The organism is Monashia sp. HAY1-2A (genome assembly GCF_056755315.1).
Map to the genome: position 1 here is coordinate 1 of NZ_JBNDHY010000024.1, position 40,467 is coordinate 40,467.

Annotated in this window: 33 protein-coding genes and 1 pseudogene; 24 read left to right on the forward strand and 10 right to left on the reverse strand. The window is 73.4% G+C overall.

All coding sequences use genetic code 11. From position 1 onward, the window contains the following. Positions 1-67 precede the first annotated feature (67 nt). The 3 genes from ACPYOM_RS05495 to ACPYOM_RS05505 all read left to right on the forward strand — a co-directional run bounded on the left by ACPYOM_RS05495 (position 68) and on the right by ACPYOM_RS05505 (position 3,289). A complete protein-coding gene (locus ACPYOM_RS05495; protein ID WP_481345197.1) occupies positions 68-700 on the forward strand; it encodes a response regulator in 633 nt (210 codons plus the stop codon). A gap of 74 nt (positions 701-774) precedes the next feature. Further along, positions 775-2,211 (forward strand): class II 3-deoxy-7-phosphoheptulonate synthase, encoded by a 1,437-nt coding sequence (locus ACPYOM_RS05500; protein ID WP_481341032.1) that lies wholly within the window; start codon positions 775-777, stop codon positions 2,209-2,211. 7 nt (positions 2,212-2,218) lie between these two features. Continuing rightward, entirely contained in the window at positions 2,219-3,289 is a 1,071-nt protein-coding gene (locus ACPYOM_RS05505) for a threonine aldolase family protein (protein WP_481345198.1), read from the forward strand. A 51-nt stretch (positions 3,290-3,340) separates the two neighbouring features. Here ACPYOM_RS05505 and pknB read toward each other — a convergent pair whose 3' ends face one another. After that, on the reverse strand, positions 3,341-5,266 hold the full coding sequence (pknB, locus tag ACPYOM_RS05510) for a Stk1 family PASTA domain-containing Ser/Thr kinase (protein ID WP_481345199.1): 1,926 nt from the start codon (positions 5,264-5,266) through the stop codon (positions 3,341-3,343). Positions 5,267-5,383: 117 nt separating this feature from the next. Beyond that, positions 5,384-6,370: a lytic transglycosylase gene (locus ACPYOM_RS05515; RefSeq protein ID WP_481341029.1), complete on the reverse strand. Its 987-nt coding sequence runs from the start codon at positions 6,368-6,370 to the stop codon at positions 5,384-5,386. Positions 6,371-6,756: 386 nt separating this feature from the next. Between ACPYOM_RS05515 and ACPYOM_RS05520 the strand changes: the two genes are divergently transcribed. Then, complete coding sequence (locus tag ACPYOM_RS05520) at positions 6,757-7,083, forward strand: Rv2175c family DNA-binding protein (protein WP_481341036.1); 327 nt, start codon at positions 6,757-6,759, stop codon at positions 7,081-7,083. 21 nt (positions 7,084-7,104) lie between these two features. Here the strand turns inward: ACPYOM_RS05520 and ACPYOM_RS05525 are convergent, their stop codons facing one another. Beyond that, positions 7,105-8,211 (reverse strand): polyprenyl synthetase family protein, encoded by a 1,107-nt coding sequence (locus tag ACPYOM_RS05525; RefSeq protein ID WP_481341028.1) that lies wholly within the window; start codon positions 8,209-8,211, stop codon positions 7,105-7,107. Positions 8,212-8,303: 92 nt separating this feature from the next. On the opposite strand from ACPYOM_RS05525, the gene metF reads away from it, so the two are divergent. Continuing rightward, the gene (gene metF, locus ACPYOM_RS05530; RefSeq protein ID WP_481341027.1) at positions 8,304-9,212 is read left to right on the forward strand and encodes a methylenetetrahydrofolate reductase [NAD(P)H]; all 909 of its coding nucleotides are present in this window, start codon (positions 8,304-8,306) and stop codon (positions 9,210-9,212) included. 240 nt (positions 9,213-9,452) lie between these two features. Here metF and ACPYOM_RS05535 read toward each other — a convergent pair. Then, positions 9,453-10,292: pseudogene (locus ACPYOM_RS05535) on the reverse strand (DUF4126 domain-containing protein); the annotation flags it as partial. Between the two features lie 215 nt (positions 10,293-10,507). Between ACPYOM_RS05535 and ACPYOM_RS05540 the strand changes: the two are divergent. The 6 genes from ACPYOM_RS05540 (at position 10,508) to ACPYOM_RS05565 (ending at position 18,140) form a co-directional block, all read left to right on the forward strand. Next, positions 10,508-10,903 (forward strand): DUF6504 family protein, encoded by a 396-nt coding sequence (locus ACPYOM_RS05540; protein WP_481345201.1) that lies wholly within the window; start codon positions 10,508-10,510, stop codon positions 10,901-10,903. 62 nt (positions 10,904-10,965) lie between these two features. Beyond that, positions 10,966-11,424 carry an SAV_6107 family HEPN domain-containing protein gene (locus ACPYOM_RS05545; RefSeq protein WP_481341024.1) on the forward strand — a complete coding sequence of 153 codons (459 nt, stop codon included), beginning with the start codon at positions 10,966-10,968 and terminating at the stop codon, positions 11,422-11,424. Then, complete coding sequence (locus ACPYOM_RS05550) at positions 11,421-15,455, forward strand: DNA polymerase III subunit alpha (RefSeq protein WP_481345202.1); 4,035 nt, start codon at positions 11,421-11,423, stop codon at positions 15,453-15,455. The genes ACPYOM_RS05545 and ACPYOM_RS05550 overlap by 4 nt, the downstream gene beginning before the upstream one ends. 147 nt (positions 15,456-15,602) lie before the next feature. Beyond that, positions 15,603-16,367 (forward strand): class I SAM-dependent methyltransferase, encoded by a 765-nt coding sequence (locus tag ACPYOM_RS05555; protein WP_481341023.1) that lies wholly within the window; start codon positions 15,603-15,605, stop codon positions 16,365-16,367. A 39-nt stretch (positions 16,368-16,406) separates the two neighbouring features. Further along, on the forward strand, positions 16,407-17,666 hold the full coding sequence (gene dinB, locus ACPYOM_RS05560) for a DNA polymerase IV (RefSeq protein WP_481345203.1): 1,260 nt from the start codon (positions 16,407-16,409) through the stop codon (positions 17,664-17,666). A 72-nt stretch (positions 17,667-17,738) separates the two neighbouring features. Next, positions 17,739-18,140, forward strand: a complete 402-nt coding sequence (locus ACPYOM_RS05565) for a DUF3040 domain-containing protein (RefSeq protein WP_481341021.1) — start codon at positions 17,739-17,741, stop codon at positions 18,138-18,140. Positions 18,141-18,331: 191 nt separating this feature from the next. On the opposite strand, the gene ACPYOM_RS05570 is transcribed toward ACPYOM_RS05565, so the two are convergent. Then, complete coding sequence (locus ACPYOM_RS05570) at positions 18,332-18,820, reverse strand: DUF456 domain-containing protein (protein ID WP_481345205.1); 489 nt, start codon at positions 18,818-18,820, stop codon at positions 18,332-18,334. A 70-nt stretch (positions 18,821-18,890) separates the two neighbouring features. Then, positions 18,891-19,115, reverse strand: coding sequence for a DUF7455 domain-containing protein (locus ACPYOM_RS05575; RefSeq protein WP_481341019.1), 225 nt, complete (start codon positions 19,113-19,115; stop codon positions 18,891-18,893). A gap of 361 nt (positions 19,116-19,476) precedes the next feature. Here ACPYOM_RS05575 and ACPYOM_RS05580 point away from each other — a divergent pair, with 361 nt between their 5' ends. From ACPYOM_RS05580 to ACPYOM_RS05610, 7 genes are all read left to right on the forward strand, one after another. Further along, positions 19,477-21,612, forward strand: a complete 2,136-nt coding sequence (locus ACPYOM_RS05580) for a DNA gyrase/topoisomerase IV subunit B (RefSeq protein ID WP_481345206.1) — start codon at positions 19,477-19,479, stop codon at positions 21,610-21,612. Between the two features lie 342 nt (positions 21,613-21,954). Then, positions 21,955-22,980 (forward strand): AAA family ATPase, encoded by a 1,026-nt coding sequence (locus ACPYOM_RS05585; protein ID WP_481345219.1) that lies wholly within the window; start codon positions 21,955-21,957, stop codon positions 22,978-22,980. Positions 22,981-22,997: 17 nt separating this feature from the next. Further along, positions 22,998-23,885 carry a DUF58 domain-containing protein gene (locus ACPYOM_RS05590; protein WP_481345207.1) on the forward strand — a complete coding sequence of 296 codons (888 nt, stop codon included), beginning with the start codon at positions 22,998-23,000 and terminating at the stop codon, positions 23,883-23,885. After that, complete coding sequence (locus ACPYOM_RS05595; protein ID WP_481345208.1) at positions 23,872-24,354, forward strand: hypothetical protein; 483 nt, start codon at positions 23,872-23,874, stop codon at positions 24,352-24,354. The genes ACPYOM_RS05590 and ACPYOM_RS05595 overlap by 14 nt, the downstream gene beginning before the upstream one ends. After that, on the forward strand, positions 24,345-25,334 hold the full coding sequence (locus ACPYOM_RS05600) for a VWA domain-containing protein (protein WP_481345209.1): 990 nt from the start codon (positions 24,345-24,347) through the stop codon (positions 25,332-25,334). Before ACPYOM_RS05595 ends, ACPYOM_RS05600 begins: the two co-directional genes overlap by 10 nt. Then, positions 25,331-26,341: a vWA domain-containing protein gene (locus ACPYOM_RS05605; protein ID WP_481345211.1), complete on the forward strand. Its 1,011-nt coding sequence runs from the start codon at positions 25,331-25,333 to the stop codon at positions 26,339-26,341. The genes ACPYOM_RS05600 and ACPYOM_RS05605 overlap by 4 nt, the downstream gene beginning before the upstream one ends. Beyond that, the gene (locus ACPYOM_RS05610) at positions 26,338-27,225 is read left to right on the forward strand and encodes a hypothetical protein (RefSeq protein ID WP_481345212.1); all 888 of its coding nucleotides are present in this window, start codon (positions 26,338-26,340) and stop codon (positions 27,223-27,225) included. Before ACPYOM_RS05605 ends, ACPYOM_RS05610 begins: the two co-directional genes overlap by 4 nt. A gap of 27 nt (positions 27,226-27,252) precedes the next feature. Here the strand turns inward: ACPYOM_RS05610 and ACPYOM_RS05615 are convergent, their stop codons facing one another. The 3 genes from ACPYOM_RS05615 to ACPYOM_RS05625 are packed head-to-tail and all read right to left on the reverse strand — an operon-like array spanning position 27,253 to position 31,609. Continuing rightward, positions 27,253-28,464 carry a sucrase ferredoxin gene (locus ACPYOM_RS05615; protein WP_481345213.1) on the reverse strand — a complete coding sequence of 404 codons (1,212 nt, stop codon included), beginning with the start codon at positions 28,462-28,464 and terminating at the stop codon, positions 27,253-27,255. Further along, positions 28,461-30,926: a DNA gyrase/topoisomerase IV subunit A gene (locus ACPYOM_RS05620; RefSeq protein ID WP_481345214.1), complete on the reverse strand. Its 2,466-nt coding sequence runs from the start codon at positions 30,924-30,926 to the stop codon at positions 28,461-28,463. Before ACPYOM_RS05620 ends, ACPYOM_RS05615 begins: the two co-directional genes overlap by 4 nt. A gap of 56 nt (positions 30,927-30,982) precedes the next feature. Then, positions 30,983-31,609, reverse strand: coding sequence for a nitroreductase family protein (locus tag ACPYOM_RS05625; protein WP_481345215.1), 627 nt, complete (start codon positions 31,607-31,609; stop codon positions 30,983-30,985). A gap of 56 nt (positions 31,610-31,665) precedes the next feature. On the opposite strand from ACPYOM_RS05625, the gene ACPYOM_RS05630 reads away from it, so the two are divergent. Genes ACPYOM_RS05630 through ACPYOM_RS05645 form a run of 4 tightly spaced genes read left to right on the forward strand, consistent with a single transcriptional unit; the run spans position 31,666 to position 36,881 of the window. Next, complete coding sequence (locus ACPYOM_RS05630) at positions 31,666-34,386, forward strand: bifunctional acetate--CoA ligase family protein/GNAT family N-acetyltransferase (protein ID WP_481341009.1); 2,721 nt, start codon at positions 31,666-31,668, stop codon at positions 34,384-34,386. A 35-nt stretch (positions 34,387-34,421) separates the two neighbouring features. After that, positions 34,422-35,021 carry a DUF5998 family protein gene (locus ACPYOM_RS05635; RefSeq protein ID WP_481341008.1) on the forward strand — a complete coding sequence of 200 codons (600 nt, stop codon included), beginning with the start codon at positions 34,422-34,424 and terminating at the stop codon, positions 35,019-35,021. A gap of 1 nt (position 35,022) precedes the next feature. Next, positions 35,023-36,180 carry an alkaline phosphatase family protein gene (locus ACPYOM_RS05640; RefSeq protein ID WP_481341007.1) on the forward strand — a complete coding sequence of 386 codons (1,158 nt, stop codon included), beginning with the start codon at positions 35,023-35,025 and terminating at the stop codon, positions 36,178-36,180. Positions 36,181-36,191: 11 nt separating this feature from the next. Further along, entirely contained in the window at positions 36,192-36,881 is a 690-nt protein-coding gene (locus ACPYOM_RS05645) for a thymidine kinase (protein WP_481345216.1), read from the forward strand. Here ACPYOM_RS05645 and sepH read toward each other — a convergent pair. Next, on the reverse strand, positions 36,764-38,530 hold the full coding sequence (gene sepH / locus ACPYOM_RS05650; RefSeq protein ID WP_481345220.1) for a septation protein SepH: 1,767 nt from the start codon (positions 38,528-38,530) through the stop codon (positions 36,764-36,766). The genes ACPYOM_RS05645 and sepH overlap by 118 nt on opposite strands. Here sepH and ACPYOM_RS05655 point away from each other — a divergent pair. Next, positions 38,490-39,122 carry a trimeric intracellular cation channel family protein gene (locus tag ACPYOM_RS05655; protein WP_481342991.1) on the forward strand — a complete coding sequence of 211 codons (633 nt, stop codon included), beginning with the start codon at positions 38,490-38,492 and terminating at the stop codon, positions 39,120-39,122. The genes sepH and ACPYOM_RS05655 overlap by 41 nt on opposite strands. A gap of 81 nt (positions 39,123-39,203) precedes the next feature. Beyond that, entirely contained in the window at positions 39,204-40,394 is a 1,191-nt protein-coding gene (locus ACPYOM_RS05660) for a ferrochelatase (protein ID WP_481345217.1), read from the forward strand. Positions 40,395-40,467: the final 73 nt, after the last annotated feature.

Here is a 40,467-nt window from a genome sequence, read left to right on the forward strand (position 1 = left end):
CCCCCCCCCCCCCCCCACATTACTACGCGTCTCGTGGGCTCGGAGATGTGTATAATAGACAGACCCGATGTGGCGCGATGCCGTGGCCCGCGACCTCGCCGACGCCGGGTTCGAGGTCGTGGCGACCGCCGACGACGGACGCTCGGCGGTGGCGCGCACCCGCGCCACCGCTCCGGACGTGCTCGTCCTCGACCTCAACCTGCCCGGTCTCAGCGGGTCGCGGGTGTGCGCCGAGCTCGCCGCGGCCGGGGTGCCCACTCGGGTGCTCATCCTGTCGGCATCGGGCGACCACCAGGACGTCCTCGAGGCCGTCAAGGCCGGCGCGCTCGGCTACCTCGTCAAGAGCGCCGGGCGCGAGGAGTTCCTTGACGCCGTGCGGGCCACGGCCGCCGGCGACCCCGTGTTCACGGCCGGCCTCGCCGGCCTCGTCCTCGGCGAGTTCCGTCGGGCGCGCGCCGGGCGCAGCCCCGAGCGCGAGGTGCCCGAGCTGACCGACCGCGAGACCGAGATCCTCAGGTACGTGGCCACGGGCATGGGCTACAAGGACATCGCCGCCACCCTGTTCCTGTCGCACCGCACCGTGCAGAACCACGTGCAGAACATCTTCGGCAAGCTGCAGATGCACAACCGCGTCGAGCTCGTCCGGTTCGCCCTGGAGCGCGGCCTCGACCTCGAGGAGCGACCCGACCAGGGGCGCTGACCCGTGCGAGGGGTCGCGGTGCCACCCGGCGGGTCCCGGAGGCCCGGCGACCGGCCGACGGCGGAGGTATCGGGATGCGGACCCGGCACGGCAGGGGTGGGCACGGCGTCTACGCTGATCGGGTGAACATGAGGACCGTCACCGCCGATGTCGGTCTCGAGCCCGGGAACGGGTCCGAGGCCCTCGCCGCCCTCACGGCGGCCGCAGCCGAGCTCGAGGCCGGGCAGCAGCCCACGTGGCCCGACACGGCCGCGCTCTCCGAGGTGATCGAGACCCTCGCGTCGTATCCGCCGCTCGTCTTCGCCGGCGAGTGCGACATCCTCACCGCCCGGATGGGCGCGGCCGCCGTCGGCGAGGCCTTCGTCCTGCAGGGCGGCGACTGTGCCGAGACGTTCGCGTCGGCGACCGCCGACAACATCCGCGACCGCATCAAGACGATCCTGCAGATGGCCGCCGTCCTGACCTACGGCGCGTCGGTGCCCGTCGTCAAGGTCGGGCGGATGGCCGGCCAGTACGCCAAGCCGCGCTCGTCCGGCGTCGAGACCCGCGAGGGCGTGACGCTGCCCGCCTACCGCGGCGACATGGTCAACGACTTCGCCTTCCACGAGACCGCCCGCGTCCCGGACCCCCAGCGTCTCGTCCGGGCCTACCACGCGAGCTCGGCGACGCTCAACCTCGTCCGGGCCTTCACGACCGGCGGCTTCGCGGACCTGCGGCACGTCCACGACTGGAACCGTGGCTTCGTCGCCAACTCCGCCAACGCGCGCTACGAGAAGATCGCCAGGGACATCGACAAGGCGATGCGCTTCATGGCGGCCTGCGGCGCCGACTTCGACGCCATGCGCACCGTCGAGTTCTACGCCGCGCACGAGGCGCTCCTGCTCGACTACGAGCGGCCGCTGACCCGCATCGACTCACGCTCGGGTCGCCTCTACGACACGTCCGGGCACTTCGTCTGGGTGGGCGAGCGCACGCGCCGGCTCGACGGCGCCCACATCGACTTCGTCTCGCGCATCAGCAACCCGATCGGCGTCAAGCTCGGCCCCAAGGCCGACATCGACGAGGTGCTGCGCCTCATCGACAAGGTCGACCCGCAGCGCACGCCGGGCCGCCTCACCTTCATCACCCGGATGGGCGCGGGGACGATCCGCGACGCGCTGCCGGCCCTCGTCGACAAGGTGACCGCCTCGGGTGCGACGGTCACGTGGATCTGCGACCCGATGCACGGCAACACGTTCGAGAGCTCGACGGGCTACAAGACCCGCGACTTCGAGGACATCGTCGAGGAGGTCCGCGGCTTCTTCGAGGTGCACCGCTCGCTCGGGACGGTCCCCGGCGGCATCCACGTCGAGCTGACCGGCAACGACGTCACCGAGTGCCTCGGCGGTGCGGAGAAGATCATCGACTCCGACCTCGAGAAGCGCTACGAGTCGGTGTGCGACCCGCGCCTGAACCACCAGCAGTCGCTCGAGCTTGCGTTCCTCGTCGCCGAGATGCTCGGCCAGGCGTGACCGGACGGTGACGGCACCCGCGACGAGCCCGTTGCGGGCCGACCTGCTCAGCGACACCCTGACCAAGCCCACCCAGGCGATGCGGGCCGCCATGGCCCGTGCCGAGGTCGGCGACGACGTCTTCGGCGAGGACCCGACCCTGCGGGCCCTCGAGGAGCGCGTCGCCGACCTGCTCGGTCACGAGGCGGCGCTCTTCACACCGTCGGGCTCGATGGCGAACCAGCTCGGTGTGCGCCTGCACGTGCGACACGGTGAGGAGCTCGTCGGCGACTCCCTGGCCCACGTCGTGCGGGCCGAGCTCGGCGCGGCCGCGGTGCTGTCCGGCATCTCCTCGCGCACCTGGGTCTCCGAGCGGGGCCGCTTCCGGGCCGACGACGCCGCCTCGCTCATGGTCACCGGTGCGGGGCCGTACCAGGTGTGCACCGCGCTCGTGGTCGTCGAGAACACCCACAACTTCGGCGGCGGCACGGTGCAGTCCCTCGAGGAGATCCGCCGGGCGCGGACGATCACCCGCGAGCGCGGCGTGGCCATGCACCTCGACGGCGCCCGCCTCTTCAACGCCCACGTCGCCTCGGGCATCCCGGTCGCCGACTACGGGCGGGAGTTCGACACCGTGTCGGTGTGCCTGAGCAAGGGCCTCGGAGCCCCCGTGGGCAGCGTCCTGGCCGGGTCGGCCGAGGCCATGGCCGAGTCACGGATCTGGCGCAAGCGTTTCGGCGGTGGCATGCGCCAGGCCGGGATCCTCGCTGCCGCAGGCCTGTACGCGCTCGACCACCACGTCGAGCGCCTCGCCGACGACCACGCCCGCGCTCGCCGCACCGCCGCCGCGATGGCCGAGGCGGCACCCGGTTCGGTCGACCTCGCCACCGTGGAGACCAACATCGTCATCGTCGACGTCGCCGCGGCGGGCTGGACGTCAGCGGCGTTCGTCGCCGCGGCCCTCGACGCGGGGGTCCGTACCTACGCCGTGGGCCCGGGCGCGGTGCGCCTCGTGTGGCACCTCGACGTCGACGACGCGGCGACCGACGTCGCGGTCGACGTCCTCACCTCCCTGCTGCGCACCCCGCCGCCCACCTGACCCCTGCCTGCCGCGAACGCGGTCCTGGCCCGGACGGGACGTGGACGACTCTCAGACGATCGTCAGGTGGATCGTGCTGCCCTTGGGCACCGTCGTCCCCGCGGCGGGGTCCTGGGCGCGGACCTTCTTCTCGAAGAGGTCGCCGAAGGGGTACTGCTTGTCGACCGTGAACCCGAGGGCGGTCAGCGCCTTCTCCGCGAGGGCGTCCTGCTGGTCGACGACGTTGGGCACCTGGACCATGACCGGGCCCTTGGACACGACGAGCGTCACGGCGTCGCCGCGGTGCAACGTGCCGGAGGCGGGGTCCTGGGACACGACGTTGCCGGCCGGCACGGTGTCGCTGTTCACGTCCGCGCCGCGCCGCACCTGGAACCCGAGCTTGCCCAGCTTGGCGGCCGCGGCGTCGAACGGCGTGCCGGTCACCTTCGGCACGTCGATGGGCTCGGGGCCCTTCGACACGACGAGGTCGACGGCGGTGCCCCGCTTGACCGACGCCTCGGGGTCGGGCGACTGGGAGACGACCCGACCCTTCGGGACGGTCTCGCTCCACTGCTGTCTGGTGTCGCCGACGGTCAACGTCAGGGGCCCGAGGACGTCGACGGCGTCGGCGGCCTTGGTGCCCACGAGCTTCGGGACCGTGTAGCGCTCCTGGCCCTTGGACACGACGACGCGGATCGTGGAGTCCTTGGACAGCTGCGTGCCGGCACCGGGCTCGATGCGCAGGACGGTGCCCTTGGCGGCGGTCTCGGAGAACTCGTCCTGCTCGTCCATCGACAGGGACGCGGCCTGCAGGCTCGACCGCGCCTGCGCCACCGACTGGCCGACGAGCCCGGGCACGACCGTCGTGCCGCCCGGGCCCGCGGTGAACCACCAGCCCGCAGCCCCACCACCCAGCACGAGGAGCACCGCGGCGAACCAGGCCGGCCACCGTCGCCGGCGTCGGCGCTGCACCGGCATGGCCGTGAGCGGCATCGCCGTGGTGCGCTCGAGGACCGGGGTGGTGTGCAGACCGGTGAGCTCGCCCGTGTCACCGGGGGAGGCGGTCCGCGCCGAGGTGTCGGCCGCGGCCGGCGCACGGACGGCGGTATCGGTCCGGGGCGCGGTGCCGCGCCGGTCGAGGTCGGTCGGGGACAGCACACGGCGCACGTGGCGCAGCGCCGCGACGAGCTCGGCGGCCGAGTCGAAGCGGTGGTCCGGGTCGAGCGCGGTGGAGCGAGCGACGAGCTCGTCCAGCGGCCGCGGGACCTCCGGCACGAGCGTCGACGGCGCCGGGATGGACCCGTGCACGTGCTGGTAGGCGATCTGGATCGGGGTGTCACCGGTGACCGCCTTGCGCCCGGTCAGCATCTCGAAGAGCAGCAGGCCCGCAGCGTAGACGTCGCTACGGGCGTCGGCCTGGCCTCGCTCGACCTGCTCGGGGGACAGGTACGACACCGTGCCGAGGAGCACGCCGGTCTGGCTCGTGGCGGTCTGGTTCGTGATGGCGCGCGCCAGCCCGAAGTCGGCGACCTTGACCTCGCCGTCGTGGCGCACGATGACGTTCTCGGGCTTGACGTCGCGGTGGATCATGCCCGCCGCGTGCGCAGCGCGCAGCGCGAGGAGGATCGGCTCGAGGATGGCGAGGGCCTCGCGGGCGGTGAGCGGCGCCTCCTCGTGGATGACCTCGCGCAGGGTCTTGCCCTCGACGAGCTCCATCGCGAGGAAGACGTCGCCGTCGTCCTCGCCCTGGTCGAAGACGGCGACGACGTTGGGGTGGCTCAGGCGCGCCGCGGAGCGGGCCTCGCTGCGGAAGCGCTCGACGAAGACGTCGTCGACGGCCAGGCCAGGACGCATGATCTTGAGCGCGACCTCACGGTCGAGGCGTGCGTCGAGCGCCACGTAGACCGAGGCCATGCCTCCGTCTGCGAGGTGGGACAGGATGCGGTACCGGCCGTCGATCACCCGACCGACGAGGGCGTCCGCCACGCTGGACGTCACGGGCAGGAGTTTACGGGCTGACCCTGCGCATCCCGTGCAGGCGAGCCGCGGCCCCGCGCACCCGGGGGGAGGGTGTGCGGGGCCACGGTCTCCTGGGCTCCCGGGGGGTTGGGAGCGTCACATGCGGTCGTAGACCGCAAGGACGTTGGCGACGTACTTCTTCGTGTCCTCGTAGAGGCCCTTGGTGCGGACCGAGTAGAGGCCCTGGTAGTACCCGGCGACCGCCTGCTCCCGCGAGTCGGCCGAGGCGAGCAGCGCGCGGATGATGAGGACTCCACCGGTGACGTTGTCCCGCGTGTCGTAGCGGTCGAGAGAGCGCCCGGCCAGCTGGGAGGACCACGTCTCGGCGATCGGCATCAGCTGCATGACCCCGACGGCGTCGCTGAAGGACACCGCCCGCTGGTTCCACCCCGACTCGATCCATGCGATCGCGAGCGCGAGCTTGGGGTCGACGCCGTTGCGGGTCGCCGTCGCCCGGATGATGTCGGCCGTCTCGGTGCGGCTCGGGACGTCTCGGGCGGCGAGCTTGGCCTTGCTGGCTGCGACGGCCAGCTGGGTCTTCGTCGGCGTCGAGTAGCCGCTCGGCGGCGTCGGGCTCGGTGCCGGGCTCGCGGGCGCCGGTGCGCTGGCCACACCAGGCACGACGATGCGCTGACCGATGTAGATGAGGCCGGCGTTCTTGAGCTTGTTGGCGGCGAGCAGCTTGGTCAGGGACACCTTGTACCTGGCGGCGATGCCAGACATCGTGTCACCACGGACGACGACGTGGACGATGCTGCCCGCGGGCACGGAGACCGGGGCGGACGAGCCGGACGACGTGACGGCACCCCTGGCCGGCTTCGTCGGTGTCGCCGCGGACCGCGGCGTCGTGGCCGTCGCGGGCGAGCCGGGGACGAGCAGCCTCTGGCCCGGCAGGATCAGGCTCCCGCCGGCGGCGAGCCGGTTCTTGTCCACGAGCGCGCGCACCGTGGTGCGGTGGGCGATGGCGAGATGCCACAACGTGTCGCCGGGCCGGACGGTGATCGTCTTCCACGGCGTCGCGTGCACGGGCACGACGACGGCGTGGGGCGGCTGCGCCAGCGCGGCGACGTCGGCGAAGGGCATGTGGGGTCCTTTCCTGGGGCCCGGTTGCAAGAAATGTGGTGTGGAGGGGCTCTGGGAAGGGGCTGGTGGTGCGGTGAGCTGCTCGAGGCGGGTTCGCTGTCGTGCGGTCCCGGGACTCCTGTGAGGGATGGGGCGTGTGTGACGATATCGCATGATTGAGCGCTAAAGTAAAAATACAGCGATGTAATTCGGCGCTGGTCCGTGTGTCGCACTGCCCGGCTCGGGTGGCAGACTCTGACGACGTGAGCCAGAGCCCGAACACCGACTCCGCAGCACGCTCCCACGCCGGCCCCGACGCCGGTTCGGACCTCGTTTCCGACGCCGTTTCCGACGCCGTTCCTGAGACGGGTCCGTCGCACGACCTCGAGCGCCTCGTCGGGGAGTGGCTGACGGTGCCCGACGTCGCCGAACGGCTCGGGGTGCCGCTGGCGCGCGTGCGTCGCCTCATCGCCGACCGCGAGCTCCTCGCCGCGCGCGTCGGGGAGCGCCACGTCCAGTCCGTGCCGGCGAAGTTCCTCGACGACGAGGGCCCGCGGCCCGAGCTGCGCGGCACCTTCACGGTGCTGGCCGACGGCGGCATGCACGACGACGAGATCATCACCTGGCTCTTCACCCCGGACCCGACGCTGCCCGTCGAGGGGGCCCCGATCGACGCCCTGCGCGCCGGTCACAAGACCGAGATCCGCCGGCGCGCCCAGGAGCTCGCCTTCTGACGTGTCGGTCAGGAGTGGCGGTCAGGAGTGGCGGGCCGTCGAGACCGCGACGAGGCCCTCGAGGACGCCGAGGGCCTCGTCGGCGAGGACCCCGGTGTCCCGGGCCCGCGCCACGGCCGTGCCCGACGCCTCGGCGAGCTCGCCGATGAGCGCCTCGACGCGCTCGACGGCGCCGGTGCGGACGAGCACCTCGCGGATCGACTCGACGCCGGCGAGGTCGAGGTCGTCGCGGCCGAGCAGCCCCTCCACGAGACGGCGGTCCGGCTCCGACGCCGCATCGAGGGCGTGCGCGAGCAGGACGGTCCGCTTGCCCTCGCGCAGGTCGTCGCCGGCCGGCTTGCCGGTGGCCTCGGGGTCGCCGAAGACGCCGAGGAGGTCGTCACGGAGCTGGAACGCCTCGCCGAGCGCCAGGCCGTAGTCGGACAGCGGCTCGAGGGCGTCCTCGGGTGCTCCGCCGACGAGGGCGCCGATGAGCAGCGGGTGCTCGATCGTGTACTTGGCGCTCTTGAAGCGGATCACCTTGCGGGCCGAGGCGACCCGCGCCTCGAGGTCGAGACCGTCCCAGCCGCGCGCCGACTCGAGCAGGTCGAGGAACTGCCCACCCATGAGCTGGGTCCGCATGAGGTCGAACAGGCCCCGGCCCCGGGCCAGATCGGTGGCCGGCAGGCCGCACGACGAGTAGAGCTCGTCGCACCACGTGAGGCACAGGTCGCCGGCGAGGATCGCCGCGCCCTCCCCGAAACGGTCGGAGTCGCCGGACCAGCCGTGGTCGGTGTGGAGCGAGGCGACCGCCCGGTGGGCCGAGGGCTTGCCGCGGCGGGTGTCGCTGCGGTCCATGACGTCGTCGTGCAGCAGCGCAGCGGCCTGGAAGAACTCCATGCTCGCCGCGAGCCGCACGAGTGCGTCGGAGTCGGCGCCCCCGGCCGCGCGGTAGCCCCAGTAGAGGAAGCCGGCGCGCAGGCCCTTGCCCCCGGACAGCAGGCCTGAGACGGCGGACACGAGGGGCGCGGTCTCCTCACCGATGGCGGCGAGCGCCTGCGTCGCCCCCGCGACCTGGCCGTCGATCGCGTGCTGCACCCGACGGCGCAGCACGTCGAGGTCGGTGGGGGTCTGCACGGGCTCCTCCATCGAGTCGGGAATCGTGGTCAGCCTACGCGGGCGTCAGACCGCCCCGTGAACAGCCCACACACCCCGGACGGGGGCCGCCTAGGGTGAGCGGCATGGCGCACGGCACCGCATCCTCGATGGCTCGGGCGGAGCGGTTCACCCGGTCCATCCCGGCGCTCATCGAGGCCGACACCCCCACCTTCAGCTTCGAGTTCTTCCCCCCGAAGGACGACGCGGCCGAGGTGCAGCTGTGGCAGGCGGTCCGGCACCTCGAGAAGATCTCGCCGAGCTTCGTGTCGATCACCTACGGCGCGGGGGGCAGCACCCGGGACCGCACGGTGCGCCTGACCCAGCGGATCCTCGAGGAGACGACGCTGACGCCGATGGCGCACCTGACATGCGTCGGGCACTCGGTGTCCGAGCTGCGCGGCATCGTCGGGGCGTACGCCTCGGCGGGGGTGCGCAACATCCTGGCCCTGCGCGGTGACCCGCAGGGGGGCCTCGGGCAGCCGTGGGTCGCCCACCCGGAGGGGCTCGACCACGCCGACGAGCTCGTCGCGCTGGTCCGCGGGCTCGGCGACTTCACGGTCGGGGTAGCGGCGTTCCCCGACCGTCACCCCGAGTCGCGCGATCCCGCCGAGGACGCCGAGACGCTGATCCGCAAGGAGCGCGCCGGGGCGCAGTTCGCCATCACCCAGATGGTCTTCGACGTCGACAACTACCTGCGGCTGCGCGACGAGCTGGCCCGGCGCGGGTCGCAGCTTCCCGTCGTGCCGGCGATCATGCCGATCACGAACGCGCGCCAGGTCGTGCGCATGGCCCAGCTGGCCGGCCAGCCGATGCCGGCTGCCGTCACCGACCGCCTCGACCGGCTCGGGGACGACGCGGAGGGCGTGCGGGCCGAGGGCCTGGCCATCGCCACCGAGTCCGCGCGGCGCCTCCTCGACGAGGGTGCGCCGGGCATCCACTTCATCACGATGAACCGCTCGTCGGCGACGCTCGAGGTCTTCGGCCGGCTCTGAGGGTCGGCAGCGGCGTCGGTCGACGGCCTCGAGCGTCGCCGGGTCAGGCCGGCGGGTCCTTGGAGGCCTCGTCCGGGGCCGGCGGACGCGTCGGGCGGGCGCGGCCCGGCCGGCGGCCCGGCGGAGCCGTCGGCGGCGCCGCGGTCGGGACGGCGATGCCGCCCGCTCGCCCCATGCGTCGTAGCGCCGCTTGAGCCGGCGCAGGCGCCCGGCGAGCGTCCACACGAGCAGCCCCCCGGCCGCGAGGAGCAGCAGCGCGGTCGTCGCAGCCGCCCAGGGGTGGGCGATCGCCAGGGCCATGACGCCGGTGACGGTGACGTCCTCGCCCGTGCTGACGACGATGGTGCTGGCGGGCTCGGGCGAGGTGTTGACGATGCCCCGCAGTCCGGCCTTGACGCCGTGTGAGACCAGGGCCGTGACGCCACCGGTGGCAGCACCGACGGCGGCATCGAGGCTCGCGGTCTCGTGGCCGATGAGGTAGCCGATCGTGGCCCCGACGGCGGGCCGCACGACGGTGTGGACCGAGTCCCAGACCGAGTCGACGTAGGGGATCTTGTCGGCGACGAGCTCGAGGAGGAAGAGGACCGCCGCACCGACGAGGACGTCGGTGCGGGCGAGCGCGTCGGGGACCTGTCCGAGGTTGAAGAGGCGGTCGGCGAGGCCGAGGACGAGCACGACCGCGTACGCGTTGATGCCGCTGCCCCACCCGGTGGTGAAGGCCAGGGGGATGAGCTCGGCTCCCACGTCACTCCTTCGTCCAACCCGGCCTGCGGGGGCGGCGGGGTCCAGGCGCGGCCGGACGGCCGAGCCTCGGTCCAACGCTGCCGACCGTCCCGTAATCCCGAGGTGCGCGCAAGGGCTGCGAGGACGGCCGGTCGGGGCGCTGCCCTGCCGGGTGGGGCGCTGCCCTGCCGGGTGGGCGCGCACGAGAGACGGGCCCGGGCCCTGGACGGACGGGACCCCTGCGCCCTTCCGGCCACGGGCCGGACCCGTGGTGACCCACTCTGGTCGAGCACGTCCACGTGGACCTGAGCACCGGTACTCAGGTCCACGCAAACCGCCCCGAACGTGAGCAAACACGGCCTGCGCCGCCGGCCGTCGGATCGCCTTGACACGGTGTCGGCGGCAGGGGTTACGCTGGTCGAGTTCGAACAGGTGTTCGAGTGTTCATCGTTCAGTCCAGTCGTCGGTTGGGGTGTCGGCCGTCCGTGTGGGGCGCGGGCAGCCAGGGTCGTGACCTCCCGCCTCGACGTGTCCGAGGGAGACGTGTCGTGGTGCGCAGGTTCAGTGATGCAGTGCAGGTCAGGGTCCGGTTCGAGCAGGACGGATCCCAGGTGACGGGTGCCTCCCGGGCCGGTGCAGGTGCAGGCCCGGATGCAGGTCCGGGTGAGGCTCCGGTCGACGGCGCCGCCCGGGAGCGGCCCGAGGCCTTCATCTGGAAGGGCCGCCTCTACGTCGTGCGGGAGGTCCTCGCGCAGTGGCGGGAGCGGCGGGCGTGGTGGCACGACGCCCTCGACGCCGAGGAGGCGCAGGTGCGCCCCGGCGAGACGCTCCTCGCCGCCGCGAGCGAGCAGCACGTCTGGCGGGTCGAGGCGAGCCCTGGGTGGTCGTTCACGCCCGGGGTCTACGACCTCGCCCACGACGCGTCCCCCCGCGGTGACCGCTGGTCGCTCGTCCGGGTCGCCGACTGATGCCCGCCACACCAGCCACCGTCCCCGCGCTTGTACCCGCGCCTGTCGAGAGGAGCCGACCCGTGGCCACCGCACCGTTGCACCGCCCGCCCATCTCCGTCGCCGTGCTCACCCTGCTCGACCGCTCGAGGGGCAGCCTCGAGTCGGCCTGCCGCGTGAGCGAGGCCACCGAGCGCTACCGCGACGCCCACCTCGGGGCCCTGCGCGCCGCCGCCGCGCTGGTCGCGGCCCGGACGGCGCCGACGCCGCGGTCCCGACCCCGCAGCGTCTGGCAGGTGCTGCCCCTCGTCGCCCCCGAGCTGGGGGAGTGGGCCGCGTTCTTCGCCGCGTGCTCCGCACGCCGGTCCGTCGTCGACCGCGGGGGCCACATCGCGCCGCGCGAGGCCGACGACCTGCTCCGGCAGGCCGAGATGTTCCTCGAGATCGTCCAGGACCTGCTCGGCGTGCCGATCGCCGTCCCGCTGCCGCGGACCATCACCCCGGTCTCGTCCGGGCCGAGGAGCCGTGCGAGCGGGGCATGACGAGCACGACCACCAGCACGACGCCCCGGGCGGTCGGCCCGAGGTCCGGGGCGGGAGCCGGCCGCGTCGGCGACAGCTTCGTGCACCTGCACGTCGCGAGCGGCTACTCGATGCGCTACGGCACCGCGACACCCCGCCAGCTCGTCGAGCGGGCCGCCGCCTGGGGCCAGCCGGCGCTCGCCCTCACCGACCGCGACGGGCTCTACGGTGCAGTCAAGTTCGTCCGCGCCTGCATGGAGCACGACGTCGCCCCCGTCCTCGGTGTCGACCTCGCCCTCGAGCCGCCGCGCACCGGCCCGACCGGTCGCCCGCGTCGGTCCGAGCACAGCCGCACGCCGGTTCGCGGGGGTGCTCTCGTCGACCCGCGCCTGCCGCGCGTCACCGTCCTCGCCCGCGGCCGGGCCGCGGGGCTGCCGCCCGGCCTCGGGTGGGCCGCCCTGTGCCGGCTCGTCACGGCGACCCACCTGCGGGGCGAGCGGGGCACCCCGGTCACGACGCCCGAGCTCCTCGCGGAGCACGCGCGCCCCGGCGGCCCGCTCGCGTCGGGGGAGGGTGGCACCCCCGGCCCCGGGACCCTGCCCGTCACCTCCGGTGTCGACCCGTCGAGGCGGGCGGACGCCGGACCCGCACCGCTCGTCGTCCTCCTCGGCCCCGACTCCGACGTCGGCCGCGCGGTCCTCGCCCGGCGACACGGCGATGCACGGGCGGCCCTCGAGCGATGGGTCGCGCTGCTGCCGCCCGGCGGCCTCGTCGTGGAGGTCGTGTGCCACGGCGGTCCCGAGCACCTGCCGGCCAGCCTCGGCCAGGCCGGCCGGATGCTCTCCCTCGCCCGCGAGGTCGGCGTGCCGAGCGTCATCACCGCGGCGGTGCGCCACACCGACCCGCAGGACGCCGCCGTCGTCGACGTCCTCGACGCGGCCCGGCGCCTCGTCGCGCTCGACGCGCGCCACCTGGACCGCGTCACGACCGCCGGCCACCTCGCGCCGACGCCGGTCATGCACGCCCTCGCCCGCGACGTCGTCCAGGTGTCGGGCCCGGGGCTCGTCGGCGGCGGGGCGCTCGCCCGCGAGCAGGCCCACGAGCTCGTCGCGCGCACGACCGCCCTCGCCACCGAGTGCGTCCAGGACCCGCGTGCAGACCTCGGCATCGGCTCGGTGCACCTGCCCGAGCCCGACGTCCTCGGCATCAGCGCGGGCACCGACCCGCAGCACGTGCTCGCCCGACGCTGCCGCGAGTCGATCGCGACCCGCTACCCCGACCGGTCCGGGTCCGGGCTCGCCGCCGTCGGCGACCGTCTCGAGGACGAGCTCGGCGTCATCGAGACCCTCGGCTACGCGACGTACTTCCTCACCGTCGCCCAGGTGTGCGACCTCGTCCGCGAGATGGGCGTGCGCGTCGCGGCCCGCGGCTCGGGCGCCGGGTCGCTCGTCAACTACCTGCTCGGCATCTCCGGCGTCGACCCGATGCGCCACGGCCTGCTCATGGAGCGGTTCTGCTCACCGCTGCGCGCCGAGCTGCCCGACATCGACATCGACGTCGAGTCGGCCCGCCGCACCGAGATCTACGAGCGGATCCTCGACCACTTCGGGGGCGACCGCGTCACGTGCGTCTCGATGATGGACACCTACCGGGTGCGCCACGCGATCCGCGACGCCGGTGCGGCGCTCGGCCTGCCGCCGCCCGAGATCGACGCCATGGCCAAGGCCTTCCCGCACATCGCCGCCCGCAACGTGCGCCACGCCCTCGCCGAGCTGCCCGAGCTGCGCGCGTCGGGTCTCGACGTGCCGCGCCTGCAGCTGATGTTCGACATCGTCGAGCGGCTCGACGGCCTGCCACGGCACATCGCGCTGCACCCGTGTGGCGTCGTCCTGTCCGACTCCGCGCTCCTGGACCGCACGCCCGTGGAGGCCAGCTGGCTCGGCTTCCCGATGAGCCAGTTCGACAAGGACGACGTCGAGGAGATGGGCCTGCTCAAGCTCGACGTCCTCGGCATCCGGATGCAGTCGGCGATGGCGCACGCCGTCGAGGAGGTCGAGCGGGTCGACGGCGTCCGGGTCGACCTCGACGACGAGGAGCAGGTGCCCTTCGACGACGAGCCGACCTTCGAGATGATCCGCTCGACCCGCACCCTCGGCTGCTTCCAGATCGAGAGCCCCGGCCAGCGCGAGCTCATCGGCAAGTTCGGCCCGCAGACCTTCGAGGACCTCATCGTCGACATCTCGCTGTTCCGCCCGGGACCGGTCAAGAGCGACATGATCGTGCCGTTCCTCAACGCCCGCCAGGGGTGGAAGGAGCCGGCGTACCTGCACCCGACGCTCGTGCCCGCGCTCGAGGAGACCGAGGGCGTCGTCGTCTTCCACGAGCAGGTCCTCAAGATCGTCGCCGAGACCACCGGCGTCAGCCTCGCCCAGGCCGACGAGGTGCGCCGCGCCCTCGGCAGCCCGGCCGGGCAGCTGGAGGTCGAGGCGTGGTGGCGTCCGGCGGCGAGGGCGCGCGGCTACGCCCCCGAGGACGTCGACCGCATCTGGGAGGTCCTCAAGGCGTTCGCCTCGTTCGGGTTCTGCAAGGCGCACGCGGCGGCTTTCGCGCTGCCGACCTACCAGTCGGCCTTCCTCAAGGCGCACCACCCGGCCGCGTTCCTCGCGGGCGTCCTCACCCACGACCCCGGCATGTACCCCAAGCGGCTCATCCTCGACGACGCCCGCGCCTTCGGCATCACGATCCTCGGCCTCGACGTCAACGCCTCCACCGGCACGTACCGGTTCGAGCGCACCGAGGACGGCGGCGAGGCCATCCGCCTCTCGCTCGCCGACGTGCACGGCATCAGCGAGGCCGAGGTCGCCCGCATCGTCGCCGGCCAGCCGTACTCGAGCCTGTCCGACTTCTGGCAACGGGCGCAGGTGTCGCGGCCCGTCGCCGAGAAGCTCGTCCTCGCCGGGGCGTTCGACACGATCCACGACATCGACCTCGTCGGACCCTCCCGACTCGACGACGCCGGCGGGTTGACGCGCCGGGCCCGCAGCGGCCTCGGTCGGCGAGGCCGGGTCACCCGGCGTGACCTGCTCCTGCACGTCGCCGAGCTCGACCGGTGGTCCTCCTCGCAACGCCGGTCGAGCCGGCGCGTCGCGGCCGCGAGCCGGTCCCGCGGACGGGTCACGTCGGTGTCGGCCACCGGCGACATCCGCGCCCTCGCCGCGGCACAGTCGCAGGCGTCGTCGGGCGCCCCCGAGCACCTCGCCACCCAGCTGACGCTCGACCTCGGTGACGCGCCCCGGCTCACGGCGACGAGCGGCCTGCCCGAGATGACCGGCCCGGAACGCGTCCGGGCCGAGCTCGAGGTGCTCGGCCTCGACGCGTCCGGCCACGTCGTCGACTTCTACCGGCCGCTGCTCGACGCCCTCGGCGTCACGAAGGCCCGTGACCTCCTCGACGGTCGCAGCGGCCGCGAGGTGTGGGTCGCCGGGGTCAAGGTGGCGACCCAGACCCCGCCGATCCGCACCGGGCGCCGCGTCGTGTTCCTCACCCTCGACGACGCGACCGGTCCCGCCGACCTCACCTTCTTCGAGGACGTCCAGGGCCCGTACGCGACGACGGTGTTCCACTCGTGGCTCATCCTCGCCCGCGGCCTCGTGCGCCGCACCGGTCCGCGCGGCGTCTCGATCCGGGCCACCGGAGCCTGGGAGCTGTCCGCGCTCCAGGAGGCCTGGACCACCGGCGGCCTCGAGGCCGTCCACGCGGCGCTCGAGGAGGCCGACCGGGCGGCGTGGGAGCGCGCCGGAGCCCTCGAGGGACCAGGGTCCGGCGTCGGGGAGACCGCGGAGGGTCGACGCGTCCTCGTCCACGCGTCGGGGTTCAAGCAGTCGCCGTACGCGGACATCCGCCCGGCAGGCGAGGAGGTGCGCGGCGCCCGCGGCACGGCCGGGCTCGTCCCGCCCGACCCGTTCGGCGGCGCCGCTGCCACCGGTGGCGGCCCCACCGGCGGCCCGCCACGCAAGCTGTGGCACGCGAGCCCGGGAAGCTCGGGGCACTAGGGTGAGGATGCACCCGAACCACCACATCGACCCCGTCGTCGGCCTGTCCGTCGCGCCCGCCGTGCCAGCCGTGCCCGCCATGCACGTCACCGGCCGCGTCGCCCCGACCGACGTCCGGGGCGAGCGAGCCCCCCGACGGAGGACACCGTGCCCGACGAGCAGCGCCCCCAGCGACGCGGCGGGGCCCGGCCCTCGGCCGTCGTGTCGGCGGTCGGACGCATCGCGAGCGACCACGCCGAGGACCTCGGACGCCCGCTCGACGTCCTCGACCTCGGTGGCGGCACCGGTGGGGTCGCCGTCCCGCTCGCCGTGGCCGGGCACCGCGTCACCGTCGTCGACCCCAGCCCCGACGCGCTGGCAGCCCTGGCCCGGCGCGCCCGCGAGGCCGGCATCGTCGACCGCGTCACCGGCGTGCAGGGCGACGGCGACACCCTGGCGAGCGTCCTGGCCGACCGGTCCGTCGACCTCGCCTGCTGCCACGGAACCCTCGAGTTCGTCGACGACCCCGCGGCCACCCTGCGCGCGCTGGCCGCGGCGCTGCGTCCGGGCGGCGTCCTGTCGCTGCTCGTGTCCGGCCGGCTCGCCGTCGTGTTCGCCAAGGCGATCGCCGGCGAGTTCTCCCAGGCCCGGGCGGCACTCGTCGACCCGTCCGGCCGGTGGGGCGGAACCGACCCGCTTCCCCGCCGCTTCGACGCCGAGCGGCTCGAGGCGCTCCTGCTCGACGCCGGGTTCACCCGCGTCCAGGTCCGTGGCACCGACATCGTCGGGCACCTCGTGCCGGCCTCTCTCGTCGACTCCGACGCCGACCGCGCGGCGCTCACCGAGCTCGACGACCTGCTCGTCTCCGGTCCCGGCCGCGAGTTCCTGCGGACGCTCGGCAATGCCCTGCACGTCGTCGCCCACCGCGACTGACGGGTTCGCCGGGGCCGGGCTCGCGACGGTGGGGTCCCGGTGAGCCGGCGCCAGTTCACCGCCCCGCTCCGGCCGGACGGGCAGCCACCCGACGACACCGGGTGCACCGTCCTGCACGTCGACATGGACGCCTTCTACGCGTCGGCCTCGCTCATCTCCCGGCCCGACCTGCGCGGCAAGCCCGTCATCATCGGGGGAGCGGGTGGTCGTTCGGTGGTCCTGTCCGCGACGTACGAGGCCCGCGCGTTCGGCGTGACGTCCGCGATGCCGATGGCCCGCGCGCGGCGGCTGTGCCCGCAGGCCGTCGTCATCGAGCCGGACCACCGGCGCTACGCGGCCATCTCCGACGCCGTCATGGCCACCTTCGAGACGGTCACCGACTCCGTCGAGCCACTCTCCCTCGACGAGGCCTTCCTCGACGTGGCCGGGGCGGTGCGGCGGCTCGGCAGCCCGACCCGGATCGCCCAACGGCTGCGCGACACGATCGCCGACGAGCAGGGGATCACGTGCTCGGTCGGGGTCGCGCCGACGAAGTTCGTGGCCAAGCTCGCCTCGAACCTCGCCAAGCCCGACGGCCTCCTCGTCGTGCCCCGTGACGAGGTCGTCTCGTTCATCCACCAGCTGCCCGTCGCCGCCATCTGGGGCGTCGGCGACAAGACCGAGGAGCACCTGCACCGCCTCGGCCTGCGCACGGTCGCCGACCTGGCCCACACCCCGGTCGAGACCCTCCAGCGGGCCCTCGGCGACGTCGCCGGCCTGAGCCTGCACGACCTCGCGTGGGGTCGCGACCCGCGCCGGGTCGTGCCCGAGCGGCGCGAGAAGTCGATCGGCGCCGACGAGACCTTCGCCCACGACATCGACGACCCGGTGCGCATCCACCGCGAGCTGCTCCGGCTCGCCGACCGGACCGCCGCCCGGGCCCGGTCGGCCGGGATGTCGGGGCGCACCGTGTCGATCAAGGTCCGGTTCGCCGACTTCACGACGATCACGCGGGCCAGGACGCTGCGTCACCACACCGACGTCTCGCGCGACATCTACGCCACCGCACGTGAGCTCTACGACCGGCTCGGGCTCCAGCGGGCCCGCATCCGGCTCGTCGGCGTGCGCCTCGAGGGGCTCGTCCCGACCGAGAACGCCCCCATCCAGGCGCGCCTCGACGAGCCGGAGAAGGGGTGGCGCGACGCCGACCGTGCCGTCGACCGGGCGAGCGCCCGGTTCGGTGCCGGGTCGGTCCGTCCGGCGAGCCTCATGCGTGAGCCGACCTCGGGTTCCCAACGTGAGACGCGCGACCTATCCTGAAGGAAAGAAACCCCGTCGGCTCTCACCGGCCTACGATTCGGTGACAGTCGAGATCGCACAGGGAGGTGCCGAGTGGCACTCTCGGAACACGAGGAAGCCCTGCTCCAGCAGATGGAGGAGGCCCTCTACGCCGAGGACCCGCGCTTCGCGTCGCGGATCCGCAAGACCAAGTCGCGTGGTGCCGGGCGAGGCAGGATCGTCGCCGGCGTCATCGCCGGTGTGGCGGGCCTCGCGCTCGTCGTGTTCTCCGCGATGAGCAGCACGATCTGGCTCGGTGCGGTGGGTTTCGCGATCATGGTCGCCGGCATCGTCTACGCCATCACCCCGTCCAAGGCGCGGCTGGCCGCCGTCGATGCCGACGGCACCCCGAAGCCGCGCACCGGCGGTCGGCTCCGCGCCCCCAGCCCTCGGCAGGGCACGTTCATGGAGCGCCTCGAGGAGCGCTGGGAGAAGCGTCGCCGCGACCAGTGGTGACCTGGACGGCGACACCGGAAGCGACACTCGAAGCGACACTCGAAGCGACACTCGAAGCGACACTCGAAGCGACACTGAAAGCGACACCGAAGCACCGGCACGAACGGAAGGCCGCCACTCCCTCGGGACGGCGGCCTTCGTGCGTCACGCGCGACGCTCGGGTGTCAGAGGCGGCTGTGAGAAGGGCCACGTCAGGGACGCGTGAGGTAGACCCCCGCGACCCAGGTGGCGAGGATGCCGAGCGCCGTGAGCAGCTCGATGCCCATGCTCGTGACGACTGCACGCACGGCCTCCCGGGTGGCTGACCAGGCCCGAGCGTGCTCGCGGTGCTTGACGCGCTCGAGCAGGTAGACGGTCAGCACGAAGCCGAGCGGGCCGCCGACGACCGGCACGACGAAGAACCCGACGACCGCCACGAGGGCAGCGACGGTCACGAGCGTCGAGTCGACACCACGACGCGTCAGGCGCCGGCCCGGCACGAGGTACTTGGCCGTGAGGCCCACGGCGAACACGACCGTCGCGAGGGCGAGCACGACCCAGCCGGCGGCGTCCTGGCGCAGCAGTGCCCAGGCGAGCGCGCCTCCCCAGACCAGGACGAGACCGGGCAGGACGGGCACGACGACGCCAGCGGTCCCGACCAGCATCACGCCCAGGATCACGAGGTTCGTCTCGGTGATCACGGGTCAGCCGGTCGGGACCGCTGTGCGGGTGTGGGACGCGTGGCGTCCGCGCTGTGCTGCCGGACCCCGGTCAGCGCTCGTCGACGGGTGCGGACGCCGGCGTCTCGATGAGCCGGGCCGTCTCGTCGTGGATGTCGACGGCCTTGTCCATGAGGGCCGGCAGGTGCTGCCGTCCGTGGTGGGCGCAGAAGAGGAGCTCACCGCCGCCGACAAGGCGAGCGCGGATGTAGGCCTGGGCGCCACACCGGTCGCAGCGGTCTGCTGCAGTCAACTCGGGTGCCAGTGCTGTCGTCATCTCAGTGCTCGCCTTCTCTCTGTTCCTCGCGGGGCCTCCCTAGGGAGATCCCTGCTTGCCCGAGGCTCCGGGCGCCTGCGTCGCCCCTTGCTCTCGCGGTCCTTCCAACAGTGAATCACGCGGAATGCTTCCCCGATGGCACGCTCGGCTGCAAGGCACTCGCAAGATTCCCGGATCGTTACCGACTGTCCGGGGTTCGCGGCGGCAGGGGCCGCGGAGGCCGACCTCGGAGGGGTCGCCGCGAGCCTGCGGGGCGTCGTCGGCGAGGGGAACTAGGCTGCGGGTGCCGGTGGGCCCGAGCCCCCTGCGAGGTCCGACCTCCGGCGAGCAGCTCCGACGAAACGAGAGAGAACCGACACCCGTGGCCTCCGCCTCCCGCCCCGCTCCCTCCGGCAACGGCGACTACACCGCGCGTCACCTGCAGGTCCTCGAGGGCCTCGAGGCCGTGCGCAAGCGTCCCGGCATGTACATCGGCTCGACCGACCAGCGCGGTCTCATGCACTGCCTCTGGGAGATCATCGACAACGCCGTCGACGAGGCCCTGGCGGGGGTCTGCACCGACATCGAGGTCATCCTCGGCTCCGACGGGTCGATCGAGGTGCGCGACGACGGCCGGGGCATCCCCGTCGACATCGAGCCGCGCACGGGGCTGTCCGGCGTCGAGGTCGTCTTCACCAAGCTGCACGCGGGCGGCAAGTTCGGCGGCGCCTCCTACGCGGCCACGGGTGGTCTCCACGGCGTCGGGGCGTCCGTCGTCAACGCCCTCTCGGCCCGGCTCGACGTCGAGGTCGACCGGGGCGGCAAGACGTACGGCATGAGCTTCCGTCGGGGCGAGCCCGGCACCTTCACCGACGCCTCGGGCGCCCCCCACTCGCCCGACGCGTCCTTCACGCCGTACGAGAAGAAGAGCGCCCTGCCCGTCGTGGGCAAGGCCAAGCGCGGGGTCACCGGTTCCCGCGTGCGGTTCTGGCCGGACCGGCAGATCTTCCTCAAGGACGCCGAGCTGGATTATGACGCGATCCTCGGACGGGCCCGCCAGACCTCCTTCCTCGTGCCGGGCCTGCGTCTGGTCATCCGCGACGAGCGGCGGCTCAAGGGCACCCCCGGCGAGGAGGGACCCATCGAGGAGGTGTTCCAGCACGACGGCGGCATCACCGACTTCGTCGAGTTCCTCGCGCCCGACACCCCGATCACCGACGTGTGGCGCCTCGAGGGCTCTGGGACCTTCACCGAGACCGTTCCGGTCCTCGACGTCAACGGGCACATGACGCCCACCGAGCTCGAGCGCGAGTGCGGTGTCGAGGTGGCGCTGCGGTGGGGGCAGGGCTACGACACGAAGGTCCAGTCCTTCGTCAACATCATCACGACGCCCAAGGGCGGCACCCACGTCGCCGGCTTCGAGCAGGCGCTGCTCAAGGTCTTCCGCCGACAGCTCGAGGTCAACGCGCGCCGGCTCAAGGTCGGCAACGACAAGCCCGAGAAGGACGACGTCCTCGCCGGGATGACGGCGGTCGTCACCGTCCGGCTCGCCGAGCCGCAGTTCGAGGGACAGACCAAGGAGGTCCTCGGCACGAACGCGGTGCGCGCCATCGTGGCCCGCGTCGTCGAGAAGGAGCTGACCGAGCGGCTCACGTCACCGAAGCGTGGCGACAAGGCACAGGCCGCCCTGCTGCTGGAGAAGGTCGTCTCGGAGATGAAGTCGCGCATCAGCGCGCGGCTGCACAAGGAGACCCAGCGTCGCAAGAACGCCCTCGAGAGCTCGAGCCTGCCCTCGAAGCTGCGCGACTGCCGCACCACCGAGGTGGGCCGCTCTGAGCTGTTCATCGTCGAGGGCGACAGCGCCATGGGCACGGCCAAGGAGGCCCGCAACAGCGAGTTCCAGGCGCTGCTGCCGATCCGCGGCAAGATCCTCAACGTCCAGAAGGCGTCCGTCTCGGACATGCTGAAGAACGCCGAGTGCGCCTCCATCATCCAGGTCATCGGCGCCGGGTCCGGCCGCAGCTTCGACCTGGAGGCGGCCCGCTACGGCAAGGTCATCATCATGACCGACGCCGACGTCGACGGCGCCCACATCCGCACCCTGCTGCTGACCCTCTTCTTCCGGTACATGCGTCCGCTCGTCGAGGCCGGTCGCGTCTTCGCGGCGATGCCGCCGCTGCACCGGCTCGAGGTCATCAACGCCGGTGCGCGCAAGAACGAGCTCATCTACACCTACAACGAGCTCGAGATGCGCCGGACCGTCGCACGCCTCGAGAAGTCGGGCAAGAAGATCAAGCAGCCGATGCAGCGCTACAAGGGTCTGGGCGAGATGGACGCCGACCAGCTGGCCGACACGACGATGGACCCCCGGCACCGCACGCTGCGCCAGGTGACGATGCGCGACCTCGAGGCGGCCGAGCGGGTCTTCGAGCTGCTCATGGGCAACGAGGTGGCCCCGCGCAAGGACTTCATCGTCGAGTCCGCGAGCGACGTCGACCGCGAGCGCATCGACGCCTGAGGCGTCGTCCTCAGGACGCCACCGGGGGTGGCGTGCTTACGATGTGCCTGCCGGCGGGGCTCCCTCCGGCGGCTGCGTCGAGAAGGGGTGTCGAAGGTGGGCGACGGCGGTGCGGACGGGTCGGTGGACGCCGCGCGCGACGAGCGGTGGGCCGGACCGTCGGGGAGCCCCTCGGACGGTCACCCGGACGGGCATCCGGACAGGCGTCCGGCCGGCCTGGGAGCCGGTGGCGACAGCTTCACCGTCGCCGTGCCGACCGACGGCTCGGGGCCCGATGCCTCGGCGCCCACCGAGCCCGGCCACCTGTCGGCAGGGCCCGCGGTGCCCGACGACGACGTGGCGGTGGCCCGCCTCGACGAGGCGCCCGAACGCACGGTGCCGGCGGCGAGCTACCTGTCGCCCGACGAGCTGCGCTGGGCGGGCGACCGGATCGCGGCCATCTCGGCCGCGTTCGCGTCGCGCGTCGTCGGGCAGGTGCGGCTGCAGGAGACCCTTCTCATCGCCCTGCTGACCGGTGGGCACGTCCTCCTCGAGAGCGTGCCCGGCCTGGCCAAGACGACCGCCGCCCAGACCATCGCCCAGGCCGTCGGTGGCCGTTTCCACCGCATCCAGTGCACGCCGGACCTGTTGCCGAGCGACATCGTCGGCACCCAGGTCTACAACCAGCACTCGGGCGCCTTCGAGACCCAGCTCGGCCCGGTCCATGCCAACTTCGTCCTCCTCGACGAGATCAACCGCAGCAGCGCCAAGACCCAGTCGGCCATGCTCGAGGCGATGCAGGAGCGGCAGACCTCGATCGGGGACCGGAGCTACGCCCTGCCCGACCCGTTCCTCGTCCTGGCGACGCAGAACCCCATCGAGCAGGAGGGCACCTACCCCCTGCCCGAGGCGCAGCTCGACCGGTTCATGCTCAAGGACGTCCTCGACTACCCGTCCCCGGCCGAGGAGGCCGAGGTGCTGCGGCGCATCGACTCCGGCGTCTACGCCCGGCCCGGCTCGCCCGTCGTGTCGCCCGATGACGTCAAGCAGCTGCAGGCCCTGGTCTCCCGCGTCTACATCGACCCGGCGATCGTCAACTACGTCGTCGGCATCTCCTACGTCACGCGCCACCCGCGCGACTACATCGAGCCGCGCCTTGCCGGCTACGTCGACTTCGGGGCGAGCCCGCGGGCGAGCATCGCCTTCACCGCCGCCGCCCGGGCGCGGGCCCTCATCGACGGCCGCAACCACGTCGTGCCCGACGACGTCAAGGCGCTGACGCACCGCGTCCTGCGCCACCGCGTCACGCTCGGCTTCGAGGCCGCCGCCGCCGAGGTGCCGGTCGAGCGCGTCATCGACGCCATGGTGGGCGGGATCCGCACACCCTGACCGGGGCGGGAGCCACGATGCCGACGACGCTGCTGACCCGGGTCAAGAGCAAGCTCTTCGTCCACGCCCGACGCCGGTCGCGCAGCCTGCTCGAGGGCGAGTACGCGTCGATCTTCCACGCCCGCAGCCTCGACTACGACGACCTGCGCGCCTACGTGCCGGGCGACGAGGTACGCGACATCGACTGGAAGGCCACGGCCCGCCACCAGGCCCCCCTCGTCAAGCGCTACGTCGCGACGCGCAAGCAGAACGTCCTGCTCGTCGTCGACACCGGCCGCGGCATGGCGGCCACGACCCGCAGCGGCGAGGCGAAGAAGGACGTCGCGATCGCCGCGGCCGGTCTCGTCGGCTACCTCGCGCAACGGCACGGTGACCTGGTCGGGCTCGTGCGCGGCACGGCGTCCTCGACGGTCGCCCACGAGCTGGGCGGCAGCGAGGCGCACCTCGAGCTGCTCCTGCGCGCCGTCGAGGCCGCGACCCGCCTCGACGGCGACGGCAGCAACCTCGCGACGCAGCTGCGCTGGGTCGTGCGCAACGTCCGACGCCGGCTCGTCCTGCTCGTCGTGGCCGACGACCGCGACCTCGACCCTGCCCTTGACGACCTGCTACGGCGGTTGCACGTCCAGCACGAGATCCTCTGGCTCACCGTCGAGGACGCCGACCCGACCGTCGTGGCCGGCGACCGGACCACCTACGACGTCGCCGACACGTACACCCTGCCGACGCTGGTGCGGCTCGACCCGGGGGTCCGGGCGGCGTACGCGCGCACCGTGCAGGAGCGGGTGCAGCGCACGGCCAGTCTCCTCGACCGCCGTGGCATCAACCACGCCCGCCTCGGGTCGAGCGACGAGGTCGTCCCCACGGTGTTCGCCCTCCTGGAGAGGCAGCGCCGTGCACGTCGCTGACGCACCCCCGCCGGGCTTCTACGCGCCTGACCCGTACGCCCCGAGGTGGGTCTGGCTGGGGCTCGCGGCCCTCGCCCTCGTCGCCCTCTGGTACGCATGGGTGCTCTGGTCGACGCGGCGACGCCGGGTCGTCGTGCCACCGCGGGTCACCCCGGACCGCCTGACCAGGCTCCGCGCGGACTACATCCGCCAGATCGACCTCGTCCTGCGCCGCGCCGCCGCCGGCGAGATCACCCAACGACGCGCGCACCAGCAGCTGAGCATCCTCGTGCGCCACTTCGTGCAGGAGGTCTCCGGCGTCCACGCCCCGACGATGACCCTGACCGAGCTGACGGCGTCGGGGGAGCGGTTCTCGCCGGTGTCACAGGTCGTCAGCCGCCTCTACCCGGGCGAGTTCGGTCCCCACGAGACCCAGACGCTCGTCGGGGCGGGCGAGGTGGCCAGGCAGGTGGTGGCGCGGTGGGCGTGACCTCGCTCGACCTCAAGTGGCCCGCGGTCCTGACCCTCGGCCTGCTCGTCGCCGCGGTGGGGGCGACGGCGGTCTACCGGCTGATCGGGCGCCGGGCCCGGGGGGCGAGCGCTCCGGTGGCCAACTCCCAGGCCCTCACCGCGCTGCCGGAGTTCCGCCGGGCCCTGCGCGTGCACCGCGTGCGCATGGGCGTGCTGACCGGCAGCGCCGCCCTCCTCGCGTGCGCGGCGCTCCTCGGCGCCGCGCGCCCCCTCGACACGACGGTCGAGAAGCCACAGACGCGCTCACGCGACATCCTGCTCTGCCTCGACATCTCCGGGTCCATGGCGGCCTACGACGCCGAGCTCGTCGCCACGTTCAAGACGCTCGTGCGCAGCTTCGAGGGCGAGCGCATCGGCCTGGTCATCTTCAACTCCTCCGCCGCCACGGTCTTCCCCCTCACCGACGACTACGACTTCATCAACGACGAGCTCGACACCGCCTCCGACGCGCTCGGTGGCGACCCCGACCAGGAGTCGTTCTTCGCGGGGACCTTCAACGGACGCGGCACCTCGCTCATCGGCGACGGCCTGGCGACGTGCGTGTCGAGCTTCGACCGGGTCGACCTCCGGCGCGCTCGGTCGGTCGTCTTCGCCACCGACAACCACGTCGCGGGCCGGCCCATCATCGACCTGCCGGAGGCCGGCGAGCTGGCCAAGGCCAAGGGCGTGCGGGTCTACGGCCTCAACCCCGAGGAGGACGGACCCGACGACGAGGCGGAGCAGATGCGCGAGGTCGTCACGGGCACGGCCGGCCAGTACTACACGATGGGCGACCCCTCGGCGGTCAGGGGCATCGTCGATGCCGTCCAGGCGCAGGAGGCGACGATCATCGACTCCGCCGCGCGGGCCCTCTACTCCGACAACCCGACGCTGCCGATCACCCTCGCGGGCGTCGGTCTCGTGGGCCTCGTCGGCGCGAGCCGGAGGTGGGTGACGTGACCCTGCTGCCCGTCCTGCCCTGGCCCGTCCTTCTCGTCCTCGCCGTGGCGGGCCTGGCAGCCGTGTGGTGGAACCCGTCGTCGCGGTCGATGCCGGGGGAGTCCCGCGCCACGCACTGGCGCCTGACCGCGGCCGTCGTCCTGCTGGGGCTGGCCGCGCTCCGCCCGGGCGTGCCGGGCGACCGCGTCGACACGACGGCCGCCAACCTCAACGTGTACTTCGTCGTCGACACGACGAGCAGCATCATCGCCGAGGACTACGGTGACGGGCGTCCGCGCATCGAGGGCGTCGCGAGCGACATCGCGGACATCGCCGAGCGGCTCCCGGGTGCGCGGTACAGCGTCGTCACCTTCGACCAGGCCGCCCGCGTCAGACTGCCGCTGACGACCGACACGAACGCCCTCGACGCCGCGCTGCAGACCCTCCTGCCCGAACCGTCCGAGTACTCGCACGGGTCGTCGGTGACCGAGGCGAACGACCGCCTCGGCACCCTGCTCGAGCAGGCGCAGAAGCGCACCCCCGAGCGGGGCCGCATCGTCTACTACCTCGGTGACGGCGAGCAGACGGCCCCCGAACCTCCCGCCCCGTTCACGATCGACCACTCCCTCGTCAACGGCGGGGCGGTGCTCGGGTACGGCACGACCGAGGGTGGCCGGATGAAGTCCACGCGCTCGCGCTTCGACTCGTCCGCCTCCTACATCAAGGACCCCTCCACGGGCGAGGACGCGCGCTCGGTCATCTCCGAGCCGGAGCTGCGCCAGATCGCCGCCCAGCTCGGCGTGCCGTACGTGCACCGGGAGGCGGGAGACCCGGTCGACGCCGCGATGGCCGACGTCGACCTCGACGCGTTCGGCACGAGCGAGCAGCTCGAGAGGCAGCAGGTCGCGGCCCGGCACGAGCTCTACTGGCTGCCGCTGCTCGGGCTCGCCGGGATCGCGGTCTGGGACGTCGGGACCGGTGCCGCCGCTCTTGCCCAGACCCGTCGTCGCAGGGAGGTGGGGTCATGACCTCGCTCGTCGACCGCCCGCCAGCGACAGCCGAGCCCCCGCCCCGGTCCCGGCAGGTGCTCGCCGTCCTGCGCTCGCGACTGTCCGCGCTGGGCCGGGGCGCCGCAGGTGGGTCGGCCGCGACCCACCGGGTGCCGCGACCGCCACACCTGCGTCGCCGGCGGCGCCGGCTCGTCCTCGCGTCGCTGCCCGTGGCGGTCCTGCTCGTGCTCGTCGCCGTGCGCCTGCTCACCCTCAACCTCGTCCACGACCGCACGCTCGCCTCGTACACCAGCGGTGACCCCGACGGCGCGATGACGTGGGCGCAGCGGCAGGGCTGGGTCAACGTCGTCGAGCAGTTCCGGGCGCCCTTCGCCGTGGGCGATGCCCACGTGCTCTCGGGCCACTACGAGCTGGCTCGCCCGTGGTTCGAGCAGGCCTTCGAGCTCGTCCCCAAGGGCGGCATCGACGACTGCAAGGTGCGCGTCAACCTCGGACTGACCTACGAGGCCCTCGGGGACGCCGCCAAGGCACGCGAACGGCCCGACGAGTGGAAGCAGTTCTACGACAAGGGGATCCGCATCACGAAGGACCGCCCGCCGTTGTGCGACGCGCCGGAGGGCGGTCGGACCGGTGACCAGCTCGAGCAGGCCCAGCAGCGGATGGAGCAGAAGAACGCCGACGCCCCGCCGGACCAGGGGCAGGGCGACCAGCAGCCGCCGCAGCCGGGACCGGCGCCTCAGCCCACGCCCACCCCGGACCCGGGTCGGACCCCGAGCCAGGAGGAGCAGGACTACCTCCAGGAGCAGCAGCGCAAGAACACCATCGAGCGCAACCAGCAGCAGGGCGACGACGACCGCGTGCTGCCCGGGGACTCGGGACAGACCTACCCCAAGCCGTGGTGACGCGGGCGGGTCGAGCTCGGCTCGAGGCTAGGCCTCTGCAGGAGTCGGCGACGGCCCGGCGACGACGGTGACGCGGTACTCGTGCACCGGCACCGCCTTCTTGCCGCACGACTCGGGTCGAGCCCGGCCCGCCGACGTGCGCTCGACGCGGACCCGCCACGCGCGTCCGTCGAGGTGGGTGACCGGGACGATCCAGGCATCCGGGGTCGCCGCGACGTCCGTGCCGGGCTGCGGGACCCGGGTCCCCGCCTGCTCCGCGGGTGTGTCCGTGGACCTCTGCGTCGGCCTCTCCCCAGCCCCCTCCGTCGGCCCCTGCGCCGCCCCGTCGGTCGCCGTCGGGGCGGTCGCTGGGGTCGCCGTGCCGGTCCGCGGCTCCGGCACCCCGGCCCAGAGCGCCGGCAGGTGCGTCTCGCCGAACAGGCTGCGGACGTGCGACTCGGCGCACTGCGCGGCCGGTTCGAGGGCGGACCGGCCGCGGTCGTGCAGCGGTCCGAGCAGCTCCGCCGGCGTGTGGCCCGAGGCGCTCGCACCGAGCACCCACTCGGCCGCGGGGTCGTCGAGCCGGGCGTAGGTCTGGCCCCACGGCAGGAGCACCGCCGTCGGGGCGAAGCGGTGACCGCCGGTGTGCGACACCTCCCACACGCGACCGGGCGCGACCCGGGCGGCGTGGACCGCGAGCGGTCGCCCACGCACCGCGCAGCAGACGTCGCGTCGGCCGTTGGTGCACACGAGGAGGCTGGGCTCGGCCGGCTCCGCGCCGGGCAGGGAGGCGCGCACGAGCGCCTCGCTGCCACGGGCCAGGGCTCCCCAGTCGAGGCCGAGCAGGTCACCGATGCTGGTGACCTGGGCCCGCAGCAGCCAGGCGTCGGCCGGCTGCTCGCCGGCGTGGGCGAGCAGGACCGTTCGGGGTTCGTCCGTCGCCGGGTGGCCGCCCGGCTTGCGCACGAGCATGAACCGCCCACCGGCCTGGGCGGTGCGGGCGTCGAGCTCAGCGCCGAGGTCGTGGTCCAGATGCGACTCGCGCGCGGCGTCGCGGCCCCAGGGGCCGGGCTGCTCGACGACGACGAAGAACCGGGCGCGGGCGGCGGTGCCGAACGCGCTCGTGCCGTCGTGGTCGAACAGGACCGAGCACGCGTCGCTCGCCGGCTCGCCGTGACCGGTCGTGGCGGGATGCGTGTCGTGGCCGGCGTCGGCCGTCCCGTCGTCGGGTGTCGTGGCGTCCGTGGGAGGTGGGGTCATGATGCGGCACCCTCCGTCGGGGGAGCGGCGACCCTGGCGATCACTGAGCTGGTCGGCATCCCGGAGCCGTCGCGCCGGCCCTCGGCCGGCGGCAGGTCGATGGCGACGCCGTTGGCGGCCGCCGCGCGGGCCGGGGTGTTGCCGGCGAAGGCGAGCACGAGCGTGTCCTCTCCCTTGAGGAAGCGGTGGCAGCGGACGCCGCCGGTGGCCCGGCCCTTGGCCGGGTACTCGGCGTAGGGCGTCACCTTGAGCGACCCGCCCTCGGTGCCGGGCAGGGCGCCCGACGAGCCGGCCGACGTCACGACGACGCCCTCGCGGGTCGGGTCGACGACCCCGAACCAGGCGACGCGCGCACCGGGTGCCAGCTTGATGCCGGCCATCCCGCCCGCCGAGCGGCCTTGCGGCCGAACGGATCTCGCGGCGAAGCGCAGCAGCTGGGCGTCGGTCGTGACGAAGACGAGGTCGAGCTCGTCGCGGTCGGCCACCGCCGCCCCCACGACGGTGTCGCCGTCCTTGAGGGCGATGACGTCCCACTCGTTGCTCTTCGGGGCGTCGGGCGTGACGCGCTTGACGACGCCGCTCGCGGTGCCGAGCGCGACGACGGGTGCCTCGGCGCCGACCGGCACGATCGTCACCGGCTGCTCGCCCCCGGCCAGGTCGACGTAGGCCGCGAGGGGCGCGCCGCCGGACAGGCTGGGGGCGCCGTTGGTGGGCGGCAGCGTCGGCAGGTCGAGCGCGGACAGGCGGACCACTCGTCCGGCGGAGGTGACCAGACCGAACTCGCCGCGGGCCGTGGTGCGCACCGCACCGACGACGACGTCGTGCTTGGAGCGCGACCCCTCGGCGGTCACCGGCTCGTCGGAGCCGGTCCGGGCCAGCAGGCCCGTCGAGGACAGGAGCACCCAGCACGGGTCGTCGGCGATCTCGAGGGGCGAGGCGGCGGCCGCGGTGGCGCTCTGTCCGGAGCTCTCGAGCAGCACGGTGCGCCGCGGGGTGCCGTGCGACCTGGCGACGTCGGCGAGCTCGGTCGAGACGAGCTTCAGGAGGAGCTTCTCGTTCTCGAGGACGGCGCGGAGCTCCTCGATGGTCCGCTCGAGCGTCTCCTTCTCCTTCTCCAGCTCGATCCGCGAGAACTTCGTCAGGCGGCGCAGCTGCAGCTCGAGGATGTAGTTGGCCTGCAGCTCGGACAGCTCGAAGACGCCCATGAGCCGTTCGCGGGCGGTGCCGGCGTCGTCCGAGGAGCGGATCAGCTGGATCACCTCGTCGATGTCGAGGATCGCGATGAGCAGGCCGTCGACGAGGTGCAGCCGGTCCTCGGCCCTGCGCCTGCGGAAGGAGGTGCGCCGGCGGACGACGTCGGTGCGGAAGTCGACGTAGACCTTGAGCAGCTCCTTGAGCCCCATGGTGCGGGGCTGGCCGTCGACGAGCGCGACGTTGTTGATGCCGAAGTTCTCCTCCATCGGCGTCAGCCGGTACAGCTGCTCGAGCACGGCGTCGGGGTTGAACCCGTTCTTGACCTCGATGACGAGGCGCAGGCCGTGGGTGCGGTCCGAGAGGTCCTTGAGGTCGGAGATGCCCTGCAGCTTCTTGGACTGCACGAGGTCCTTGACCTTGTCGATGACCTTCTCCGGCCCGACGAGGTAGGGCAGCTCGGTGACGACGATGCCCTTGCGCCGCGGCGTGATCGACTCGACGCGGGCGGTGGCGCGGGTGCGGAAGCTGCCACGGCCGGTGAGGTAGGCGTCGCGGATGCCCTCGAGGCCGACGATCCTGCCGCCGCAGGGCAGGTCCGGGCCGGGCACGAACTTCATCAGCTCGTCGAGCGAGCAGGTCGGGTTGGCGATGAGGTGCCGGGCCGCCCCGATGACCTCGACGAGGTTGTGCGGCGGCATGTTCGTCGCCATGCCGACGGCGATGCCGGACGCCCCGTTGACGAGCAGGTTGGGGAACGCGGCGGGCAGGACGCCGGGCTGCAGCTGGGTGTCGTCGTAGTTCGGGACGAAGTCGACGGTGTCCTCGTCGAGGCCCGAGACCATGAGCAGGGCGGCGTCGGCCATCCGCGCCTCGGTGTACCGGGCGGCTGCGGGGCCGTCGTCGAGCGAGCCGAAGTTCCCGTGGCCGTCGATGAGCGGCAGGCGCAGCGTGAAGGGCTGGGCCATGCGCACGAGGGCGTCGTAGATCGCCTGGTCGCCGTGCGGGTGGTACTTGCCCATGACCTCGCCGACGACGCGCTGGCTCTTGACGTGCCCGCGGTCGGGGCGCAGGCCGAGCTCGTTGGCGCCGTAGAGGATCCGTCGCTGCACCGGCTTGAGGCCGTCACGCGCGTCGGGCAGGGCACGGGAGTAGATGACGCTGTAGGAGTACTCGAGGAAGGCGTTCTGCATCTCCTCCTCGACGTCGATCCCGACGATCTTCTCCTCGAAGTCCTCGGGGGGAGGCGTGGTGGTCGTGCGTCGGGCCATGCCGGGTGCTGCTCCTTGCCGCTAGCGGGTGAACACCCCATCTTCGCGCAGGCCGCTCACGACGGCTCACCTGCCACGCCGAAACGGCCCCAGTGGGCGACCTCCGCACCGGTGCGCCGGTGCCGTCGCAGGCTCGGGCTCTTCGGCCCCGGGACGGCGTACCCGAGGGAGACGACCCCGACGATGCGGCGTCCGTCGGGGATGCTGAGGGCCTGCCTGACCGCGGGGTGCCGCGCCGGTGGGACGCCGAAGAAGAGGCTGCCGAGACCCTCGTCCGTGGCCGTGAGCAGCATGAGCAGGGCCGCCATGCCCGTGTCGACGTCCCAGTAGGGCACCGGCCAGCGGGCCTCGTCACGGTCGGTCCAGCCCTTGTCGGGAGCGGCGTACCGGTCGAGGTAGGCGTCCTTGTCCGACAGGCACAGCACGAGGACGGGTGCGGCCTTGACGCCGGCGAGCCACGGGTCGTCGGTGGCCGTGGACCCCGGCTCGGCCGTGGCCGTCCAGAAGGGCGCGCGCTCGGCGTCCGTCGACAGCACGAGGAAGTCCCAGCCCTGGCTGAAACCGGCGCTCGGGGCCCGTACCGCGTTGTCGAGGCACCGCTGCACGACCTCCCGCGGGACGGCGCGGTCGGGGTCGTAGCGGCGGCACATGCGACGGGCGCGGACGACGTCGGTGAACTCCATGTGGCCACCTTCGCACCGGGGGTGCGCCGCCGACGCGACGTGACACGATGGGCCCCATGGTTTCGGGAGCGGACCACGAGGCCGGCGCCGACGCGTCCGGTCCCGCGACGGCAGCCGGCGGGGGCGCCGACGAGTCGCCGACGGGCCCCGTCGAGTGGGAGGCCGACGTCGTGCTGCGCGACGGCACCGTGGCCCACGTGCGCCCCATCGGGCCCGGCGACGCCGACGGCATCCGCACCTTCCACGCGCGGCAGTCAGCGGAGTCGATCTACCTGCGCTTCTTCGCGCCGCTGCGCCAGCTGAGCGACCGCGACGTGTACCGCTTCACCCACGTCGACCACCACGACCGCGTCGCCCTCGTGGCCACGCTCGACGACGAGATCATCGGCATCGGCCGGTACGACCGCATCGACGACCAGAGCGCCGAGGTCGCCTTCAACATCTCCGACCACTTCCAGGGCAAGGGCATCGGCTCGGTCATGCTCGAGCACCTCGCCGCCATCGCCCAGGAGCTCGGCATCACCCGGTTCACCGCAGAGGTGCTGCCGCAGAACCGCAAGATGCTCCAGGTGTTCCGCGAGGCCGGCTACGAGGTGTCGCACCACGTCGAGGACGGCGTCGTCGAGGTGTCCTTCGACATCCTGCCGACCGAGCAGAGCAAGGCCGTGCAGCTGGCCCGTGAGCACCGTGCCGAGGCGCGCAGCATGAGCACGATCCTGTTCCCGAGGCGCGTCGCGATCATCGGGGCGAGCCGCCGCGAGGAGTCGATCGGTGCCCTCGTGCTGCGCAACATCCTGGCCGCCGGGTTCGCGGGCGAGATCTACCCGATCCACCGCGTCGCCGACACCGTCCAGGGGCTGCCGGCCTACCCGACGATCGCCGACGTGCCCGAGCAGGTCGACCTCGCCGTCGTCGTCGTCCCGGCCGAGCAGGCCGTCGGCGTCGTCAAGGAGTGCGGCAAGGCCGGCGTCCGGGCCCTGCTCGTCATGTCCTCCGGCTTCGCCGACGCGGGGGAGGAGGGCGCCAGGCTGCAGGACCGGCTGCGGCGACGCGTCCGGCGGGCCGGCATGCGCCTCGTCGGGCCGAACAGCTTCGGCCTCGTCAACAACGACCCCGAGGTGAGGCTGAACGCGACGCTCGCCCCCGTCATCCCCGAGCGAGGGAGGCTCGGCCTCTTCGCCCAGAGCGGTGCCCTCGGCGTCGCCGTCCTCGCCTCGGCGGCCCGGCGCGGCCTCGGCATCTCGGTGTTCGCCTCGGCCGGCAACCGCGTCGACGTCTCGGGCAACGACCTCCTGCAGTACTGGATCGACGACCAGTCCACCGACACCGTGGGCCTGTACCTGGAGTCGATGGGCAACCCCCGCAAGTTCTCCCGCATCGCCCGCCAGCTGGCCCAGGTCAAGCCGGTCGTCGTCGTGTCCTCGGGCGTGTCGAGCTACGCGGCGCCCCCGGGGCACCGCACGCGCGTCACGAACGCGCCGCCGCAGGCCTTCGACGCCCTGCTGCGCCAGGCGGGCGTCATCCGGGTGGAGAACGTCCACCAGCTCTTCGACGTCGCCCAGCTGACCCTGCACCAGCCGCTGCCCCGGGGGGAGCGCGTCGCCATCGTCGGCAACTCCGACGCCCTCGGTGCGCTCAGCGCATCGGCCTGCCTCAGCTGGGGGCTGCGGGTGACGCACGGCCCGGTGTCGCTGATGCCGCAGGCGTCCGCGGAGGAGTTCGCCGCGGCACTCGACGCGGCCTTCGCCGACGACGAGGTCGACAGCGTCGTGGCCGCCTTCATCCCTCCCCTCGTCACCCAGGACGAGGAGGTGCTCACGGCGGTGCGGTCCATCGCTGCCAGCCACGAGAAGCCGTGTGTCGCAACGTTCCTCGGCATGCGTGGTGTCGGTGACGGACTCTCCTACGAGCAGGACGGGCAGCGCCGCTCGGTCCCCGTGTACTCGATGCCGGAGGACGGCATCCGGGCGCTCAACGCCGTGACCCGGTACGCCCTGTGGCGCTCGCGCGACCGCGGCAGCCCGGTCGCCCCTGTCGGCATCGACCGGCTGCGCGCGGAGCGGGTCATCGACACGGTGCTCGCCGGGTCGCCCGACGGCCGGGCCCTGACCCGCGACGAGGCTCGAGACCTCCTCGGTTCGTACGGCATCCGCCTCTGGCCTGCCGTCGAGGTGACGACCGCGGACTCCGCGGTGGCCGCCGCCGACGAGCTGACCTACCCGGTCATCCTCAAGTCCACGTCGCCCGTCGTGCGCCACCAGCCCGGACTCGTCGGCGTCCGTGGTGACCTCGTCGACGCCGAGGCGGTGCGCGAGGCCCACGCGTCCCTCACCGGGCGGCTCGGGCCGCTGGGCGCCGACCGGTTCGTCGTGCAGCGGATGGCGGTGCCCGGCGTCTCGTGCGTCCTGCGGGCGAGCGAGGACCCGCTCTTCGGCCCGGTCGTCTCCTTCTCCGTCGCCGGGCCGCCGACCGAGCTGCTCGGCGACGTCGCCCACCGCATCCCACCGCTGACCGACGTCGACGTCACCGACCTCATCGACGGGGTCAAGGCGGCGCCCCTGCTCAACGGCCACCGGGGCGCGGCGCCGGTGCACCGGGCGGCACTGGCCGACCTCGTCGCGCGGCTCTCGGTCCTCGCCGACGACCATCCCGAGCTCGCGTCGGTCGAGCTCAACCCGGTCAACGCGTGGACCGGCGGTGTCGACGTGCTCGGGGCCGAGGTCGTCGTGCGGCACGCCCTCGTGCGCAAGGACCCGGGCCGCCGGCGGATGACCTGACCGGTGCGGCCCACCGCGAGTGCAAGGATGACCCCATGCGACGCATGACCCAGGACGCCCACCGGGCCCTTCCCGACGAGCTCACCGCGGACATCACCCGCGCGGGCTACTACCCGGACCTCGTGTGCGACGTCGTCGAGTCCGCCGTCGCCGACGACGAGGTCGTCAGCCACCTCGTCCACCAGGAGACGACGTTCGACCACGAGACGGTCCGGCGACACGTCACCGTCCTCGTCGTCACGCCGCAGCGCCTCGTCATCGCGCACGCCGACGACCACGCCGAGCCCGACGACAAGCTCATGGCGACCGCGACGACCGAGACCGTGCCGCTCGCGGCCGTCCGGGGCGTCATGCTGACCCACGTCGTGTCCGAGCCGGCCAGCTTCAGTCCGGGCAGCCACGGCCGCGACCTGACGCTCACGCTCGGCTGGGGCGCGGTGAGCCGCCTCGACATGATCCCCGCACAGTGCGGCGACCCGGACTGCACGGCCGACCACGGGTTCGAGGGCACCATCGCCTCCGACGACATCTCGCTGCGCATCAGCTCGGCCGCGGACGGCGAGGCCGCCGTGGGCAAGGCGATGCGGTTCGCGCGGGTCCTGTCGGCGAGCATCGGCGGCGGCTCGGCGCTCTGAGGTGACGACGCCCCCACGCGAGGCCGCCCCGGCGCTCGACTGGTCCGGACCGACCCTCGCGTCGGTCCTGCCGTCGGTGGCGGCGAGCCTCGGCGTCCCCGCCTTCGCCGGACGTGACGTCCTCGACCTGCCTGAGGCGGCGCGCAGCGTCGTCGTGCTCGTCGACGGGCTCGGTCACGACCTGTTGCGCCAGCGCAGCGGGCACGCGCCGTTCCTGCGCTCGCGCTTCGAGGCGATGCGGCGCGTGCCCTGCGGCTTCCCGACGACCACGGCGACCTCGATGGGGTCGTTCGGCACCGGCCTGCCGCCCGGCGCCCACGGCCTCGTCGGCATGCAGGTGCTCGACCCCGAGACCGACCGGGTCCTCAACGAGCTGTCCTGGGAGAACGGACCCGACCCGCGCGCCTGGCAGCCGAACCGCACCGTCTTCGAGCAGGTCGAGTCCGAGGGCGTTCGCGTGACGATGGTCGGTCCGCACTACTTCGACGGCTCGGGACTGACCACGGCGGCCCTGCGCGGCGGGGGCTTCCGCGCCGCGCACGCCCTCGAGGCCCGCGTCGACGCCGCACTGGCCGCGGTGCGGGCCGCGCCGCGGTCGCTCGTCTACCTGTACTGGGGCGAGGTCGACAAGGTGGGGCACGTCCACGGCTGCCAGTCCTGGCAGTGGGGCGACGAGGTGGAGGCGGTGGACGCCGCCCTGCGCCGTCTCGCCGCGAGCGTGCCGGCCGACACCTCGGTCGTGGTCACGGCCGACCACGGCATGGTCGACGTTCCCTTCGAGGCCCGCGTCGACCTCGTCGACGAACCGGCCCTCATGACCGGCGTGCGCCACCTCGGCGGCGAGCCGCGCAACCTCCAGCTCTACACGCAGGTCGGAGCGGAGGCCGACGTCGCCGCCACCTGGGAGTCACGGTTCGCCGGACGCGCCCGCGTCCTGACCCGCGAGCAGGCCGTCGACGAGGGCTGGTTCGGCGTGGTGAGCCCGCACGTCGCGCCACGGATCGGCGACCTGCTCGTCGTGACGGGCGACGGTCTGGCCGTCGTCCACTCCGGCGTCATGCGCCCCGAGGTCGTGCGCCTGCTCGGCCTGCACGGGTCGACGAGCGAGGCGGAACTCGCCGTGCCGGTGGTCGTGGTCCCGCCCCGCCTCGGGTCCTAGGGTGGTGGCCCGTGGCTGAGCTCGTCTTCTTCTCCGGAACCATGGACTGCGGCAAGTCGACGCTCGCCCTGCAGATGGACCACAACCACGGCGCGCGCGGTCGCGTCGGCCTCATCTTCACGAAGATGGACCGCGCCGGGACCAACGTGCTGTCCTCCCGGCTCGGCCTGTCGACCGGGGCCCTCGAGGTCGAGGACAGCCTCGACTTCTGGGAGACCGTCGTCGACCGCGCCACCGCCGGCCACCGCATCGACTACCTCGTCTGCGACGAGGCCCAGTTCTACACCGGCGAGCAGGTCGAGCAGCTGGCCCGCATCGTCGACGAGATGGACGTCGACGTCTTCGCCTTCGGCATCACCGCCGACTTCCGCACCGAGCTGTTTCCCGGCAGCAAGCGCCTCATCGAGCTCGCCGACCGGGTCCAGGTGCTCCAGGTGGAGGCCCTGTGCTGGTGCGGTCGCCGCGCGACGACGAACGCCCGCGTCCTCGACGGGGTCATGGTCGTCGAGGGCGAGCAGGTCGTCGTCGGGGACACGAAGCCGGCGGCAGGCGTCGTCGAGTACGAGGTGCTGTGCCGCCGCCACTACATGCGACGGATGACCTCGCACGCGGCTCGGGCCGCCGCGGTCTCGCCCGAGGTGCTGCCCTTCGACCTCGACGTGTGCCCGGTGCCGCCGTTGCCGATCACGCAGGCCGACTGAGGGGGACGAACCGATCCGGCCGGGGCAGGCGGGCCGGTCGTGGCCGGCCGCGGGTGTCGGTCCTCAGTCGCCGCGACGGCCGAACATGATGTCGTCCCAGCTGGGGACGCTCGGGCGTCCGGACTTGCGCGCGGTGGACGGGCGCCGCGCCGGAGCCGGACGAGGGTCGCCCGACGTGGCCCGCTCCTCGATGAGCTCGCCCGTCTCCTCCTGCCCGGCGTCGGCTCCGAGGGGCTGGCCGGTGTCGGCCACCGCCCGGACGCCCTCCGCCGCCTCGGCCGCGTGGGCGGGAGGGTCGGTGTCGTCGACCTCGCCCGGCTCGCCGGTGTCGTCGGTGTCGCCGGTGTCGTCGGTGTCGTGGGTGTCGTGGGTGCGGAGGGTGTCGTCGACCTCACCCGCGCCAACCGACGCCCCGGCGACGCCACGGTCGTCCCCTCCGTCCACCTCGGCCGCCTGCTCGACGGCGCCCTGCTCGGCTGCGGCCAGCTCGGCGTCGGTGCTCGGGTCGCTGGTGGGGTCGGTCTGACGCACCGGCTGGGTGCGCTCGGCCCGACGGACCTTGCGGGCGGCCGCCTCCGCACCGATCCGCTCCTGGGCCGACCCGTGCTTCTCGACGTCGGGGTCGTCCTCGGGGTGGGTGTGCGCCGCGGGCGGCAGCTCCTCGCGGGGGTCGCGTGCCAGCTCCTCGAGCGGCAGCGCCTCCTCCGGCGCGTCCTCGAGCCCGGGCACCTCGGTGGCGCGTGGCCGGCGGCGTCCGCGGCGCTGCGCGCTGCGCTCGCGCATCGCCGCCATGAGGTCGACGGTCTCGCCCTCGCGGCGCCGGGCGCTCGCGGAGGCGCCGGTCGCGCGTCGGGCGTCACCGCTGTCGCGGGGTTCGCCGACGCCTCCCTCGGCCTCGACGTCGTAGACGCGGCTCGGGCGGCTCGACACCGACAGGTGCGGGGAGGGGATGGGGCCGCGAGCGCGAGGCCGCCTGGCACTACGACCCGCTGTCGCGCACGGTCGCGGCCCCCGGCGCTGAAGCGCAGCAGGGCAGTCCACGTTCCCGCCTCGGTACGGCGGGAGTCCCACCGGACCGTGCCGAGGTCGATCTCGCGCGACCGGAGGCGCTCGGACACCCGGGCCTCGAGCGTCGGGGACCCGCCGTGCGACGCGCCCCGGGCGCGGAGCCGTGCGACCCGCGCCAGCCCGGCGACGTGCTCTCGCTCGGCGAGGATGGGACCCTCGTACCGGTGCACCTTCTCGACCGGCCAGCCGGCCCGGTCCGCGACGTCCTCGGCGGACATGCCGGCCCGGATCAGCGCCTGGACGTCCCGGGGGCGCAGGCCCCCCGCGACCTGGATCTGCAGCTGCCCGAGCCGGGGCCGGTCGCGACGCGCGGCCGCCCGGAGCGGCTCGTCGAGCGGGAGGGCGAACCGGTTGCCGTCGTCGTCGGTCAGCAGCAGGTGCGTGCCGTCCTCGTGGACGCCGACGAGCCGGAGGTGCTGCATGGAAGGGTCCTTCGGTGGGTGGGGTCGGACGGGTCGGTGGGCTGGATGTGCGTCGAGCATGCCACCGGGCGGGCGGGCACGAAAGCGCCCACGCCGCGCAGGTACCGTTTGCTGTGGCATGCCCACCTCGTACGCCTCCGCCCAGCTCGCCCTCGACATCGTCGGCGTGTTCGTCTTCGCGCTCTCCGGCGGTCTCGTCGCCGTCAAGAAGGGGCTCGACCTCTTCGGCGTCCTCGTGCTCGCGTGCGCCGCGGCGCTCGGCGGCGGCATCGTGCGCGACCTGCTCATCGGTGACGTCCCGCCGGTGGGCATCAGCGACTGGCGGCTGCTCACGGCCGCGGGTCTCGGCGGGCTCGTCACCTTCCTCTACCACCCGGCCGTCGAGCGCACGTCGCGCTTCGTCCGGGTCCTCGACGCCGCGGGCCTTGCCGTCTTCGCCGTGTCCGGCAGCCTCAAGGCCGTCACGACGCCCGGGGTCGCGCCCGTCGCCGCGGTCCTCGTCGGCATCATCACCGCGGTCGGCGGCGGCGTCGTGCGCGACGTGCTCGCCGGGCAGGTGCCCGAGGTGCTGCGACGCGAGCTCTACGCCGTGCCGGCCATGCTCGGCGCGGTCGTCATCGTCGCCGCCGCCCAGCTCGGTTCGCTGCGGGACTGGCTGCTGTGGACCGCCGTCGGCCTCGTCTTCGCCGTCCGCATGGTCGCCGTCCGCCTCGACCTCAACGCCCCCACCCCCCTGCGGTCCGGTCCCTGACCGGCCACCGGGACCCACGACCACCGGCACCGGCGCCCAGACGCCCGAGCCCCGACCCCGACGAGAGGCCACGGCCACCCCATGACAGCGCAGACCCCCAGCAGCGGCGACCGGCCCGGCACGACGCCGGGTCCAGGGTCGGCTCCAGGGCCCGCTCTCGGGCCGGGTGCACCCGGCCCGAGCGGGTCCTCGCTCGAGCCCTACGACGCGGTGCTCCTGCTGGGCTTCGGCGGCCCCGAGGGCCCCGACGAGGTCATGCCGTTCCTGCGCCGCGTCACCGCCGGCCGGGGCATTCCCGACGAGCGCCTCGCCGAGGTCGGCGAGCACTACCACCTCTTCGGCGGCCGCAGCCCGATCAACGACCAGAACCGTGCCCTCGTCGCCGCGCTGCGCCGCGAGCTCGACGGGCGCGGCCTCGACGCCCCGGTCGTGTGGGGCAACCGCAACAGCGAGCCGTTCGTCGTCGACGCCCTCCGCGACGCCCATGCGGCGGGGCACCGACGCGTCCTCACCCTGACCACGAGCGCCTACTCGTCCTACTCCTCGTGCCGTCAGTACCGCGAGAACCTCGCCGACGCGGCCGCCGAGCTGCGCGAGGACGGCATCGAGCTGAGCATCGACAAGGTGGCCCCGTACGCGCCGCGGCCCGGCTTCGCCGCCGCCAACCTCGAGGAGCTGGTCCGGTCCCTGCGCGCGCTAGACGGGCTGCCCGACCGTGAGCTCGCCCTGCTGTTCGTCACGCACTCGATCCCGGACGCCATGGACGACACGTCCGGACCCGGCGACGGCGAGGGCAACCTCTACCGGCGCCAGCACCTGGCACTCGCCTCGCGGCTGGCCGACGAGGCCGGTCGGGTGCTCGGTCGCGACCTCACCGGTGAGCTCGTCTACTGCTCGCGGTCCGGGCCGCCCACCCAGCCCTGGCTCGAGCCGGACGTCAACGACCGCATCGAGCAGCTGGCGGCCGAGGGGGTGACGACCGTGGTGCTGGCCCCGATCGGCTTCGTCTCGGACCACATGGAGGTCGTCTACGACCTCGACACGGAGGCCAAGCGGACGTGCGACAGTCTCGGCGTCCGTCTCGTCCGGGTGCCCACCGTGGGCGCGGCCGACACCTTCGTGCGCGACCTGGTCGACGCCCTGCTCGAGCGGGCCGCCGAGGCCCGCGGGGAGGCCGTCCCGACCTACGAGGGTCGGATGCCCTCGGTGTGCGCACCCGGCTGCTGCCCGAACCTGCGCGCGGCCCGACCGGCCCTGTGCGGCCGCGACTGAGGAGGACGCATGACCGACACCACCCGCCCCGCCACCCTGTCTCTTATACACATCTGACGCTGCCGACGACGGA

Coding starts and splice junctions, on each gene's coding strand:
- ACPYOM_RS05575 (WP_481341019.1), bottom strand. CDS start 19,115: ATGACGACAGCACTGGCACCCGAGTTGACTGCAGCAGACCGCTGCGAC.
- ACPYOM_RS05610 (WP_481345212.1), top strand. CDS start 26,338: ATGACCTCGCTCGTCGACCGCCCGCCAGCGACAGCCGAGCCCCCGCCC.
- ACPYOM_RS05635 (WP_481341008.1), top strand. CDS start 34,422: ATGCGACGCATGACCCAGGACGCCCACCGGGCCCTTCCCGACGAGCTC.
- ACPYOM_RS05525 (WP_481341028.1), bottom strand. CDS start 8,211: ATGGAGGAGCCCGTGCAGACCCCCACCGACCTCGACGTGCTGCGCCGT.
- ACPYOM_RS05550 (WP_481345202.1), top strand. CDS start 11,421: ATGACGAGCACGACCACCAGCACGACGCCCCGGGCGGTCGGCCCGAGG.
- ACPYOM_RS05515 (WP_481341029.1), bottom strand. CDS start 6,370: ATGCCCTTCGCCGACGTCGCCGCGCTGGCGCAGCCGCCCCACGCCGTC.
- metF (WP_481341027.1), top strand. CDS start 8,304: ATGGCGCACGGCACCGCATCCTCGATGGCTCGGGCGGAGCGGTTCACC.
- ACPYOM_RS05620 (WP_481345214.1), bottom strand. CDS start 30,926: ATGGCCCGACGCACGACCACCACGCCTCCCCCCGAGGACTTCGAGGAG.
- ACPYOM_RS05625 (WP_481345215.1), bottom strand. CDS start 31,609: ATGGAGTTCACCGACGTCGTCCGCGCCCGTCGCATGTGCCGCCGCTAC.
- ACPYOM_RS05590 (WP_481345207.1), top strand. CDS start 22,998: ATGCCGACGACGCTGCTGACCCGGGTCAAGAGCAAGCTCTTCGTCCAC.
- ACPYOM_RS05660 (WP_481345217.1), top strand. CDS start 39,204: ATGACAGCGCAGACCCCCAGCAGCGGCGACCGGCCCGGCACGACGCCG.
- ACPYOM_RS05495 (WP_481345197.1), top strand. CDS start 68: ATGTGGCGCGATGCCGTGGCCCGCGACCTCGCCGACGCCGGGTTCGAG.
- ACPYOM_RS05500 (WP_481341032.1), top strand. CDS start 775: ATGCGGACCCGGCACGGCAGGGGTGGGCACGGCGTCTACGCTGATCGG.
- ACPYOM_RS05655 (WP_481342991.1), top strand. CDS start 38,490: ATGCCCACCTCGTACGCCTCCGCCCAGCTCGCCCTCGACATCGTCGGC.
- ACPYOM_RS05615 (WP_481345213.1), bottom strand. CDS start 28,464: ATGACCCCACCTCCCACGGACGCCACGACACCCGACGACGGGACGGCC.
- ACPYOM_RS05630 (WP_481341009.1), top strand. CDS start 31,666: ATGGTTTCGGGAGCGGACCACGAGGCCGGCGCCGACGCGTCCGGTCCC.
- sepH (WP_481345220.1), bottom strand. CDS start 38,530: ATGTCGAGGGCGAGCTGGGCGGAGGCGTACGAGGTGGGCATGCCACAG.